Origin of the sequence: Reyranella sp. (assembly GCF_044224635.1) — a bacterium.
GTDB lineage: Bacteria > Pseudomonadota > Alphaproteobacteria > Reyranellales > Reyranellaceae > Reyranella.
The window spans coordinates 1-55,793 of the sequence record NZ_JBGAKA010000047.1 but is presented as its reverse complement, the minus strand read 5'-3'; the positions used below and the strand labels follow the sequence as shown (position 1 = coordinate 55,793).

Below are 55,793 nucleotides of genomic sequence, written 5' to 3'. Positions count from 1 at the left end.
TTCCGGAACCGTTCTTCGCCGACCCGGAGTTCGACCGGAAGCTCAAGGTCTACAAGGACTATCAGGCGATCATCTACGAAGAGGACCGCTCGATGATCGAGTCCATGCAGCGCGCCATGGCGCTACCGGTCTACGAGCCCGGCCGCATGTCGGTGATGGAAAAGCCGATCCATCACTTCCTGAACGGCTACCTCGATCGCATGTTCGGGCCGCGCGGCTGATGCAGCCTGCCGTCGGCGAGATGCAGCTCCGGGTGCACTCTTTCGCCCGGTCGCCGGAGCAGGCGGCGTTCCACGATATGCTAGCCGGCGGTCCGTTGGCGCCGCATGTCCGGTTCCACTTCGGCATCGAGCCCAACGGCGTCTCGCCGATCCTTCGGGAACTGCTATCGACCCGGCACAGCGGCGCGCATCTCTATGCCTGCGGTCCCGTGCCCTTCATGGATGAGGCCCGCCGGATCGCCGAAGGCTGCACCAATCTGGCCGGCATCCATTGGGAATATTTCACGCTGCCGGCGTATGTGCCCGAAGCGGGCGGTGTCTCGGATGCCTTCACGGTGCGCCTGGCACGCGCCGGCAGGACCTTCGAGGTGCCGGCGGACAAGTCGATCCTGCAGGTGCTGATCGAGAACGGCGTGACGATGGACTGGTCGTGCATGGAGGGCGTCTGCGGCCTGTGCGCGACGCGCGTGCTCGAGGGCGAGCCCGATCATCGCGACGACGTGCTGAGCACCGAGGAGCGGCAGCGCGACCGGCTCATGACGGTTTGCTGCTCGCGGGCGCGGGGAGGGCTGCTCGTCCTCGATCTCTAGGGCGGCGGTGGGCGATTCGATTTCTTGGTGAGGGAGGGAATGATGAACAAGGACATTTCGCGCCGGTCGGCGCTGGGCGGCATGGCGACGGCGCTCGCGGCACCGGCAGTGTTCGGCGGCGGCAGCGCCCGGGCGCAGGATGGCGGCACGATCCGCTTCGGCGGCTCGCTCGGCATGTCGGGCCGTTACGCCGAGACCGGCCTCAACATCCGGCACGGCTACGAGACTGCGATCAAGTTCATCAACGAGCAGAAGGGCGGCGCCGAGATCGGCGGCAAGAAGTACAAGCTCGAGCTCGCCATCGTCGATGACGCCAGCGATCCGGCGCGCGCGACAGCGCTGATCCAGCGCCAGGTCGACGGCAATGTCAGCTTCTTCCTGGGCTCCTACGGCAGCAACGTCGTGCTGCCCTGCGCCGGCATCACTGAAGCCGCCGGCAAGCTGACCGTCCAGGTCGGTGCCTCCGCCGACCAGATCTTCCAGCAGGGCTACAAGAACATCTTCGGCTTCTTCCCGCGCGCGAGCCGCGCCTGGGTGACGAGCGTCGATTTCTTCAAGTCGATCACGCCCAAGCCCAAGACGGTGTCGATCATGGCCACCAACGACGCCTTCTCCAAGCTCAACGCCCAGGCCGCGGCGGCGGGCTGCAAGGAGATTGGCCTCGAAGTGCTCGACCTGATCCAGCTGCCGGAGCAGATCAGCGACGTCTCGAGCGCGCTGGCGACGATCCGGGCCAAGACGCCGGACATCCTGATCACCACCACGGTCGACCAGAACTCGCTGGTGATCGTGCGCCAGATGATCGCCACCGACACCAATGTGCCGCTGCTCTACCAGTTCCTCGGACCGCAGCTGCCGATGTACCGCGAGAGCCTGGGCGCCAAGGCGACCGGCGTGATCATGCAGCTGCCGTGGGAAGCGCGGATCGACTTCAAGGATCCGGTGTTCGGCAGCACCAAGGCCTATATCGACTACTACAACAAGACCAACACCCGCGCACTCAGCTACCATACGGTCGGCGCGTCGGCGTGCATCACGACCTATTTCGAGGCGATGCGCACGGCGGGCAGCCTCGATCCGGCCAAGGTGCGCACGGCGCTCGCCGCGACCAACCTCATCACGGCCTTCGGTCCGGTGAAGTTCTCGCCGGAAGGCGACGGCGACGCCGTGGCGATGGGCGCGAAGATCGGCCAGGTGCAGAGCGGCGAGGTCCAGGTCGTCTTCCCGGCCGACCTGAAGACCGCCGACCTGATCTTTCCGACGCCGTCCTGGGCCAAGAAGGGCTGACCGGACGGAAGACGCCATGAACGCGGCACTCCTGCTCCAGACGCTGGTCGACGGGCTGATCCTGGGCGGAATCTTCTCACTGTCGGCGGTGGGATTCTCCCTGATCTTCGGCGTGCTGGGCGTCGTGAACCTCGCGCATGGCGTCTTCATCATCGGCGGCGCTTACCTCGGGCTGTGGCTCAAGAAGGCGCTGGGCCTCGATCCGCTGGCGTCGATCCCCGTCGTCTTCGCCATGCTGTTCGTGATCGGCGCCGCCCTGCAGCGCACGCTGGTCGCGACGGCCATTCAACGCGGCTCGCTGATGACCAGTCTGCTGATCACGTTCGGGGCCAGCCTGATTCTGCGCGATGCCCTGATCATGGCGTTCGGACCGGACATCCAGACATTGTCGTCGGCCTGGCTGCTGCGGACGTTCCATGTCGGCAGTGTCGTGGTCGATGGCGCCCGGGCGACCGGCCTGATCGCCAGCCTGGTGCTGCTGGCTTTGCTGGCCCTCGTGTTGAACGCGATGAAGGTCGGGCGGGCTATCCGCGCGACGGCGCAGCAGAGCTTTGCCGCGGGCCTCTGTGGCGTCGATGCCGACCGCATCTATACCCTGACCTTCGGCGTCTCGGCGGGCTTCGCCGGCGCTTCGGGCATCATCATCGGCATGATCAACCCCTTCTCGCCGTTCGACGATGCCTCGTGGACGCTGAACGCTTTCGTGACGGTCGTGCTGGGCGGTGTCGGCAGTCCGCTTGGGGCACTATTGGGCGGTCTGATGCTGGGCGAGATCAGCACGCTGTCGTCGCAGTATATCGGGCCGCGCTTCCCCACCGTCTTCATCTTCTGCGCGCTGCTGCTGATGCTGATCGTCCGGCCCAACGGCCTGCTGGGCAACGCCTACAAGGCCTCGGTCTGATGGACGCCTTCAACACGCGCATCCCGGCCGGGGTGTGGTTGCTCTCGGCGGCGCTGCTGGCGGTCGCGCTGGTCCTGCCGTTCGTGCTGCCGCCGTTCCAGCTTCGGCTGGCGCAGCAGATCCTGCTGTTCGGCGGCATGGCCATCGGCTGGGGATTGCTGGGCGGCTTCACCACCTACTGGAGCTTCGGCCACACCGCCTTCTTCGGGTTGGGGGCCTTCGCGGCCGGTCTGCTGGGCCAGCAACTCGATCCCGGCCTGTCGGTCGCCATGAAGCTGCTGATCGGCATGGTCTTCGCCGTCGGCCTGGCACTGATCGCCGCGGTCGCGATCTCCATTCCGGTGCTGAAGCTGCGCGGCATCTACTTCGCGATCGCCATGCTGGCCTTCGCGGAGATCCTGGGCGAGATCACCAAGGCCTTCGATTCCTTCCACGGCACCTCGGGCTTTCCGCTGCCGGCGCTGCTGATGCCGGGCCTGACGAAGGTGCAGCTCTTCTACTTTCTTTTCCTGGCGCTGTTCATCGTCAACGTCGCGGTGTTCGTCTGGCTGCGGCGCTCGCGGATCGGCATGGGCCTGACCTGCGTCGGCCAGGACGAGGACACCGCCGCCATGCTCGGCATCCCGACCGAGCGCTACAAGCTGATCGCCTTCGTGCTCAGTGCCGTACTGACCTCGATCGGCGGCGTGCTCTACGGCTACAGTCTGGGCTTCATCAGCACCGGCTCGGTGTTCCGTATCGACATCAGCCTCAACCTGATCCTGTACAGCATGCTGGGCGGCATCGGCACGGTCGCCGGCCCGGTCGTCGGTGCGGCGCTGATGATCATCCTGACCCAGGTCGTGCTGGGCGACCTGCTCGACCTGCACATGGCGCTGACCGGTGCGGTCCTGATCGCCATGGTCACCTTGGCGCCCAAGGGCATCATGGGCCTCGTGCAGAAGTTCTGGAGCCGCCGATCGGCCGTAGAGGCCAAGACGTGAGCATCCTTGCCGTCGAAGGCCTAACTAGGCAGTTCAAGGGGCTGCGCGCCATCCAGGACCTGTCGTTCGCCGTCGAGGCCCGCAGCATCACCAGCATCGTCGGTCCCAACGGCGCCGGGAAGTCGACGCTGTTCAACATGATCTCCGGCTACCTGAAGCCGACCGCCGGCCGCGTCCTGTTCGAGGGCCGCGAGATCACTGGCAAGCCGCCCCATCTGGTCTGCGGCATGGGCATCGCGCGCGCCTTCCAGATCGCCAAGCCTTTTCCTGAGCTGTCGGTCGAGAAGAACGTCCTGGTCGCGGCGACGTTCGGCCGCCTTGGCCCGCGCGATCCGCAGGCGACTACCGAGCGCGCCATCGAGATCTGTCATCTGACGGCCCGGCGGAACCAGCCGGCCTCGGCGCTCAGCATCGGCAACCTGCGGCGGCTCGAGCTGGCGCGCGCCATCGCGGCGCGGCCGACCCTGCTGCTCGCCGACGAGCCCTGCGCCGGCCTCAACGAGACCGAGACGCGCGAGGTGATCGGCGTGCTGTCGACCATCCGCGACACCGGCGTGACGGTGCTGCTGGTCGAGCACGACATCAAGGCGGTGCGCCGCGCCTCCGACCGCGTCATCGTGATCGAGGCCGGCCGCAAGATCGCCGACGGCACGGCGGCCCGGGTCTTCTCCGACCAGGCCGTGATCGACGCTTATCTCGGCACGGCCGGCGCATGAGCACGCCCGCTACCGGACTGGTGCTGGACGGCATCGACTTCGCCTATGGCGGCGCCCGTGCCCTGAACGGTGTCTCGCTGGCCGTGCCGACCGGCGGCGTCGTGGCGCTGCTCGGCTCCAATGGTGCCGGCAAGTCGACGACGGCGAAGGTGATCGCGGGCGCCCTGCGGCCGGCCAAGGGCACGATCGTGTTCAACGGCGAGGCGATCGCCGGCCTGCCGTCGCATCAGGTGATGCGGCGCGGCGTCGTGCTGGTGCCCGAAGGCCGGCTGGTGTTCGCGCAGATGACCATCCAGGACAATCTGATGATGGGTGCCTACAAGGAGAACCGCAGCGCGCGCGTTGCCGAGCTGCTGGAGCAGAACTACGCACGGTTTCCACGGCTGAAGGAGCGGCGGCATCAGCTCGCGGGCTCGCTGAGCGGCGGCGAGCAGCAGATGCTGGCGATTGCCCGCGGCCTGATGGCCGAGCCGCGGCTGCTGGTGCTCGACGAGCCCTCGCTCGGCATCATGCCCAAGCTGGTGCAGGAGATTTTCGCACTGATCCGCCGGATCGCCGAGCAGGGCGTCTCGATCCTGCTGATCGAGCAGAATGCCCGCGCCTCGCTGGAGCTGGCCGGCTATGCCTATGTGCTCGAGAAGGGCCGGATCATCCTGCAGGGCGAGGGGACGAGGCTGCTGGCCGACGCGTTCGTCCAGAATGCCTACCTCGGCACCGACGCTTGAGCGGCGCTGACGATCGGGAGGACAAACCATGTCGTCGATGACCTCGCCGCGGCTGCACCGTGCGGCCGACACGCTGGTGAAGCAAAGCTTCGCGGTCGCACCAGGCGAGAGCGTGCTGATCACGGGCGACGACCGCACCGAGACCGCGTTGCTCGACGCCGTGGCGGCGAGCGTCAGCCGTGCCGGCGCCCGGCCGTTGATCGCCATCGCGCCGACCTTGCCGTATCAGGGCGGCCTGTCCGATCCCTATGTCGGTGATGCGCTCAAGGCGGCGATGGCGGCGTCCGACGTCTGGTTCGATTTCTGCTTCCCCTATCACGCCGGCTCGGGTGCGCATTCGGCGGCGATGGCGGCCAAACGGACCCGATACTGCCTCCTGTCGACGTCGTCGGCCGAGAGCCTCGAGCGCCTGTACGGTTGCGTCGACTTCGCGGCGATGCTCGATTTCAACATCGCGCTGGCGGAGTATTTCGGTCAGGCCGCCGGCCAGACGGTGCGCTTTACCTGTCCGCGCGGCACCGACGTGCGGCTAACGCTCGACAAGATCAAGCTGGTGCGCCAACGCGTCTGCAACGAGCCCGGCATGCACACCGTGCCCGGCACGCAGAGCTTCTATCCGATCATGGACAGCGTCGAGGGGCGGCTCGTCATCCAGGCGCTGTTCGACGAGTATTACCGGCCGCTGCGCCAGCCGATCGTGATCGAGGCGGCGGGCGGCATCCGCGGCTTCAGCGGCGGCGGGGCCGAGGACAGGCTCAGCTTCGAGCGGGCCCTGCGCCGCGCCAGCGGCACCAACGGCTACGGCAACTTTATCCACTTCACCTTCGGCTTCCACCCGGCCGCAGCCTGGACCGGCCGGCAGTTCATCGAGGACATCCGCGTGCCGGGCAGCAATGCGATCGGCATGGGGCTGCCCTGGTGGGAGCCGGGTGGTGGCGAGAACCATCCCGACGGTATCGTGCTGGACCAGTCGCTGTGGATCGGCGACAGGCAGATCGTCGATGGCGGCATCTTCACCGGCCCCGAGCCGCTGATGCGATTGCATGCCGCCATGGAGCGCCGGCTCGATTGAGGGCTTTGGCGGCAGCCCGATGGGAGTTGCGTGCAGATGCACAAGATCGATGCTTCTCGGCTGGACCTCGCCCGGCAGTTCCGTGACCAGCCGTTCGGCCCGCACGGCACGGAGCTGCAGAAGGTCCTGAAGATCCTGCGCTGGGATCCGATCGACGATCGGCTCGTCGCGGTTCAGCCGCAGCGCGGTGGCCGCTGGCAACTGGCGCGCAGCACCGGCCGCAAGGGCAGCCCGATCGAGGTCTTCGAGGGGCCGGGCTTCGCCACGCCCGTCGAGGCGCAATGGGCGATCTTCCGCGCCCGCTGGCAGCGCCACACCGGACAGCCGCTGCAGCTCGACGGCGACGCGCCGCTGCCGACGCAGGGGCGGATGGCGACCGATCTCAGCCGCCGCGCCGTTCTGGGTTATGCCGATCTCTTCAGCGTCGAAGCCGGCAAGCCGATCGCCTTCAAGGTCAGCGCCGAGGCGTCCTACCGCGTGTCGATCGAGCGGCTGCGCTGCGGCGACGAGGCCGGCATCGGCATGAAGACGACGCCGGTCGAGACGCCGGTCAATCGCGAGTACCCCGGACGCCGGCAGGCCGTCGCCTGCGGCTCCTATGTCGAGATCGACGACGGCAAGCCGTTCGCGCTCAAGAGCTTCACGCTGCTGGCGCACATCTGGCCGACCCTGCCGAAGAGGGGCCGTCAGGTGGTGATGGGCGGTCGCGGCTATATGCTCTTCCTCGATGGCGAGGGCCGGCTGTCACTGCAGATCGGCGTGAAGACCGTTGCCGTCGGGCCGGCCGTGCTGGAACGTCACTGGTATCTGGTCGCGGCCAGCTTCGACGCCACGAGCCGCGAAGCGTGGGTTGGCCAACGGCCGCTGGTTGCCTATGCCGTGCCGGGCGATACGACGGCGGAGGCTATGATGCAGGCCGAGGCGCCCTCGGCAGGCGAGGGCTTCCGCATCGCCGCCGGCTTCGGCAGCGGCAGCGTGGTCGACGGTCTCTATAACGGCAAGATCGACGGACCCGTCGTGGCTGCGCGAGCGCTGTCAGCGGTGGAGCGCGGCGCAGTGCTCACGGCGGCGACAGTACCGGGCTTCGGTGCGGCTCTGGTTGCCGCCTGGGATTTCAGCCGCGAGATGTCGAGCACGCGGATCGTCGATACATCGCCTGCCGCGCGACACGGCCGCACGGTCAACCTGCCGACGCGGGCGATGAAGGGCCACAACTGGGACGCCACCGAGTACAACTGGCAGCACAGGCCCGAGCATTACGGCGCCATCCACTTCCACGACGACGATCTCTACGACTGTGGTTGGGACACCGATTTCACGTTCGAGGTGCCGGCTGACCTCGCGAGCGGCCTGTACTGCGCCCACCTGACCTGCGGCACCGATGAGGATTACGTCCCCTTCGTCGTGCGGCCGCCGCGCGGCACGGTGCGGGCGCCGCTGGCTCTGATCCTGCCGACCGCCAGCTACTGGGCCTACGGCAACACGCACCATCATCTCGAATGGTGCGAGGGCGAGAATGTCCGTGGCGTCTTCACGACCGTCGATGCCACGACGCTCTTCCTGCACGAGCACCCCGAATACGGCTGCTCGATGTACGACCACCATGGTGACGGCAGCGGCGTCTGCTACGCCTCACGGCTGCGGCCCGTGCTCAACATGCGGCCCCGCGAGCGGCTATGGCAGTTCCCGGCCGACACCCACATCACCGACTGGCTGGAGGCGCGGGGCATCGCCTACGACGTCATCACCGAGGACGACCTGGAAGCCGAGGGCGAGGCGCTGCTAAGCAGCTATCGCTGCGTCATGACCGGCACCCATCCCGAATATCCGTCGAAGCGCATGCTCGATGCTTTCGCGTCGTTCCAGAGCAATGGAGGCCGCTTCATCTATCTCGGCGGCAACGGCTTCTACTGGCGTACCTCGTATCATCCCGAGTTGCCTGGCGTGATCGAGATGCGGCGCGCCGAGGACGGTATCCGGAGCTGGGCGGCGGAAGGCGGCGAGTACTATCACAGCTTCACTGGCGAGCTGGGCGGCATGTGGCGCCGGATGGGCCGTGCGCCGCAATCGGTCGCCGGCGTCGGCATGACGGCGCAGGGCTTCGACCTTTCGACCCACTACGAGCGCACGCCGGCGAGCTTCGACCCGCGCGCGGCCTTTGCCTTCGCGGGCATCGGCAAGGACGAGCGCATCGGTGCGTTCGGCCTGATCGGCGGCGGCGCGGCGGGCTGGGAGATCGATCGCGCCGATGCGCGGCTCGGCACGCCGCCGCATGCGCTGGTCGTCGCCGAGGCGACGGACTTCACCGCCTCCTATCACTGGATGAAGGAGGAGCTGACGCACACCCATTCGGCGATCACCGGCGAGACCTGTCCGCTGGTCCGCTGCGACATGATCTTCTACGAGACGCCCAAGGGCGGTGCGGTCTTCTCGACCAGCTCGATCGCCTGGGCCGGCGCGCTGGCGCACAACGGCTACGACAACAACGTCTCGCGCCTCACCGAGAACGTGATTCGCCGCTTCACCGATCCGACACCGTTCTGACGAGCATCAGCGTATGTCCAGCGTTTCCGCGAATGGTCCCCTGACCGGCATCAAGATCGTCGAGATGGGGGCCTTCATCGCCGGTCCCTTCTGCGCCCAGCTGCTGGCCGACTTGGGCTAATCAGTTCACGGGCAGAACGCGGTTGATATCATGGCGGAGAAGATGCAGGAACCTGTCTATCGCCTGCCTGGAGGGCTCAACGACTTCCAGCGCGATCTCTAGCTATGTGGCCCTCTCGCCGAAGCGGTGCGTTCCATCAGCTCCGGACGGTTGTTGCGCACGTTGTCGACGTCCTTGCTCACCGGCCAAACGTCGATCGCGCCGGCGTGCGGTTTCATCATCTCGGCTGCCGTCTCAGGCGATCGTATGCCCCTCGTGCTCGAGGAGGGCCAGTTCGAGGACTGGATGCGCCTTCCGTGGTAGGCGGCTTTGCTCGGTGCCGGCGAAGTGGTGACGACCGAGTAGCTCGTGACGTCGGGCAGCCCGTCTCGCCCCTTCCAGGTGTCATAGATGCCCGCGAGCGCGAATGGCTTGGCGGCCGGCTGAAAGTGGAAGGGCTGCTTGGTCTTGGCATCGATCTTCTGCCACTCGTACCAGCCTGTCGCCGGCACCAGGCAGCGCCGCTTCTTGAACGAGTCCCGATAGGCCGCCGCCGTCTGGATCCTGTCGTCGCGCGCGTTGATCTGGTCGGGGCGCGGAGCTTCCGATGCACCCGCACGGGCTTTACTCGGCTTTGAGGTTCGCTGCTCGGATCACCTTGGACCACTTCTCGGTTTCTTCGGCGATGAGTTTGCCGAAGTCGCTGGGCGATCCCGGAAGCACCGTGCTGCCTAGGTCGGCAAAACGTGCCCTTATCCCGGGGTCGGCGAGACCTGCATTGATCTCCTTGTTGAGCTTGTCGATGATTGCTGCCGGCGTGTTCCTGGGTGCGCCGATGCCGAGCCACACGCTTGCCTCGAAGCCCGACAAGAACTCCGCGACGGTCGGCACGTCGGGAAGCGCCTGCGAACGCGTTGCAGTGGTGACAGCCAAAGCGCGTAGCCGGCCGGCCCTGACATGCTGCAGCGAAATGCTCGGCGAGGCGAACATCACCTGCACCTGCCCGCCGAGCAGGTCGTTCACCGCGGGAGCGCCACCGCGGTAAGGGACATGGGTCAAGCTCACGGTCGCCATCATCTTGAACAGCTCGCCGATAATGTGCGGCGGCGTGCCGTGGCCGCCCGAAGCGAAATTGATCTTGCTCGGATTGGCCTTGGCGAAGGCGACGAACTCGGGAACCGTCCCGGCCGGAAACGAGGGCGTCACTACCATGACGGTGGTCTCGCGGCTGATGCTCGCGACCGGCGCGACGTCGCGAATGAAGTCGAAGCTGAGATTGTGATAGAGCGTCGCGTTAATCGCGTTCGCCGAATAGGCCAGTAAGAGTGTATGGCCGTCCGGGGGCGCGCGGACGACCGCCTCGGTGCCGATGTTGCTTCCGGCACCAGGCCGGTTCTCGATGACAAATTGCTGACCGAGCCGCTCTGACAGCCACTGGCCCAACGGGCGTGCGGCGATATCGGTCGGACCGCCCGGAGGAAACCCGACGACTAGGTGTACTGGCCGCGATGGATAGACTTGCGCCTTCGCGAAGGGCGCCGCAAATGGCAGCGCGGCAGCGGCTGAGGCCAAATGCAAGAATTGCCTTCGGCGGGGAAGTTTCATTTCGAACCCCTTCACGTCGGTCGGGTCAGGTCAGCCGATCGTCCTGTTGCCCAATCCACCGTGAACCTCTTTTCGATGCAATGGAAAACCACCGATTGCTTCCACATCATGGACATCGTCGAGGAGGCATGTCACCGTAGTACAGCATTCGCTGGGAGACGTTCGACAGATCGAGGCCGTCTCATGGTAGCTCGTGGCCATCTCGGCTTGAATGGAGCCGACATCGTATCCGGTGATCTGCCGGGCGGAACGCAGAGCATTCAGAGAGCAGTGGCGTTGTTGCGCCTTCTGGCCACGGCCCGTGAGGCCGGCTTGGGGCTCACCGAGATTTCGAAGCACGCGGAGCTTACGCGTCCGACGGTGCATCGCATACTGAGCGTGCTGGTTGCGGAGGGCATCGTAGAACAGCGACAAGGCACTCGCAGGTATGTCGTTGGAGAGCAGATACCGCTGCTGGCACTATCGCGCCGGACACGCGATCCACTGATTGATATTGTTAGCCCCCATCTTAGGGTTGCCGTTGGTGAAATCGGCGACACCGGCTTTCTCACACGTCGTGCGGGACTTGATACTGTCTGCGTGGCAAGGCAACTAGGGACTTATCCCATTCAGGTACTTGCGTGGGATGTCGGCGATCGCCGCCCCCTCGGTGTCACCAATGCCGGAATTGCAATTCTATCAGGCATGCAGACCGACGCGGTGTGCGGCGTGCTGGCCAAGAACCAATCGCGATTTTCTCGGTATGGCGTATCGACGGACGCAGTCTTTAAGGAGGTGGCAATAGCCCGAGCGAAAGGCTTTGCGGCGCGCGCGCGAGCCCTTACTCTAGGGGCGAGCGCCGTATCAGTGATGATCCGATCTTCCGGTGGAATGCCTCAAGGAGCCTTGACCATCACCCCACTATCGCGCCGGCTGTCGCCAAAGCGCACCGAGGAGATTGTAGCCCAGCTTCGCATGCATGCCGGGGCGATTGAATTGAAGCTCCGCAAAGCGGCGGTCTCCCGGTCAGCGTGCAGCTAGCTTCTTGGTGGTCCGGATGCCGCGGCTTGCCGCAGGTTGGTAGGACCAGCAAGCCTACAATGTGCGGGTGAGGCGAGCGAGCTATATGGGACGCGTTGCCATTAGTCCCGTGCTTTCAACCGACAGCACAACTCGGTCGCGATCGCTCAGAAGTTCCATCCGAATCTTGCTGATGCCACGTCCCGGCTTGCTCGATAGGCGCGTCTCCAGGATTGTAATCCGTTCGCGTAGCCTATCTCCGGCGCGCACCGGCTCAACGAACTTTAGATGCCAGTCGAACCCTCCGAGAAACGCCCATTGGCGGTCTGCTCGATTGTAAATTTCGTGACCTAAGCGATACATAAGTGAGATTGTGTAGCCGCCGCTCGCGATCACCCCGCCGAACGGTGTTTTGGCTGCGGCATCCGGATCCACGTGCATAGGCCACGGGTCGTTCTGCTTGTTGTAGGCCAGCATCTCGGCGCCATCGACGAGGTGTTCACTGGACTCCCAGCTATCGCCAACTCTCAGATCCTCAATATAGATCATCCCCATGCGACGCACTCGTAGTGCTGGTTGGATCGACGCGGGACCGTAGCATTGGGGGCAGCGGCGCGCGACTGCGCCGGCGTCTTCGCGATCATCAACTCGCGCCCAGTTCGTCGCCGGCCGGAGGATCGGCATCGGGTGGTTGGGGCAACGTTGATTCCTCCGCAATGCTCCCGGTTCGTCCGGCAATGTGAGGCGATGGGGCGACGTCGCATGGCCGGGAATGGAAGACAAGTAGGGCAGGCCGTCGCGGGCAGGGGCGATCGTATGGCGACCTGCGCACCAAGCTCCCATCTGGTACGCTCGCGCGCATGGCGAACATACGCTCTCTGCTCCTCGTCTTTCTGGTGACGTTCGCTATTGCGCCTCGCGTCGAGGCCGGCGAATTCGTGCACTTCAAATCGGGCAATGCAACGCTAATCGGCTATCTCGCTCGACCGATGGGGAGCGGACCGTTCCCGGCCGTGGTGCTGCTGCACGGCAGCGGCGGTTTTCATGCCAGCATGCTTTCGTGGGCCGATCGGTTGAGCCGTTGGGGTTATGTCGCGCTCTCGGTCGACAGCTTCAGCCCGCGCGGCCGCCGAGGCGCGGGCAACGTGGCCAACGAGCAGGCAGGCGATGCTTTCGAAGCCCTGCGCTACCTCACCGGGCTGTCCCAGGTGCGCGCCAATGCCGTCGCCCTGATGGGCTTCTCTATGGGTGGCATGTCGACCTTGGCCGATCTAGAGCAGGGATCCTCGATTGCGCGGCTGTACCGGGACAGGTTTCGCGCGGGCATTGCTTTCTATCCGCAGTGCGACGGCTTCTCGGGTTTGATGAGCGTGCCGACCCTCGTTTTGGTTGGAGAACTCGATAGCTGGACGACGGCTGCCGCCTGCATCGATATGGTGGCGGGCAAGAGTGTGATCGGACTGGAGCGCACACCGGGCATCCGTCCCGACGTGAAACTGATCATCTATCCCGGCGCGCGTCATGGTTTCGATATCGCCGACCTAGGGATCATCATGGGAGGTGTGACCGTCGAAGGACATCGGCTGGAATACAACGAAGCCGCGACTCGGGACGCCGCACAGCAGGTGCGCTCGTTTCTCGATAGCAAGCTGGTGGACTAAGGATCTTTGCGTGTTCCCTTGAACTTTGGATGCCGCAGCCGGCCTTCCTCGCTGGCATTGGGGAAGGCGACCTCGACCAGCAGCTCGGGCTGCACCCACGTGGGCTTCACGCCCTTGACCGGCGCCGGCAGCGGCGATCGGGTGCGGGCCAGCGGGTCGAGAGCCTTGCGTAGTTCGAGCGCCGTGGCATCGTCAATGCCGAGCTCGACGGAGCCGGCATAAGAGAGCTTCCCGGCATGCCGCCAGGCCAAGTGCAGGCCGGCCAGGTGCCGCGGCCGGTCCTTGTCCACCTCGAAGCCCACGACCACGAAGGTGTCGCTGCGCTCGCACTTGGTTTTCACCCAGGCGGTCGACCGGCCGGACCTGTAGGGCGAGTCGGCTCGCTTCGAGATGATGCCCTCGATGCTCATGCGGCAGGCGTGGGAGAGGATGCGCGCGCCGCTGCCGGTCAGGTGGTCGACGTAGACTAAGCCCAGGAACTCGCCGACCAGCTTGTTGTACTTCTCCGGGTGCTCGATCATCGGGTAGTGACCGCACTCGTCGAAGGTCACGAGCTTGGCGTTCGGCATGCGCTTGATCGCGACGGAGGCGCTTTCGAGCGAGCCGCCCTTGTCGTCGCGGCCCCAGACAACCAGCGTCGGCGGCGTAATCTGATCGAGGCGCTCGAGGATGCGGAAGGGCCGGAATTGCTCGGCGCTGCCCATGGTCGCCATCGTCTCGGCCCAGCGTGGCGCGGCCCAGGGCTGGGCATAGACGAGCGCCGCGATCGGCAGCAGCTCGACCGGCACCTTCGACTTGTCGAAGAAGTTGTTGCCGATGCGGTCGTGCCACATCTGCGGCGTCGACTGGGTCAGGGTCGGCGCATACAGGTCGTAGAGCTTCGCCACCTGCGAGACGAGCTGCTCCTCGGTGTTGAAGCAAGAGCCGCTGCCGTTGATCACCAGCTTCTCGACCCGCTGCTTGTTCTCGAAGAAGAACAGCGAGGCGATCAGCGCGCCGTAGGAGCTGCCGCAGAGCGAGAGCTTGTCGATCCCCAGCACGTCGGCGAGGTCGCGAAGGTGGCGCACCTTGGCCGGGATGTCGGCAGGGCCGTCGCTCGCCGGCTTGGTAAAGCCATGACCCAGCATGTCCGGTGCGACAACCCGATGGGTCTTCGCCAGGGCATCGATGTTGCGCAGCCACACGTCGCCGGTCAGCGCCAGCCCATGCAGGAGGAATACCGCCGGCGCACCCGGCTCGCCCGCGACGATGCAGCGGGTTCCCGTTCCGGCGACATCAATGGTCTGCATCTTCATGGGCTGGTTCCTACATGTGAACTTTATTCGATTGTATAAAGTACCGGCGCAACGGGACGGCTGACAAGCCGGCCGCTAGTCCCTCTCGAACTGCCGGGCGAGCGTGACGAGGCTGCTCTTCTCGTGCGCGATATGATCGAACAGCGCCGAGGCGGCGGCGGAAAGGCTGTAGCCGCGGCGCTTCAACAGGTGGATCGGCCGCGCCAGGTGCGGCAGCTTGAGCAGGCGTGATGCGAGTCCGGGCCGCTTGAATTGCCCGAGCGAGAGCCCCGGCACGATCGACAGGCCGAGGCCGGCGCCGACCATGCCCGCGATCGTCGCCATGTAGTGGACTTCCATGCTGGTCCGCAGCGTCAGCGGGCGCACGGCGAACTCGATGTGCTGTCGGACGCTGCTGCGCCGTGACTGCAGGATGAAGGGGTGCTTGACCAACTCCTCGGCGCTGATGTGCCGGGCCTTCAGCAGCGGATGGCCGGTCGGGCAGACCAGATGGAACTGGTCGGTTCCGATCGGCGTCGCCTGCAGATCGTCCACCGTGCTCATCATGGAGTTGATGGCGAGGTCGACCTGGCCCGACCGCAGCAGCTCGAGGCAGATCTCCGACAGGTCGTCGATGACCATGAACTCGATGCCGGGATAGCTCGCGCGGAAGTTGGCCAGCACCGTGGGCAGCCACGACGAGCAGAGCGAGGGCAGGGTGGCGATCTTGACACTGCCCTTGCGGCGGGCGGCGTGGTCCTGGAAGTTCTCGAGGATCTCGGAGAATTCCTTGTAGAGCTGCTGCGCCGATATCTCGAACAGGCGGCCATCGTTGGTCAGCTCGACCGAGCGGGTCGTGCGGTCGAACAGGGTCGTGCCCAACCCGGTCTCGAGCAGGCGGATGCGCGAGCTGAACGCCGACTGCGACAGATGGCACTTGGCGGCGGCGCGCGTGAAGCTTTTCTCCTCGGCCAGCGCGAGGAAAACCTGCAGATCTCGTTGTGAAATATCCATCCGCATTATCGATTAATCGCACGATATTTTCGATTTAACAGATTAGACCCTGCCCGGTAAGGGTCTTGAGACGCGCCGTTCGGGGCCGGCGCTCCGCTCTCGGGATGGGTCGCGATGCAGCTTGGCGTGGAGATCGGCGGGACGTTCACGGACCTGGTCTGGCTGGACCGGGACGGCATGGTGCGGACTGGCAAGGTGCCCTCGACGCCCTCGCAGATCGAGAAGGCCGTGCTCGACGCCATCGAATCGGCCGAGGTGCCGCTCGCCGAGATCACGCACTTCTCGCACGGCTCGACCGTCGCCACGAATGCCCTGCTGACACGCCGCGGTGCCACGACGGGTCTGCTCACGACCCAGGGATTCCGAGACATCATCGAGATCGGCACGCACGACAAGGTCGGCAACATCTACACCGCGTTCTACGAGAAGCCGCGCGCGCCGATCGCGCGCCGCCTCGTGCGCGAGGTCGTCGAGCGCATCGATGCCGCGGGCAACGTGCTGGTGCCGCTCGACAAGGAGCAGGCGTGGCGCGAGGTCGAGGCCTTGCTCGCGGCGGGCGTCCAGTCGCTGGCGGTGTGCCTTCTGCATGGCTATCGCTCGCCAGTCCACGAGCGCGCCGTGCGCGACCTGATTGCCGAGCGCGCGCCCCAGGTCGGCGTCTTCCTGAGTCACGAGGTCTCGCCCGAGTTCCGCGAGTACGAGCGGACGGTGACAACGGTCGTCAACGCCTTCGTCGGCCCCGTCGTCAAAGGCTATGTCGATCGGCTGAAGGGCAAGCTGGAGGCTGCGGGTTACGCCGGCGCCGTGCGCCTGATGCAGTCGAATGGCGGCATCATGCCGTCTGTCGCGGCAGGCGCCAATGCGGTGAAGATGCTGTTGTCGGGACCGGCCGCCGGCGTCCGTGCCGCTATCTGGTTCGCAAAGCGCAACGATATCGCCGACATCCTGACCATCGACATGGGCGGCACGAGCACCGACGTGGCGATAGCGCCCGGCCTCAATGCCCGCATCGTGCCCGAGCTTATCGTCGACGGGCTGCCGATCCGCACCACCACCATGGACATGGCGACGGTCGGCGCGGGTGGCGGCAGCATCGCCTCGATCGATGCCGGTGGCTTCCTCAATGTCGGTCCGGCCAGTGCTGGCGCGCAGCCCGGCCCGGCCTGCTATGGCCGCGGCGGCGAGCTGCCGACCGTGACCGATGCGCAGGTCATCGCGGGCCTGCTGCGTCCGGCGCGCTTCTTCGGCGGCCGCATGGAGCTGCGCACCGACCTGGCCGAGAAGGCGATCGCCGGCCTCGGCTTGCCGGGCAGCCTGCAGGACGCGGCCGATGCGATCCTGCGCATGGTCAACAGCAACATGGCGGCCGCGGTGCGCCTGGTCTCGACGGCGCGTGGCGTCGATCCGCGCGACTACACGCTGATCGCATATGGCGGCGGTGGCCCGGTGCACGGCGCGATGGTGGCGGACGAGGTCGGCATGCGGCGCGTGCTCGTGCCGTGGGCACCGGGCATCACCAGCGCCTTCGGCCTGCTGGTCGCTGATCTGATCGTCGACCTGGTCGTCGCCAGGATCGAGCTGCTGTCGGACACGACGCTCGATGCGGTGGCGGTGGTGATGCTGAAGGCGGCCTGCGACGAGGAGGCCAAGCGCCTCGACCTCGAGCCCGGCAGCTACGAGGTCCAGGCCGGAGTCGATCTCCGCTATGCCGGGCAGGGCTTCGAGCTCACGCTGTGGCGCGACCTGGCGGCCGCGACGGCGCGCGAGCTCGATGAGCAGTTCCAGAAGGAGCATCTCGCGCGCTACGGCTATGCGCGTCCGAACCTCAAGACGCAGGCCGTCAACCTGCGGGCGCGCATCGTCCAGCGCAACCAGGCGAAGCTTTCCACGCCGATCCCCGCCGGCGATGCCGCGCGCGAGCTGAAGACCATCATCATGGACGGGCGCGAGCAGACGGCAACCTTCATGGCGCGCGCCGCGCTCAAGCGTGGCGAGGCGATCGCGGGTCCGGCGATCCTGGAAGAGATGACCTCGACCAGCTTCGTGCCCGCCGGCTGGACGGCGACCTGCCTGCCGAGCGGCGACCTGCTCCTCGAGAAGACGGCGGGCTGAGCGCCGGCCATGATCGGATTTGCCCTCAAGCGCATCTTGACGGCGATACCGACCATCCTGCTGGTCTCGATCGCCGTCTTTCTGCTGATCCGCAGCATCCCCGGCGACCCGGCGGAGATCATGCTGGGCGAGGGAGCCAACCCCGAAGCGCTCGCCACGTTCCGGGCCGAGCTCGGCCTCGACCGGCCGCTGCCGGTGCAGTTCGTGATCTGGGCAGGGCACGTCCTGCACGGCGACCTCGGCCGCTCGATCTTCCTCAACCAGCCGGTGGTTACGCTGGTGTGGGATCGCCTGCTGCTGTCGGCGTCGATCATCCTGATTGCGGTCTGCATCGCGACGGTGATCGCCGTCTGTGCCGGCCTCTACGCCGCGTGGCGGCAGGATAAGGCCGGCGACGTCACCGTGGTGGCGCTGGCGACCCTCGGCCTGTCGCTGCCCAGCTTCTGGATCGGCCTGCTGCTCCTACTGGTGTTCGGCATCAAGCTCGGCTGGCTGCCGGTGGTAGGCTACGTCTCCTTCTCCGACGATCCGAGCCGCGCCTGGCAATACCTGGTGCTGCCGGTCGTGACCCTCGTGATCGTCGAGGTCGGCGTCCTCACGCGCATGGCGCGCTCCAGCGCGGTCGAGGTGTTGCGACTCGAATACATCACGCACGCGCGGGCGAAAGGGCTATCGGAACGCACCGTCCTGTTCCGCCATGCCCTGCCCAATGCCTTCGCGCCGACCCTGACCCTGATCGGCATCGTCGTCGGCACCTTGCTGGGCGGCATCGCCGTGGTCGAGACGGTGTTCACCCTGCCGGGCCTTGGCCGGCTGATCATCGAGGCGATCTACGCCCGCGACTATCCGGTGATTCAGGGCTGCCTGCTGGTCATCGCCATCGCCTACGTGCTGGTGAACCTGGTCGTCGACCTGCTGTATCCCATCTTCGACCCCCGGATCGTGCTCGAATGAGCGCCGCGGTCGGCCTGCGTTCGTCCACGCGCCTGCTGGCCGGAGGCGTGCTCGGCGCCATCGTCGTGACGATGGGGCTGGTCGCCCTGTTCTGGACGCCGCTCGATCCCAACAAGCTCGACGTGCTGCATCGCCTCCGGGCGCCCGGCCTCCGCAACCTGCTGGGCACCGACGAGTTCGGCCGCGACGTGCTGAGCCGCGCCATGGTCGGCGCCGTCACAGGCCTGACGGTGGCCTTGCTCACGGTCGTCGTTGCCGTCTCGGTCGGCAGCGCAATCGGCTTCCTGACCGGCTTCTTCCGCGGCTGGATCGACCGCACGGTGATGATCCTGAACGATGCCTTGCTGGCGTTTCCAGGCATCCTGCTGGCCCTTGGCCTCGTGGCGGTCACGGGACCGACCCAGTACGCGACCGTGCTGGCGCTCTCGATCGCCTATGCGCCCAAGGTGCTGCGCGTGGTGCGCGCGACGGTGCTCTCGCTGCGGGAGCGTGAGTACATCGAGGCTTCGCGCGCCCTGGGCAACGGCCCGCTCTACACGCTGGCGCGCCACGTCGTGCCAAATGCTATGGTGCCCATCGCGGTGCTTGCCACCTCGTTGTTCGGCTGGGCGATCCTGATGGAGAGCGCGCTGAGCTTCCTCGGCCTCGGCGTGCCGCCGCCGGCCGCGACCTGGGGCAACATGCTGGCGACGGCGCGTCCGTTCCTGACCTCGGCGCCGTGGCTGTCGATCATCCCCGGCGCGCTGATCGCGGTGACGCTTCTGTCGGTCAACCTGCTGGGCGACAGCCTGCGCGACTGGCTGGATCCGCGGATGTGATGCCATGACCGATCCGTCGCCCCGCCTCTCGATCCGCAACCTGAGCATCGGCAACAAGCAGGCCTTCGTGCGCGGCGTGTCGTTCGACGTGCAGCCCGGACAGGTGCTCGCCTTGGTGGGCGAGTCGGGCAGCGGCAAGACGTTGATCGGCCGGTCGATCCTGCGGCTGTTGCCGGAACACATCCGGCAGCTCGGCGGCGCCATCCGGTATCACGGCCGCGACTTGTCGGGCCTCCCGAACCTGGAGCTGCGGAAGCTGCGGGGCGGCCGCATCGGCATGGTGTTCCAGGAGCCGCTGGTGTCGCTCAATCCGGCGCTCAGCATCGGCCTGCAGATGGCGGAGGGCTTGAAGCTGCATCTGAAGCTGCGGCCCGACGAGATCCGTCGGCGCTGCATCGAGATGCTGGAGCGCATCCATGTTCCGCGCCCCGAGCAGTGCCTGGCGGCGTACCCGCATCAGTTCTCGGGCGGCATGCGCCAGCGCATCATGCTGGCCTCGGTCATGCTGCTGCGGCCCGATCTGCTGATCGCGGATGAGCCGACGACGGCGCTCGACACGCTGAGCCAGCGGCAGGTCATCGAGACCATGCTCGAGCTGACGCGCGAGGTCGGCACCTCGGTGCTGCTGATCACTCACAATCTCGGACTCGTGGCGAATTGCGCCGACAGCGCGATCGTCCTGCACCGCGGCGAGATCGTCGAGGGCGGCTCGGCGAGCGCCGTGATCCAGCGGCCGCAACACGCCTACACGCGCGCGCTGGTCGATGCGTTGCCGCGCCGGCGGGAAGAGGGCGGGTCGGCGCCGACCGGGGAGCCCTTGCTGGTGGGCAAGGGCCTGGAGCTGAGCTTCCGCGCGGCGGGACGGTCGCTGCTACGGCGCAAGCGGATACGCGTGTTGCAGGGCGTGTCGCTGACCATCCATCGTGGCGAGACGGTCGCCGTCGTGGGCGGCAGCGGCTCCGGCAAGACGACCCTGGGCCGCGCTTTGCTTCGGCTGATCGATGTCGACCGCGGCACCATCGCCTATCGCGGCGCCGACGTGACGCGCCAGCCTGATCGACAGCTCCGGTCGTTCCGTCGGGCGTGCCAGATCGTCTTCCAGGATCCCTTCTCGTCGCTCGACCCGCGGATGAAGGTCGGCGCGCTCGTCGGCGAGGCGCTGCGCTACGCCGATGCGCTTGACCGTGCCGAGCGCCAGAACAAGATCGAAGCGGCATTGGCCGATGTCGGCCTGCCGGGCCATGCCGACCGCCTGCCGCACCAGCTTTCCGGCGGCCAGCGCCAGCGGGTCGCGCTGGCGCGTGCGATCGTCGGCGGTCCGGACCTGCTGGTCGCCGACGAGCCGATCGCGTCCCTCGACATGACAGTGCAGAAGCAGGTGCTCGAGCTCTTCCGCCGGCTGCAGGCGGAGCGCGGCTTTGCCTGCCTGTTCATCTCGCACGACTTGGCGGCGGTGCAGCAGATCGCCGACCGCATCGTCGTGATGCACGAAGGCCGGATCGTCGAGGAAGGTCCGACCGCGTCGATCTTCCACGCGCCCCGCCACGACTACACGAGGCGCCTGCTCGAAGCGTCGCCGCTCCTCGACGCGCCGCCGCATGCGCCCTGCCCTCAGACCATCCTCTCGGAGGCCCATCCATGATCCGCAAAGCCCTGACCGCGTCCTTGGCCTGTCTGCTGATGGGGCAGGGCATAGCCTCTGCCAAGGACCTGCGCATCGCCAATGTCGGTGACATGCGCTCGATGATCCCGGCCGGCGCGACCGACCCCGGCACGCAGGTGCCGCAGGTCCAGATCTACGAGGGGCTCGTGACCTGGCGCGAGGATGGCTCGGTCGCGCCGATGCTCGCGGCCGACCTGCCGACCATATCGGCCGACGGGCTCACCTACACCTTCAAGCTGCGCGACGGCCTGACCTTCCATGACGGGACAGCGGTCACGGCGCAGTCCGTCGTCAAGACCTGGGAATGGTACCTCAATCCGAAGAACAGCTGGGTCTGCCGTAGCTACTTCGACGGCGCCGGCACGGTGAAGATCGTCGGTGTCGAGGCGAAGTCGGCGACCGAGGTCGAGTTCAAGCTGGCCCAGCCGTCGAAGGTGCTGCTGACCCAGATGGCGCGCACCGACTGCCAGGAATCGGCCATCATGGCCGAGTCGATGGTGACCGGCGGCCAGCGGCCGACGATGCCGATCGGCACCGGCCCGTTCAAGGTGACGGCGATCCGGCCAGGCCAGGACATCACGCTGGTCAAGTTCGACGGCTACAAGCCACGGTCGGAGAAGACCGACGGTTTCGCCGGCAGGAAGGAAGCCCTGGTCGACAAGATCGTCTTTGTCATCATCCCCGATCCGGCAGCGGCCAATGCCGCGCTGCTGGCCGGGAACATCGACCTCTGGCCGCGCATCGAGCTCAACTACGCCAAGGCGCTGGAATCCACGCCCGGCCTCAAGGTCGACAGCGCCATCACGCCGTCGATCTACACCCTGGCCTTCCAGACGGCGAAGGGCCCACTGCAGAACGCGACCCTGCGGCAGGCGATCAACTATGCCATCGACCGCAAGGGCATGATCGCCGCGCTGACCGATTCGCGTGCGACGGCGAGCTCGAGCATCATCCCGGCCTCGACGCAGTTCTATGCGCCGGCGACCAGGGGAGGGGACTTCGCCTACAATCCGGAGAAGGCGGCGGCGCTGCTGAAGCAGTCCGGCTACAAGGGCGAGCCCGTGCGCATCACGACCAACAAGAACTATCCGATGATGTACGAGACCGGCGTGATGGTGCAGGGCTACCTGCAGGCGATCGGCGTCAACGCCACGCTCGAGGTCAACGACTTCGCGACCCAGTTCTCGAAGTATAACACCGGCAACTACGACATGATGACGTGGAACTACAACCCGTCCTTCGTGCCGGCGTTGGTGTTCGATCGCTTCACCGGCTCGAAGGAGACGCAGGCTTCCAAGCTGTGGACCGATCCCGAGGCGCGCAAGCTGACCGACGAGCTGCTGCAGACGCCGGTCGACCGGCAGCAGCCGTTCTACACCAAGCTCCAGCAGCTCTACGTCAAGGAGGCGCCGATGATCGTCTGGGCGACCGGCGAGGTCACCTCGGCCTATCGCGACGCCGTCCAGGGCTACGCGGCGTGGCCGGGCCGGCTGCCCCGTCTCTGGAACGTCAGCGTCAAGTAATCACGCGTCAACTCGCGGAGACAGATATGAAGCATGACCCGACCCGCCTGGCCATTCTGGCCAATGCGCTGCAGGCGATTACAGACGAGATGGGCGCGATCCTGACGCGCTCGGCCTTCTCGACCATCGTGCGCGAGGCGCGCGATTGCGCCTGCGCCATCCTCGATGCCGAGGGCAATGTCGTGGCCCAGGCCGAGATGATCCCGATCCACAATGGCGGCCTGAGCGAGGCCTTCCGCGCCTCGGCGCGGCAGCTCGATCTCTCCGCGGTGGACGAGAACAGCGCCATCGTGCTGAACGACCCCTACGCGGGCGGCCAGCACCTCAACGACTTCATCGTCTTCCAGCCGATCATGGTCGAGGGCAGCCTGCTGGGCTGGGCCGGCAACACCGCCCACCATCTCGATGTCGGCGGCGGCGGCGCGGGCATCAACATCGACGCCAGCGAGCTGATCCAGGAAGGCATCGTCATCCCGCCGCTGCTGGTCGACGTTGCGCGCGACCTCAAGGGCGGCGCGGTCGACCGGCTGATCTTCGCCAATGTACGGACACCCGAGCTGGGCCGCGGCGACTTCTACGCCCAGCTCGCCGCCAACCGGACCGGCATCGAGCGCGTGCAGGAGCTGGCGAGCCGTGCCGGCGCGGCGATGATCCGGGAGGCGATGGCCGAGACGCTGAAGTATGCCGAGCGCCGCATGCGGGCGGCCATCGCCACCATCCCCGACGGCACCTGGAAGGGCGAGGCCTGGACCGATGGCGACGTGCGTGGCGACGTGCCGCTCAAGGTCGCGGTGACCGTCACGGTGTCCCGGGGATCGATCCGGCTCGACTTCACCGGCACCGCGCCGCAGGTCGCGAGCATGTTCAACTCCTCGCGCTCCTCGTCGATCGCCTCGGCGATCTCCGCGGTGCGCTGCCTGCTGGCCGACAAGACCATTCCGGCCAATGACGGCTGCAACCGGCCGATCGAGATCTTCATGCCCGAGGGCTCGCTGATCAATCCGATGCCGGGCAGGCCGGTGCGTGCCCGGATCGAGGCCTCGTATCGCGTGCTCGACGCCATCCACGTCGCTCTGGCGCAGGCCATTCCCGACCGCGTGCCGGCACAGGGCTTCAACTCGACCACCGGCCTCTACCTGACGCAGAAGCGCGAGAACGCGCCGATGCGCATCTATGGCGACGTGCTGGGCGGCGGCTATGGCGGCGCACCGGGCTACGACGGCGCACATGCGCTGGCGGGCGTGCTGAGCTCGAGCCGCAACACGCCGATCGAATCGATCGAGCAGATCCACCCGCATATCCGCATGCGGCATTACCGGCTGGTGCCCGACAGCGGCGGTGCCGGCGAATGGCGCGGCGGCACGGGCTTCTCGCGCGCCATCGAGGTGCTCGAGGACGGTGTTGTGCTGAGCTACTATTCCGATCGTTTCAAGCACGCGCCGCAAGGCAAGGCGGGCGGCCGGGACGGCGCGATGGGCTCGCTGCGGGTATGGCGTGGCAAGGACGTGCTGAACCTGCCGACCACCGACGTCGTCGCCCTGAAGAAAGGCGACGTGGTGGAGCTCTCGGTCGGCGGCGGCGCAGGCTGGGGCGATCCTGCCAAGCGTGCGACGGACCGCATCGAGACCGACCTCGCCGACGGGATCATCACCGCTGACTTTGCCCGCCGTCATTATCCGCAGGCGCGCTGACTTCTCTCTCCATTTCAAGATTGGTGATTTCGGATGCTGTTCAACCCTCCCCGGTTCGCCTACCCGGTCTCGGCCGCCCTCGAGATGATGCAGCGCCTGCGGTTCGGCACCGTGGTCTCGATCGACAACAACGAGCTTCAGTTCTCGCACCTGCCGCTGCTGGTCGATGTCGCAGACGACAAGCTGCTGCGCCTGCGCGGCCACTTCGCAAGGGCCAATCCGCATTCGAAGGCGCTGGCGCGCAATCCCGAGGCGACGGTCATCTTCAACGGTCCCAACGCCTACGTGTCGGCCCAGTGGTACACCAAGGGCAATCCGGCCGCGCCGACCTGGAACTATGTGGTCATCCATGTCGAAGGCCGGATGAAGCTGGCGGCGACCGACGCCGAGACCAGCGCCATCGTCGACGACCTGATCCGGGTCAACGAGTCGGAGCTGCCGACGCAATGGCGGCTGGAAGATTACAACCCGGCCCGGCGCGCCGCCCTGCTGCCGCACATCATTGGCTTCGAGTTCGAGGTCACCAAGCTCGACCCCAAGTTCAAGCTGACGCAGCACTACGGCGATGCCGACAAGCGCGGCGCGGCGGCGGGCCTGTTGACGCGCGGGACCGACGATGCACGCGAGATCGCCGAGCTGATGCTGTCGACCTGCTCGAAGGACGGCGACAAGCCCGGCGCCGACATCACGTCCCACCTCGCCAAGAGCTGAGCGATGCGGCAGATCGAGCGCGATGAGCTGGAGCCGCTCGCCACCGGAGCCTGGATCCTGGGCGCCGGCGGCGGCGGCAATCCCTACCTCTCCTATCTCAACCTCTGTAATCAGTACGAGCAGGGCAAGTCGGTCTCGCTGCTCGATCCCGCCGAGCTGGCGGACGACGACTACGTCGCCATCGTCTCGGGCATGGGGGCGCCGCTGGTCGGCCGCGAGCGCCTGTCCGATCCGCGCTTCGCTGCCAAACCGCTGCTCGCGATGGAGCGGCATCTGAACCGCAAGTTCCGCGCCGTCATGTCGGTCGAGATCGGCGGCACCAATGCGCTGCAGCCGCTGGCCGTCGCGTCGGTCACGGGCGTGCCGGTGGTCGATGCCGATGCGATGGGCCGGGCCTTCCCCATGGGCCAGATGACGAGCTTCGCCATTGCCGGCTTGCCGACCACGCCGCTCGTGGTCTCCGACATCCGCGACAACGAGATCATCGTCAGTCGTGGCGAGGATGCGGCCTGGATGGAGCGCATTGCCCGCAAGGTCGTCACCGAGCTGGGCTCGATCGCCGCCACCTGCAAGGCGCCGCGCACCGGGCTGGAGGTCAAGCAGCACGGCATCCTCTACAGCACCAGCAAGGCGATCCGCATCGGCCGGACGGTGCACGAGGCGCGGCGCCGCCACGACGATCCCGTGGTGGCGCTGATCGAGGCCGAAAAGGGCGTGATCCTGTTCAAGGGCAAGATCCAGGACATCCAGCGGCGTACGACCGAAGGTTTCCTGCGCGGCAAGGCGCGCATCGAAGGCCTCGACGGTGACCGCGGCTCGGTGCTGGATCTCGAGTTCCAGAACGAATTTGCCGCGGCCTGGCGCGACGGCGAGGTGGTCGACACCACGCCCGACATCATCTGCGTCATGGATAGCGTCTCGGGCGAGGCGATCGGCACCGAGATGATCCGCTACGGCCAGCGCGTCACCGTGATCGTGCTGCCGACGCCCGAGCTGTTCCTCACGCCGAAGGGATTGGCCGCGACCGGTCCGCGCGCCTTCGGCTACGACTTCGACTACAAGACCGTTCTCAAGGCTGCGACATGAAGCGTATCGGTATCGATGTCGGCGGCACCAACACCGACGCTGCCCTGATCGTCGACGGCAAGGTGGTCAAAGGCGTCAAGACGCCGACCACCGAGGACGTCATGACCGGTGTGCGCAAGGCGCTCGAGCTGGTGTTCGCCGACGATCCGGCGGCGGCCGCGTCGCTCGACGGCGTGATGATCGGCACCACGCATTTCGTGAACGCCGTCGTCCAGCGGCGCGGCCTGAACACGGTGGCGGCCGTCCGGATCGGCCTGCCGTCCGGCGCCTCGCTGACGCCGTTCATCGACTGGCCCAGGGACCTGCGCGGGCTGGTGTCGGGCGCGGTCCACATGGTCCGCGGCGGCCACGAGGTCGATGGCCGCCCGCTGGTGCCGCTGGATCGCGACGCGCTGCGTGAGGCGGCGGCTCGCATCGGCGAGGCCGGCATCACCTCGGTCGGCATCACCGCCGTCTTCTCGCCGCTGACGGCCGAATGTGAGCTGGAGGCCGCCGAAATCCTGCGGCGTGAGAATCCGGACCTCCGCATCACTCTGTCGAGCGCGCTGGGCAGGATCGGCCTGCTGGAACGCGAGAACGTCACCCTGCTCAACGCCTGCCTGCAGGATCTCGCGGTCAAGACGACCAAGGCGTTCGTCGATGCCTTGCGCGACAGCGGCATCCGCGCGCCGCTCTACCTGACGCAGAACGACGGCACGATCATGCGGGCCGAGGTGGTCGAGGCGTTTCCGGTTTATTGCTTCGCCTCCGGGCCGACCAACAGCATGCGCGGCGCCGCCTTCCTGTCGGGGCTGGAGGACGGCGTCGTCGTCGATGTGGGCGGCACGACCACCGACATCGGCTACCTCAAGGCCGGCTTCCCGCGCGAGGCCAATAACACGGTCGAGGTCGGCGGCGTGCGCACGCTGTTCCGCATGCCCGACCTGCTGTCGATCGGCCTGGGCGGCGGCACCGAGATCGCGGCCGACTCCCTGAAGGTCGGACCCGGCAGCGTCGGCTACCGGCTGCCCCGGGAAGCGCTGGTGTTCGGTGGCAGGCAGTTGACGGCGACCGACATCGCGGTCGCCGCCGGCATCGCGGAGATCGGCGATCGCGGCAAGGTCGCGCATCTCGACCGGACGATGGTCGCGCAGGCGCTGCGCAAGATGCAGGACATGATCGCCGAAGGCATGGACCGCATGAAGACCGAGGCTGGCGACCTGCCGTTGCTGGCGGTGGGCGGCGGCAGCTTCCTGATCCCCGACAGGATCGAGGGCGCGTCGGAAGTGGTGCGGGTCGAGCATCATGCCATCGCCAACGCCGTCGGCGCGGGCATTGCGCAGGTCAGCGGCGAGATCGACCGCATCTTTACCGGGATGGGGCGTGACAAGGCGCTGGAGACGGCATCCGAGGAGGCGCGGGCCAAGGCCGTCGCCTCGGGCGCCGATGCCAGGACTTTGAAGACCGTCGAGACCGAGGACCTGCCGCTCTCTTATTTGCCGGGCGACACGCTGCGGGTTCGCGTGCGGGTCGTCGGCGATATCGCGGCCGTATCGTGAGGAGGGGAATGATGCGTCGTTTTCTTGCTGCCCTGTCGGTCGCCTCGGCGATCGCATCGTTCGGCGCGGCCGCGCCGGCCCAGACGGTCAGGGCCGTGATGGATTCGGATGTGAAGATCATCGATCCGATCTGGAGCGGCGCCTACGTCACGCGCGCCTACGGCTATATGGTTTACGACACGCTGTTCTCGATGGACGCGAAGTACGAGATCCGGCCGCAGATGGTCGAGAGCTGGAAGACCAGCGACGACGGCCTGACCTGGACATTCACCCTGCGCGACGGGCTGGAATGGCACGACGGCCAGCCGGTGATGGCGGAGGATTGCGTTGCCTCCCTGAAGCGCTGGTCGGCCCGCGACTCGATGGGGCAGAAGCTCGCGGCCTATCTCGCCGAGTACAAGGTCGTCGACCCTAAGACCTTCCAGATCGTGCTCAAGAAGAAGTTCGGCCCGATGCTGGCGGCGCTCGGCAAGCCGTCGGTCGTCGTGCCGTTCATGATGCCCAAGCGCGTCGCCGAGACCGATCCGTTCAAGCAGATCGACGATGCCACCGGCTCGGGCCCGTTCATCCTGAAGCGGGACGAGTGGAAACCGGGCGAGAAGATCGTCTTCGTGAAGAACCCCAAGTACAAGGCGCGTGACGAGCCGATCTCCGGCATGGCCGGCGGCAAGAAGGTGCTGGTCGATCGCGTCGAATGGGTCTGGATTCCCGACCAGCAGACGCAGATCAACGCCCTGCTGAACGGCGAGATCGACTGGATCCAGGGCATCAGCCACGACCATCTGCCGCTGGTCGAGAAGGCCAGGGGGATCAAGCTGTTGCCGGGCACGGTGTCGAACCAGTTTGCGTTCCGGCTGAACTGGACGCAGCCACCCTTCAACAACGTGAAGGTCCGCCAGGCCGTCGCCTACGCCCTGGACCAGCGGGATTTCCTCGAATCGGCGATCGGCAACGACAAGTACTTCCGCACCTGCAAGGCGATGTTCACCTGCGATTCGCCGCTGGCCTCGACGGTCGGGACCGACGGCATGATGGAAGGCAACATCGCCAAGGCGAAGGAGCTCCTGAAGGAAGCCGGCTACGACGGCGCACCGGTCGTCATCCCGCAACCGACCGATCTCGGCGTGATGAAGAGCATGGGTACGGTCGCCAAGGCGAATCTCGAGAAGGCGGGATTCAAGGTCGACGTCCAGCCGATGGACTGGCAGGGCATGGTGGCCCGCCTCGGCACCAAGAAGGGCCCGCCGTCGGAAGGCGGGTGGAGTGCCTATGGCACGAGCTGGTCGCAGCTCGATATCCTCGATCCGACCATGACGCCGTTCCTGCTCGCCACTTGCGAGAAGGCCCGCTCGGGTTGGCCCTGCGATACGCATGTCGAGGAGCTGCGCGACAGGTTCGTCGACGCCTCGACGCCGGAGGAGCGGAAGGCTGCGGCGGAGCAGGTGCAGGCCTATGCCCTGCAGGTCGTGACCCACATCCCTCTTGGCGAATGGCGCGGCCTCGGCGCGGCGCGCGACACCATGAGCTTTGCGTCGCCGCTGCCTCAGATCGGCGTATTCTGGGGCGTGAGCAAGAAGTAGCGACTAACGGGAGACAGGCCATGGAAGAGGTGTTGCTGATCGAGACGCGCGGCGCGGTGCGGCTGCTGACCTTGAACCGGCCGAACAAGCTCAATGCGCTGAATGCCGACCTGCTGAAAGCCCTGACCGATGCGCTGCTCGCCGTGCAGCACGACGAGTCGGTCGCGGCGCTGATCATCGCTGGCGCCGGCCGCGCCTTCTGCCCGGGCATGGACACCTCGGCGCCGCGGGTGCTGACGACCGAGAGCCGCAAGAACCTGGTGCGCCATGCCGACGAAAGCACCAGTGTCTTCAAGCTGCTCGCCCGGATCGACAAGCCGATCATCGCGGCGGTGCACGGCTACGCCCTGGGCGCAGGCTGCAGCCTGGCGTTGGGCTGCGATCTCGTGGTGGCGGCCGAGAGCGCGCGCTTCGGCTTTCCGGAATTGAAGGCGGGGCTCACGGCGTCGACCGTGACCGCGCATGCCGTGCACGTGATGAGCCGCAAGATCGCCTTCGAGCTCCTGATGCTGTGCGAGAACATCACGCCCCAGCGCGCTTACGAGCTCGGCCTCGTCAATCGCGTGGTGCCCGACGGCAAGCAACTGGAGGCCGCGCTCGGCATGGCGGAGATCGTCGCCAAATGGAACCCGGAGTTCGTCGGCCAGACCAAGCGTACGTTCCATCGCGCGGCGTCGCTCGGGTTCGAGCAGGCGATGGATATGGCGCGCGATATTTCGGTCATGATGGCGCGTCTGCCCCAGGGCTGAACGAGTGACAGCCTTTCGGTCATCTCTTCGGCCGTCGACGTGTGCGACCCCACTTGATCAGCAATCTCCTGCGCCAGCGACGTATGTTCGGGAATCCATGAGAAGGAGCGTGATCGGGCACGGAGGGCTTCGACTTGACGCGCCTCCATCAGGCTTTGCTGCCGTTTGCCTTGGGCATGGATGCTGTGCTGTGCGGAATGAAACGGCCCCTCGAAATCTACCCGCTCTCGGCGCCGATCGTCAGCCCCGACGAAGGCACGCTGCAGGCGCTGTTCGGTCTCGCACAACACGGCCTCGACGGGCCGCTGGCGGCCTGCTGGTCGGCGATGCTGCCGCCGAAGGATTGCGGGTTGCCACCATCTAATCGAGATTGCTCGCTGGGCTGCTGAAGGAGGCTGGCCTTGGGCCGCCTGTTTGCTGCGGCAATGCCTGGATTCACTGAAGGAACGACGCCTGCAGCCATCTAGCCGAAATGGATTCTCCAACGCACAATAGGCACCGAGGCATGTCCTTTTCGGCAAGCTCCGCCACGGGTAGGCCGAATCGATCTGTCGTTTCCCGAGCGGCTCACCGTGCCTCCGAGTGGCGATGCAACGTCATTTCCTTGTCCTGCTCATTCTCGCTCTGACCCAGATCACGGGGTGGGGCGTGGTGGGGGTCTTGCCCGTGATCGCGCCGCCGATAGCGGCAGAATTCGCAAGCTCGCTGCCTTCGGTCTTTCTCGGCATTCAAGGTTGGCGGCCGTGCGATCGATCTCTTGGGCGGGCGGAGATGGGACGGGCTGTCCACTGCGGTTGTCGCAGGCGCGATGATTCCGCTGGGCCTGGGCGCGATCTGGATAGGCGGCACAGGACCCCTGTCAGTGATCGGATATCTCGCGCTGTTCGGAATCGGCAGCGGCGCCTTCGCCGTGGCGCGGGCCACGATGCCGCTCGTCTTCTTCGCGAAGGCCGATTACGCCGCGGCGATGGCGACCATCGCCCTGCCGATGAACCTTATCAACGCACTCGCCCCGCCGGGTCTGGCTGCCCTGATGGCAGGTATCGGGGCCCAGGGGACCTTTGCGATTCTAGGCGGGTTGAGCATGGCCGCCTTCGCTGTCGTGCTGCAGTTGAATGGCCAGAGGGTGAGGTCCGCCAAATAGCCGCGACGAGTTCGATAGGCTGTCGCGCTTCCCGCCTCGCGGCGCTTCAGGCCTCCGGTGAGCTAAAGTGATGCCGTTCATCCTCTGTCTGACGGGCAGGTCGCGGGGAATGCTCGGCGCATTCGCCGATTGAGTGGCGGCTGCACGACCAGAGTCACTGACACTCTCTGCGCTCTCCTTCATCGACCAGGTTGGCGAGGATGGGCGTGGAGCGCTTGTCTCGATTCCATAGGGGACCGCAGCCCTCGGTGACCGCTTCGATCCTTCCTCCGCGCCTGCCGACGGTTAGCCGGTGAGAGGCACAGTTTTATGACCGGTTGGGCTGAGACAATGCCGTCCTTTTTCTACGCCGTGGTCGCCGTCTCTTCGCCCGGTGCGCCGGACCTCTTGCGCAGACGTCTTCAGGTTGGCCACGACTTCTCGCGAGGATGCTGTTCAGCGCGCGACCCACGGCCTCTCTCTTGGCCGATCTAGCCAGAGGACGGCTGCGCCTCGATCGCCCGAGCCGCAACGGCGGCGGTTCGACTTTCTTCCCCTGGGCTTCGCCCATTCCTCGCGAGGCAAGAAAGTCGGCCCGCCGCCATCCTCCGCTCTGCTCCGGCCCGTGAACGGGTGCGGCGTCGATCGCCTCCGGCCTGCAGATCGCCATCGAGGCCGCGATGGTCGCGGGGCTCGAAACAGCACAGGAGAAGTCACATGGCCAACATCGGTTCCTTCAAGAAGTCGGGCAACGAGTACCACGGCGAGATCGTCACGCTGAGCGTCCAGGCGAGGGGCGTGCGCATCGTCCCCGAGGCCAACCGGAGCAACGACAACGCGCCCAGCCACCGGGTGTTCGTCGGCCGGCCGAGATCGGGGCCGCCTGGTCGAAGCGCTCGAACGAGGGCCGCGACTACCTCTCGCTCAAGCTCGATGATCCGAGTTTCAACATGCCGATCTTCGCCAACCTGTTCGACGACGAGGACGGCGAGGGCTTCAGCCTGATCTGGTCACGCAGCCGCCGGAAGAACGACGAGTGAGCTGACGCCCCCGAGGCCCCGCCCGGTCCGCCGGGCGGGGCTTCCTGCTCATCTGATGCTACACCACGACGGTGCCTTGCGTTGTCATTGCCGTCCTACCAGTCCTAAATTCACCGTGGCTAGTCCTTAGCTTTTCCGGATCATCCGAGCAGCTTGGCCCGCTCGCCAAGCTTCGCGGCTGATCTCGTGCAGGTCGACAAGGCGACCCCCGCCGAGATCCTTCTTGCCGACTGGCTTCATGCCGACCTTTTGAAGCACGTGTGCCGAGGCGGCGTTGGCAGGATTTGTCGTGGCCACCATCCGCGCCAGATCGTGCCGATCGAAACCGATGGCGAGGAACTCGGCGGCGGCCTCCGTGGCGTAGCCGCGGCCCCAGACTGTCGGATCGAGCATGTAGTTGATCTCGACGTCCTGCAGCGCCTCGATCCAGAACAGGCCGCCGCGCCCGATCAGGACGTCGCTGCCCTTCTCGAAGAGGGCGAAGGGACCATAGCCGCGGCTCGCCCACTGCTCGGTGGCGACGGTGACAATGCGCGTAGCCTGACTGGCAGGATCGGCGGCGATCTCCTGAGCGCGGGAGAGGTAGCGGTGCACGTCCGGTTGCGCGATGAGCGCGGCGTAACCGGCGAGATGGCGCGGGGCCAGAGGTTCGAGGCGCAGGCGCTCTGTCTCGATCGTTGGCGATTCGTCGGTCAATGGTCACCTTCGCACTGAATATTCAAGGCCGCCCTTGAGGGGAAGGAAGGTCGACTGGAAGCCGTTCGCCTGATCGCGTATCCAGGAAAGGTAGGAACGATAGTGCGCCCCTGGCCGGCCGGCATCGTCGGTCAGCACGACAGCGCCCGAGCGCATCCGTGGCGCGAGCAGCTTTACCATGTCGATGGAAGGCTTCGGCACGCCGCCGTTCAGCACGAGATCGATCTGCGGCGGATCTGTCGCCAATGCATGCGGTGCATCGGCGGCAAGGACCTCGACGAGGTCCGCCAAGCCCGCCTCGACAAGATTCTGGCGCATGTCTTGAGCCCTTTCCGGCACCATCTCCATGGCGACAAGTCGTCCACCGCCGTTGGCGCGAAGAGCCGCCGCCAGCCAGATCGCGACGATGCCGAAGGAGGTGCCGAGATCGACGATGGTGCGCGCCTGCAACGTGCGAGCCGTCAGGTAGCAGAAGGCAGCTTGGCGCTCGTCGATCACGACAGGCCTGTCGAGCCGGAGATCCGCGTCCTCCGCCACGAACGGCACGGCATGATTGCCCAGCACGGCCGGCAAGTGGCGAAGCCGATGCGTTCGGGCTGAAATGGACTGCCACCGGCCTTCGCGGTGAAGGCGCCGGAGCACGGCAGCAGCCCTCTCGTCCTCGAGCACGCCAAATGGATCGGCCTTTCGGCGGTCGGCCATCGGGATCAATCCCGGACCTGGCCCAGCCGCCAGTAGCCCATCAGGTTCGTCGCCGATCGCGGCAGGCCGCGCTCCTCGAGGAGGAGACGGCGGATGTTCTTGACCGCGCCGGCTTCGGCGGCGACCCAGGCATAGAAGCCGCCGTCCTGCGGTGGCGCCTGGGTTTCCCAGAGGATCGTTCGATCGACGTCGACATCGGCAAGCGAGGCGCCGGCTGAAGACGTCCTCACGGACGGTATCGCCTCTGCGGTGCGCGCGGCGTCGATTAGGAAATCACCGACAGCACAGGGGCTGCCCTCCCGCACGGCCCAATGCAAACGCAACGATGGCCAGGTTGGCAGGGCGAGGCAGTCGCCGACAGTCGGGACTTCGAGATGGACCAGGGTCGTCGGCGGCCGAGCCGTGCACGCCAGATCCTCCAGGATGCCCGCCACGGCCGGCAGGGCGGTCTCGTCCGCCAGCAACAGGAGCCTGTCCAGCTGCGCGGGCGGACGCCACTCGTAGCCGCCAGGGTCGCCGGCGTATGTCGCGTCCGGGGCGACGATCTGCAGCTTGTCGCCCGGCACGGCCGAGAGCGCCCAGCGCGAGGCCGGCCCTGTGCTGCCATGCAGGACGAAGTCGATATCGACCTCGCAGTCCGATGAGCGCAGTCCCCGGATGGTGTAGGTGCGCCGCGGCGGACGGTCTGCCGATCTCATGGCCTGGTAGTCGGCCAGCCAGGTGTCAGGCGACAGCGACGGTGGCTTGCCGGCCGCATCGGGGAAGAAGACCTTGATCCGCTGGTCAGGTGCGCAGGTTCGCATGTTGACGACGTCGGCGCCGCCGAAGGTGAAGCGGCAGAGAGACGGCGAAAGCCGCGCACTGTGCAGGAGTGTCACGTCGAACAGACGGTAGGGACGCTTCATCGTAGACAACTCCTTGAATCACGCAGATACCGCGATCGGCTAGGCGAGCTTGCCATCGACGCCTTTCATTCCTTCCGGTCCTTGCCGTCGTACACGGACAGCTCCAGACCACCGCTGAACGGCAGCGTCATGGTGCGGAATCCATTGGCTGGATCGTCGATGAAAGCGAAGTAGTCCGCGTAAGCGCTGCGATAGGCTTCCGTGTTGTCGCAGACCACGATGGCGCCCGGCCTGAGCCGTGGCGCCACCAACTCGAGCGCCGGCCGCGCCATTGGAATCCAGATATCGACAAGCATGAAATCAACCGGACTCTCGACGGTCTTCAGGGTCTCGCGAAGATCGCCCTCCAGCAGATGGATGAAGTCGCTCAGACCCGCCTTGGCGAACTCGTTCCGGGCGGCGGCGGCCTTTTCAGGCTCGTATTCGGTGCCGATGACCAGTGCGGCGTCGCCCGTGCCCCGGACGTTGTCACGCAGCGCTGCTGCCAGATAGAGCGTCGAGACTCCATAAGAGGTGCCGATCTCGACCACGCGGCGGGCATCGATGGCGCGCAGCAGCTGGTAGCAGAACTCGGCCTTGTCGCGGTCGAGCGCGACCAGCTTGTCGCTCAGGAAGCTCTTGGTTCGGCCGGCTTCCTCGCTTTCGGACGGTCTCAGCTCTTTCGCGCGTTCGGCCGCGTGTTGCCTCATCGCTTCGAGCTGCCTGTCGCTCTTGGCGTGGAGTGCCGCCAGGCGTTGCTCCAATTGCGGATCCTGCAACACGCTCATCGTGGATTGCCGAGTGCAACCACGCGCGGCCGTTCGCTCCCGCCGGGCGTGGCGGATGGCAGCAAGGCGAGGGGAAGGTTGTTGGCCCGCAGCGTGGTGGCGAGCGTATAGGCCGCGATCTGCAGCTCATGGCGTTGCTCCGGTCGTGCCAGCCACCGGAGATGCGCCTGGACGAGGGCATGATCTTCCGCCTGTGCCGCGGCGAGCAGTGTGAGGACCTGGCGCTCATCGGCCGTGACGTCGAAGGGATTGGGCGCGGAGAAGGCGAGGTGCCGCCGGCTGGCGGCACCCAGCGCCCTCAGAAAAGTGCAGAGCGTGACGAAGACCTTGCTGCCGGCAGTGCCACAGGCTTCAGCGAATTCCTGGGCCATCACCGGACAGTGGATGCGTCCAGTGACGATACGGTGCCAGGACCAGACGAGCAGGTGCTCGCTGTAGCCGCACCCTCGTGCATCCGACGCCATTCGTCCCATCCGCACCATCGTCTTTCCCTCCAACGGAGTGCCGAAGCGCACGGCTATTCGACGAACGCTTTCTCGACCACGAATTCTCCTGGCGACGTCGTGCTGCCCTCGGTGAGGCCGGCACCTTCCAGGATCGCGCGCAGGTCGGCCAACATCTGCACGCTGCCGCACAGCATGAAGCGGTCGGTCTCGCGGGCGATCGGCGGCAGGCCGACGTCGCGGGCGAGCGTGCCGTTCTCGAGCAGGTGCGAGATGCGACCGCGATACTTGAAAGGCTCGCGCGTCACCGTCGGGTAGTAGACGAGCTTGTCGCGCACCAGGTCGCCCAGGATCTCGTCTGCTGGCAATTCGTCGGCCAGCCTGGATCGGTAAGCGAGGTCGCGCACATGGCGGCAGCCATGGACAAGGACGATTTTCTCGAAGCGCTCGTAGACCTCCGGGTCGCGCACAAGCGAGAGGAAGGGCGCCAGCCCGGTGCCGGTCCCCAGCAGGTAGAGATTGCGACCGGGTGTGAGGCTGTCGAGCAGCAGCGTGCCTGTTGCCTTGGCCCCGACCAGCACGGGATCGCCCACCGCGAGGTCCTTGAGCCGCGAGGTGAGCTTGCCGGCAGGCACCTTGATCGAAAGGAACTCCAGCGCCTCCTCGTAGTGGGCGCTGGCGATCGAGTACGCGCGCAACAGCGGCTTGCCGTTGATTTTCAGCCCGATCATCGTGAATTGCCCACTAGCAAAGCGGAAACCCTTGTCTCGGGTGGTCCGGAAGCTGAACAACTCGTCGGTCCAATGGTGGACTGACAGCACCGTCTCGTTCCTCAACGCACTCAAACTCACCTCCGCAGAAGCGTTACGCCGGCGCTGGTAGGCCTCACGCCGCGCCTCGTTGACAGAGGTGACGATATAGTGCAACTAAGAATTAGTCGCAATTCTTTGTCGAGACTGACAGGATGGTGAGCGATGACGCCGCAGACACAGGGAGCCCGACCAGGACGGTGGTCGGCACGGAGCGGGCCTGCCCGCTCCTCCACAGGCTGAGTAGGGACGGCGTGAGCCATGGATAAGTTTGCGCTTCTGTTGGGAAACAGCGGATTGGTCGCCAGTGAGATGCCGGGAGCCGAGGCGGCTGCTGCCGCGCTGCTCTGCCCTTCTGGTTCCGAGGAAGACGCCACACCTGGCCGCTACAAGATCTGGGAGCTCGAGTCCGGCACCCACTGCTCGGTGATCGGCACCTGCCTCAGCCTTGAAGATCTCCATCGCCTCATCCGCAAGGCCAACGCGACGATCGCTCCGGATGCGGACGATCATGACATCCACGGCTACTTTGTGATCCAGGCCGCGCGTCGGTCGGTGGTGTCGAAGCTGATCCACAAGGCGCTCGACCGCAAATACGCACCACAGATCGCGCACTTCCGTTCCGGCACGCCCGACGAGCTGTGGGCGTTGTGGCGTCAGGCAATGACCAATGGCGACGTCGCTGGCACCTACTGGGCCTTGATGACGCAGAAGGCGGTGCCGCGTCCGATGCGCATCCGCGCATACAACGAGATTCACATGCTGTCGCACTTGATGGGCAAATCGAGCCGCGACGACATCAAGCGGATACGCCAGCTTGAGGCCGCTCATGCGGAGATCGCTCGAAAGCTGGAGCAGACGCGGGCGCGGGCCGATGCCGATGTCCAGGAGCGCGACGCTCGCATTCGCACGCTTGAGGCTCAACTCGCCGCGGTGAGCACCGTTCCTCGCGAGGTGCCGGCACCGCCGACGATGGAAGGCCGCAAGCTCGAAGCGCAGATTGATCGCCTGCAGGCCCGCTTCTCGACACTGGAACGACGAGTCAAGGTCGAGCGCGCTCGAGCGCGCGGCGCCGAACGGCAGCTGTCGCTGATTGCCCCTGATCGGCACCGTCGCCTGTCAGGATCGCCACCCCTGCCACCACCGGCAACATCGGAAGGACTGGCGCCTGTCGCGGATGGTCAAGCCGACGAATCGCTGGTCGGCCGAGCCGTGCTTTATGTCGGAGGATACCGCGACGTCACGCCGCGACTGCGGGCTCATGTTGAAGAGAAGGGCGGCACGTTCCTCTACCATGACGGCGGCATCGAAATGCAGACCACGAGGCTGTCAGGACTGGTGTCTCAGGCCAGCACCGTGCTCTGCCCGGTGGGCTGCGTCAGCCATGATGCCTGCATCCATCTGAAGCGCCTCTGCAAGCGTCACAGCAAGCGGCTGATCCTGTTGCGCAGTGCCGGCCTGTCGGGATTCGTCTCGGCTCTCAGCGAGATAGGGAACGCTTTGCCGATCGCAGGAGCCGCTGCTGCGGGCGCCTTGATGACGATGACAGCAGGAGAACCTGGCGATGGCGACTGATCGACAGGGTACGGTGCCGAGCGACGCCGTGAGCGTCGGCGTCCTGGTCGTCGCTGCCATGGATCCCCTGACCATGGACGGGATCACGCGAGCCTTGACGCATATCGGGGCACCGTCCTGGCGTCCTTTGGGCGACGTGGTGGTCGGGGTGATCCACCGGCTGTGCGATGTCGGATTGCTCGAGAATGTGACGGCCGGACGGGAGAGCGACAGGTTCGCAACGACCAAGCAGGGCAGGGCACTCTTGCCCGAGCTGCTTTATGCGCTGCCGCTGTCGGGCGCGTCACCCGACGCCGGATACAAGCTGAAGGTGGTGGGCTTGGACGTGCTGGACGCCGCTGCGCGCGAGCGGCAGCTCCAGGCACTTTTGGGCCATTGGCGAGAGCTAGCGTCGCTATGGCAGGAGGCTGAGCATCGCTGTCCGTGCCGGCAGGCATCGGTGCGTGGCTGGATGCAGCACAATCTCGATCTCGCGCGCTCCGAGATCGAATGGCTGACGGCGGCCAGAAGCTAGGGGTCCTTCAAGATGAGAGTAGCGCCATGACCATTGATCATCCGAATCGATCGATGACCACCAGTCCAACGGCCATTCTGACGATGCTGCTGTGTCTCGTCCTGATCGTGTTTACGTTAGTGCAGTGGCAGGCCAGCCGATGGAGCGAGCTTGTCTGGCTTGCGGCCTTCGTCGCGATGGTGGCGATCCGCACGCCCTATGCCCATCGCAACCGGGCGAACACGATCGTCGTCGCGCGCAACGACCTCGTCGAAAGGTTCCTCCTGGTAGCGATGTTTCTGACCATGATGGTCCTGCCGCTGGTTCATCTTGCGACCGGCATCTTCGGCTTTGCGGACTATGAATTGCCCGATTGGGCGACCGGCATTGGTGCCGTCCTGCAGCTGCCGTTCCTGTGGCTGTTCTGGCGCAGCCATGCCGATCTCGGCCGTAACTGGAGTCCCGGCCTCGAGATCCGCCAGGACCACGGCTTGGTGACCAGCGGAGTTTATGCCCGCATGCGCCATCCGATGTATGGCGCGATCTGGCTGTCGGCCTTGGCCCAGCCGCTGCTGATCCACAACTGGATCGCCGGTGCGCTCGTCATTCCAGCCTTCGCAGCGATGTGGTTCGTCCGCACGCCGCACGAGGAGGCGATGCTGCGCGCCTCGTTTGGCGATGCTTATGACGCGTATGCGCGCCGCACGGGCCGCTTGTTCCCCCGGATTGCGCAGTGACGCAAGCCGTGTCTCCGAGCTTTCTCATAAAGGATTCGGCATGAACCCCACGCATCAAGGGATCTATCCGGATGTGCCGCATCGTCCTACGCTCGCCTACACGCTGACTCCGCATGTGGGCATGCTGCCGATTGGCGAGCGATTCCTGCTCTGGGCTCTGCGTCAATGGCAATGCGAGGTCGCAGCATGGGAGGCCGGCCGGACGCTTCCAGCGGGAGGGTCAGCGTTGCAGCATGGCTTTGACGTCGCTGGCCTCCGTCAGGGTCTGCCGCATTTTGCGATGGTCATGGACACCTTTCTCTGTAGCGCGACGCGACCCCTGGAGATCTATCCGTCCCTCGCGCCGATCGTTGGTCCCGACGAGGGAACGATTCTTGCCCTGCTGGGTTTGGCGCAAGGCGGGCTGGATGAGCCGCTCGCGGCCTGCTTCTCGGCCATGCTGTCGCCGCAGAGCTGCGCGGCTGCAATCCTTCAATTGAAGCTGCTGGCCAGGCTGATGAAGGAGGCTGGATTCGAATCGGCGCCATGTTGTTGCCGTAGCTGGCTCCATTGATCAGATGGGCGTGAACGTTTGGACGGAGAAAGCCCAGGCGCTTCACGGGCTGACGCTCGAACGACTGCCCGCTAGCGGCCGTTCAATTGTCGGGTCACGCGTTGGGCGACATCGTTCAAGGCCTCGACGGATGGATCCCGGCCGCTCGGATCGCGCCGATCCGGCCCGGCGATCGCCACGACGGCAACCAGCTCGCCCTGAGAATCGAAGATTGGCGCGGCGGCGCCCCGAACGTTCTCCACAAAGTGCCCCTTCAACCAGGCGCAGCCGGCCTTTCGAACACCTGCCTTGATGGCGTCGATCCTGGCGGCCGTGGTGGGCACTCTGGGGTCTTCGTTGCCAAGCTCGCGCTTGAGCTGCGCCGCCGTGTTGCGTGCCGGCAGATGGGCGAGAAACACCTGGCCAGTCGCCGACGACAGCAGGGGAAAGATGGTGCCAAGCCCCAGCGAGGTGACGCCGATGCCGCCGCCGCGCAGCCAGCGCACGATGGTCGGACCCTCGTCGCCCCACACGGCGAGCGTGCCGCCTTCTTCGATCCTTGCCACCAACTCCTTCAAAGCCGTGGTCGCAAGCTCGATGGCCTCGACACGGGCCAGGGCGGCGAGGCCGACGCTGAGCGAGCGCGAGCCGAGATCGTAGCGGCCCGTCGCTGGATCCTGGGCGGCGAAGCCGCAGCGCACCAAACTTACGAGATAGCGGCGCGCCTGGCTCGCCGACAGGCCGGTGTCGCGCGCCACCTCGCCCAAGGTCATGGGACCGCGACGGCCGACCAGCGCATTCAGCACGGCGAGCCCCGTCTCGACGGATTGGATGCCCTGCAGGTCTTTCGACGCTGTCGGGCGGACGGCCTTGCCGCCACGCTGCCTGGGCGTTCCCGGCTTGGCCATGTCTAGGTTTCAGCCTGCTCCCTGAAGACGATCAGATTTCCGAAGCCGTCGGCCGGGTCAACGCAAATCGTGCCGCCAAGGTCGCGGCAGGGCACCTTTCCGTCGGACAGGCAGGATCGCAGCACATCGAGGGAAACGACCTCCACCAGATAGCCGAGATAGCCGGCCCCGGCCGCCGTCGCGACGGTCAGGCCGAACCGCCTCTTCGCCGTCTCCGACGACATCACCGCGAGGTCGACCTGACCCGGCGTCGTGCACACCGCTTCGCCCGATTGCCTTGTGGATGCGTCGAACAGATCGCCGTAGCGGCGAGCGACAGCGGCCGGCTCGTCGGCCACCGCGAACACTGTTGTCATGCGTTGCGCGCCGTTGGCATGAACCCGCCATTCGGGCCGCAGATAGAGGTCGACATTGAAGTAGCGGCAGGCGTTGAAGGCGAGGGGGGCCGCGACGGGCATGAGGACGTCGAATTCCGGGAACACGGATTGCTCGGGCGCGATCTTCCATTCGCGCTTCACATGGACGGGCGGCGCTGCGGCAAAGCCGTGCTTCAGCATGGCCTGCTGGGCGGCGACAGCATCCTCCGTGCCCAGCACCATCGACTTGATGCCTTCCGGCCCCGACAGGACCTTGGCCATCGGCGGCGGCAGGCGCGCGCGGTCGTGCGCGGACATCAGCTCGATGTAGTTGGCGAAGCCCGGGATGCCCTGCCGCATCAGCACGAGATGATTGGAGATCCCCATCGCCTCGATGCGGCTGAGCGGCGACAAAGTGAAGCCCATGCGCCGGAAGGTCGCCGCCGCCGCGTCGAGGTCGCGGACATAGGTCAGCAGGTGGTCGATTTCACGGATCGCTTTCGTCATGGTTCTCTCAGATGCCAGCGGTGGACCGTCGCCGTCCTGTCAGCAACGGCAGGCCGAGCGTCACCAGGACGAATGCGGCCGTGAGGAATTTCAGGTCAGATGGGTGCAGCCCCGTCGCCAGCCCGAGCGAGACGATCTGGTAGTAGACCAGCGAGCCCACGATCGGGGCCACGACCTGGCGGCCGATGGTCGAGCGCCCGACGATTGCCTCGCCGACGATCAGCGCGGCGAGCCCGTTCACCAGCACGCCGAAGCCCATGGTCACGTCGGCATAGCCCTGCTGCTGCACGACGATTGCGCCGCCCAGGGCGGCCAGCGCATTGGCGAGGCCGAAGCCCAGCACGATGTAGAGCGTGGAGTTGATGGCGAGCGCGGGGGCCAGACGCGCATTGGCGCCGACGCAGCGCAGCGACAGGCCGATCTCGGTGCCGTAGAAGGCGATCAGCGCGCCCGCGATCGCCGCGGCGAGGGCGGCGAACAGGCCGGCCTGCAGCCAGACGCTCGACAGGATATGCGGCGACAGCGCATCGAAGATCGACAGCTCGGGCGGCACGGGCATGTTCGGCATCCCCATGGTCCTGAGATCGACGCTCCAGATCATGGTCGCGACCAGGATGCCGGCGAGCAGCGAGGGGATGCGGAAGCGCAGATGGATCAGGGCGGTGGCGACGCCGGCCGCGAAGCCCGCGGCGATCGCCAGCACCGTGCCGCTCCAGGGATCAAGGCCCATCGCCAGCACGGCAGCCACGACGCAGCCGCCCAGCGGGAAGCTCCCCTCCACGGTGAGATCCGGCAGGGCGAGCGTGCGGAACGGGATCATGATGGCCAGCGCCACGAAGGAATAGACGGGCCCCTGCACCAGGGTGACGGGGATCAGGTTGACGAAGGTGTCGATCACGGTGCGGCCCGGGAAAGGACCATGCGATCGTCGTTGAGATGGAAGCGGCGTATCAGATCGGCGACACCGAGGCCCTTTTTCTCTCCCGGGCCGATATCGGCCACGATGCGGCCGGCGTCCATCATGATCACGCGGCTGCCGTAGGCCAGCGCATGCTCCATGTTGTGGGTGACCATCAGCGTCGTGAGTCCGTCCGCCGCAACCAGGGACAATGTCGCCTCCATCACCAGGACGGAGGTGCGTGGGTCGAGCGCTGCCGTGTGCTCGTCGAGCAGCAGTAGCTTGGGCGGGCGAAGTGTCGCCATGGCGAGCGCCAGGGCCTGTCGCTGGCCACCCGACAGGGTGCCGGCAGCGGCCTGCAGGCGATCCTCCAGCCCAAGCTTCAGCTTCGCCAGGCTTTCCCGGTACAGGTCACGCCGGTGCGCCGACCGGGCGCGTCGCAGCCCGCGACCATCGGCGCGCAACAGCGCCAGAGTCATGTTCTCCTCGATGCTGAGGGATGGGGCGGTGCCGATCATCGGATCCTGGAAGACGCGCGCGACGAGACGGGCGCGGCCGTGCTGGGGCACCTTCGTCATGTCCGTCGCATCGATCTCAAGGCGGCCCTCGTCCGGCAGGAGGGCGCCGCCCAGCAGGTTCAGGAGGGTGCTCTTGCCTGCGCCGTTGCCGCCGATCACGGTCACGAATTCGGCCCGCGCGACGTCGAGGTCGATGCCGGCGATGGCGACCTTCTCGGACGCCGTCCCGGCGTTGAACGCCTTGCGCAAGCCGCGGGCCGAGATCATCGGCAGGCTACTGCACCAGGCACTTGCAGTCGCTGAGCGCCGCCGGCAGGGCGATGTCGAGCGCCTTCAGCTTCTGGCCGTTGATCAGGGGTATGTGCTGGGCCGCCGTCGGACGATAGGGCGGGATGGTCGCGGGATCGGCACCTTTGAGGATGCGGCCGGCGATCCTGCCGGCGGCTTCACCTGACTGGCCGAACGAAACGGCGAAGGCAGCGAGCGCATAGTTCTGCTGCACCGCCTGTGGGATCGAGGTCAGGACCGGCAGCTTGGCGCGATCGGCGGTCGCCGAGATCGCCGCCATGCCCTGCTGGATGCGCCCTGACGCCACGGTGAAGAGCGCATCGACGCGGCCCACTGCCGACTGCACCCGCTGCGGCAGCTCGTTCGGGTTGTCGACGCCGATCCGAACCATGGCGATGCCGTGCTTGGCGGCGATGCCTTCCATGCCGTCGACGGCGGCCTTCGAGCTGTCGTCGCCGGTGTCGTAGAGCAGGCCGAGCCGCTTGAGGTTGGGCAGCAGCGTCTTGAAGAAGCCCAGCACCGCATCGTAGTCGAGCGCCACCGAGGCGCCGGTCATCAGCCTGTCGCCCTTGTCCCAGGACGGCACCAGCCCGGCATGCACGGGATCGGCGATCGGCATGAAGACGATGGGGAAGGTGCGCGAGCGCAGCTGGTTGCGCGCGGCGACCGAGACGGGCGTGGCCACCGTCACCATCAGGTCGGGCCGCGCACCGGCCAGCCGTGTCAGCATCTGCGGGATGAGCGAGGCATCGAAGTTGACGTTGGTCTCGTCGAAGGCCACGGCGTTGCCGTCGGCGAAGCCTTCCTCGGCGAGACCCTTCTTGAAGCCCGTGATCGCTTCGTTGAGGGTCGGATGGGGGCCCCACCCGGCGATCGCGACCTTCTTCGGCTGGGCCGATGCGGCCCCCGCCATCACCAGCGACATCGCGACGAGCAGTCCAAGAAGTCTCTTCATCCCTGCCTCCGACCAGCCCTTCGGGTACAATTGCATATTGTGCAATAGAGCGCATAGTATGCAAGAGGCGAGCCGGAGATCGGTCGATGAAGGCGGTTTTCTTCAAGCAGCACGGAGATCTTTCGGTCCTGCAGTACGGCGACCTGCCGCTGCCCGAGCCGGCGCCGGGCTGGGTACGGATCAAGGTCCGGGCCTGCGGGCTGAACCAGCTCGACATCTTCGCCCGCCGCGGCATGCCGGGAATCGAGGTCGAGCTGCCGGGCATCACCGGTGGCGACTGTGCCGGCATGATCGACAAGCTGGGTGACGGCGTCGAGGGCTGGCGCGTCGGCGAGCGGGTCGTCCCGGTCGCCCATCACGTCGACTGGACCAACGGCTCGTTCGAGATGCTGGGCGAGACGCGCAATGGCGCCATGGCCGAGTACTGCACTGTTCGCGCCAGCCAGCTCATCCGCATTCCCGACGCAGTGTCCGATGAGAAGGCGGCAGCGCTGCCCTGCGCCTACGGCACGGCGCATCGCATGCTGCACGAGCGCGGCCGGGTGAAGGCGGGCGAGACCATGCTGGTGCTGGGTGCATCGGGCGGCGTCGGCACGGCAACCGTGCTGCTCGCCAAGCTCGCCGGCTGCCAGGTCATCGCCGCCGCCGGCAGCGACGACAAATGCACCCGGCTGCGCGCGCTCGGCGCCGACGACACGATCAACTATGCGACGACAGCCATCGATCGCTACATCCGACAGAAGACCGGCTCGCTGTTTCGCGGCGGCGGAGTCGATATCGTCGTGAACTTCACCGCGGGCGACAGCTGGGCACCCTCGATGCGCTGCGTGAAGCGCTTCGGGCGGTTGCTGTGCTGCGGCGGCACCGCGGGCTACCAGGCGATCACCGACATTCCCTATCTCTTTACCTCCGAGATGACCGTCGTGGGGTCCACGGGATGGAGCGCCGAGGACCAGCAGGCCTGCCTCGACCTCGTGGCGGCGGGCCGGCTCGATCCGCCGATCGATCGTGTCAGCCCGCTCAGCGACGGCATCGAGGCGGTGCGGACGCTGGAAGGCCGGGAGATCTTCGGCAAGGTCATCCTCAAGCCGTGAGCGCGCGCTTCGCCGACGCCGGAGACATCGCGGCCTTCGCGCGGACGCCGCTCGAGGCGCGCCTGGCCGGTCGCGATCTTGGCGTCAGGCTCGCGGCGCTGGCCGATGCCGACGCCAACGCGCCCGCCGTGATCTATCTGCCGACGGGCAAGGCCGATGGAGGGCAGACGCCCTTCACACGCCGCCAGCTCGTCGATGCCGCAGCGTCCTTCGCGAGACAGCTGATCGGGCAGGGGGTCGGCGCGGAGGATGTCGTGGCGTCCTTGCTGCCCAACGGTCCCGGAACACTGGCGGCCTGCCTCGGCGTGATGTCGGTCGGCATCCTGGCGCCCATCAATCTCTATCTCGAGCCCGCCCAGATCCGGAAGCTGTTGGCCGATTGCGGTGCCAGGATCGTGCTGGTGCCGCGCCATGCGCCGCCCGCGATCGCCAATGCCCTGGCGGCCGTAGCGGATGGCAACGGGCCGTTGCCGGTGGTCGTCGACACCGACGCGCTGCCCGCCTCGCAAGGTGTGCCGCTGCCTCGACGCGACCTGACGGACCACGTGGCGCTGTTCCATACCGGGGGGACCACCGGCTTGCCGAAGTTCGTGCCGCTCACGGCGCGCAACCTGGCGGCGGGCGCGGTCATCTCGCAGTTCGCCTATGGCTACGCGGAGGGCGATCGCGTGCTCTGCGCCATGCCGATGTTCCATGTCGGCGGCCTGTTCGCCTGCTCGCTCTTCCCGCTGAGCGCCGGCGGCAGCGTCGTGCTGGCCGGGCCATCGGGCTATCGCGGCGATGGCGTCGTGGCGGCGCTGCGCGAGACGATGGCAGCGCTCGAGCTCACCGTGATGGTGGGACCGCCCACGATCATGGCGCAGATCGCGGCCAATCCGCCGGCGAAAGGCGAGCTGCCGCGGCTTCGCCTCTTCATCAATGGTGCCGCGGCTTTGCCGCGCAGCGTCGGCACGCGGCTGAGTGAAGCCTCTGGCATCCCCGTGGTCGAGCCGTGGGGCCTGACCGAAGCGACGCTTGCGGTCACCTGTGGTCCGCGCGACGGTGGGTTGCGGCAGGGCTCGGTCGGGATGGCGCTGCCTTACTGCGCCGTGAAGGCCGTTCGCACCGACGCGGCGGGCAAGCCCGTCAGCGACTGCATGGCCGACGAGATCGGCGTGCTGGCGGTGCACGGACCGATGGTATTCGACGGCTATCTAGACCGCCCACCCGACCAGCAGCCGTTCTTCGCCGAGGGCTGGCTCGACACCGGCGATCTCGGCCGCGTCGATGGCGACGGCTTCGTCTGGGTGACCGGCCGTGCCAAGGAACTGATCAAGCGCGGCGGCCACGGCATCGATCCCGGCATGATCGAGGACGCTTTTTCGGCGCACCCGTCAGTGGCGCTGGCCGCGGCGGTCGGCAAGCCGGACGCCTATGCCGGCGAGGTGCCGGTCGTTTACGTGCAGCTCCGTTCCAACGCCCCGGTCGATGCCGAAACGCTGCTTGCCTTTGCGCGCGCGCTCATTTCCGAACGTGCCGCCATTCCGCGCGAGGTCGTGATCTTGCCCAGCCTGCCGGTCACCGCAATCGGCAAGGTGCACAAACAAACCTTGAAGCTCGACATCTCGCGACGTGCCATGGAGGAGGTCGTGCGGCAGATCGTCGGCGCAGAGGGCCGGTTCGAGGTGATCGTCGAGCCGCACTCCCTGCATGGTCTCATCGTCAGAGTGAGTGTGCAGACCAGCCACATGGCGATCGCACGGGAGCAGCTCTCGGCCTTTTCTGTGCATACCGATATCGTCGCGCTCGACTGACGTCATCGTGTGAAGAATCCAGGTTGGTTCTTTTCAACAGATCCGAGGCTTTCCGATTGCGTCGAGTCAGCGCACGTCCGCCGTCTAATTGCCTCGCGTAGATCCGGATGGCGGGCGGTGGCCGTTGCGCGGTAGCGAGCGCAGCTCCGGATTCAAGAAAACGGACTGGGGTGGCCAAGCTCAAAGCTGGCTACACGATGCCGAGACGATCAAGAGCATTTCCACGGCTCATGGACGAGTCGCTCGTTCGATCACCACTTCGGCCTCCGGCGTGCATGCGCCCACTTGATCAGTACTCTCCTGCGCCAGCGCCGCAGCATCGCCGAGTCCATGGAAAGGAGCGTGAATGCAGCCGGCAGCAGGACGGGTCCTGCTGGCGGAAGCACGCCGCGTATCAGGAGCGCAAGGCCCAGCGCGACCCGCACGGCGCGTCGTCGCGGCACACGCACTCTGAACTTGCCAAAGGAGAGATAGCGTGCCGGCGCATTGGTCGCCGAGACGTCACTCCTGATCATCGGGTAAAGTCTCGCCGGCCAGCAGCCGGCGGGCGCACCGTTCAGCCTCTTGACGATCCGGCGCGACAGCGAAACGCAGGCCGAACGCCGCCGTGACTGCCAAAGCCTGCGCCCGCTTCAGCAGACGCTTGGCACGATCCGGTTCGACAGCGACGGCGCCCCGGCAGATCGCTGCCAGCGCCTTCTTGTTCTTCTTCAGCCAAAGCGTCTGGGCCTTCTGATCCTCGTGCGCAGGACTCTCGACACTGTCGAGGAACACGAAGGCGAAGGGCGCGCCGCGTCGGAGAAGGGCATCCATCTCGGCGATCCATTGCGGCGCGTAGCCTTGAGGCAGGCGGCTGCCCGCGATCTCGACGATCGGAAAGCGCGATATGTCGAAGAACCTGGACTCAACGCTCATGCCGCTTGCGCCTCGGGTTCTTAGGTCGGGCCTTCGTTTCCGGCCGGGCCCGAACGAGATCGAGCACGAGCTTCAGGAACATGTCGTCGGCAGGGACCTCATCGCCGGTGACCGCCAGCGCGTCACGGATCTCGACCTGGCTGTGCAGCCAGAACTGGATGAGCGCGCCCGCGATGATCAGCGTCAATCCCGCCGGGATGTCGCTCCTGATGAACCCTTCTTCCTGGCCGCGCTGCATCAGCGGCACCGAGCGGGCATTGAGCACTTGCGATCGCTGCGCCCGCTCGTCCGCCGGACCGTCGACCAGGCGCCAGAGATTGAATCGGAACGCCTCGGGGTGCTCACGCCAATACCGCAGGTAGGTGCGCATCGCGCGGGGAATGGCTTCGGACGGCGGCGCATCGGGCTTCAGCACCTCGGCGACGTAAGCCATGAAGTCGTTCGACAGATGCTCTCCGGCGGTGCGCCAGAGCTTCTCCTTGGTGCCGAAGTGATGATGCAGCAGGCCTTGAGAGACGCCTGCGCGCTGGGCGATGTCGCGCATGGTCGTGCCGTGGAAGCCGCGCTCGGCGAGCACGGCGATGGCGGCCTCCATGATGGAATTCCGGGCATCGGCCTCGGGATAGACCGGCCGCAATACAGGCATCGACGCTCTCCGACGTTGGGGAGGCGACAGTAGCGACTGCAGGTTGACTGGCCAATCGGTCAACATTGACTGATCAAACAGTCAGCGCTATTGAAAGTCAATCGCAACTTCCTCAAGCCCGCGGCGTACCGAGCCGTCAGCCACCGGAAGCGATCGCCAACATTTCTGGGGGAGTGTCATGCGTGCTCGGAAATTCGCTGTCGGCAAAGGTGTTGCCGCGGGCTTCATGGCGTTGACCATCGGTGCACCCGAAGCCGTCAGGGCGCAACAGGCCGGGCCAGCTCTCGAACTTCCTCCGGTGACGGTGACCGCGCGCAAGCGCGACGAGAGCGAGCAGACCGTCCCCATCAGCATGACGGTCTTGGAGGGCAGCCGCCTCGACGTGGCGCCGACGGCGTCCAATGCGGGCCTTGCCCGGTCGGCTCCCAATGTGAACTTCGTGGATCTGGGCGGCCAGTCGTCGAACCTGTTCACGATCCGCGGCGTGGGTTCGTTCTCGCCGATCTCGGCCGACGACACCTCGACCGTGCTCTATGTGAACGAGGCGCCGCAGTCGCTCTATGGTCCGGCGCCCAGCATGCTCGACGTCGATCGCGTCGAGGTCCTGCGCGGACCGCAGGGCACGCTGTTCGGCCGCAACACACAAGCCGGCGCCATCAGCGTGGTCTCCCGGAAGCCGACCTTCGACTGGCAGTTTTCCGCCACCGGCGAGGTCGGCACGTCCGGCTTTGGCCTGGGCGAGTTCGTGTGGAACGCACCGCTGGTCGCCGACCGGCTCGCGGCCCGTGTGGCGATGCGCTACACGACCTATGCGGGCGACGTGCCCAACATTGCTGCCGGCGGCCTGGATGCCGCGCAGAACATCTGGGCCGGGCGCGGCACGCTCCTGTTCGCGCCCACCGCCGAGACATCGGCGACGCTCAGCGTCTCCTACAATCGCCAGAAGGATACGTCACCGCGCTTTCTGCTGCGCAACTACGCCTACTTTCCCACCAGCGCTGTCAATCCCCGCACCGACGTCGACAGCGACTCATTGGGCGTCAACCTAAAGGTCCGGCACGACTTCGGCCCTGCGGTCTTCGAGTCCGTCACGACCTACCAGAACAACTACTCCCGGCAGATCTTCGATCCGGCCGACGGACTCGTCTTCTCCAACCTGACCGGCCTGCAGCCGAGCTTCTTCAACGTGCCGGGGTCCGATCTTGCCGATCTCGGTATCGGCGAGACCATCTTCACCCAGGAGTTCCGGCTGTCGGCGCCCGGCGGCAGCGCGGTCTCCTGGACGGCCGGCCTCAACTACTTCCGCTCCGCGCTGGCGATGGATCGCACCGGGAAGGCGACGACGCCGGCCTTCGCCAGCATCCGCGGCTTCATGGACAACGATTTCGTCACCAACAGCTGGTCGGCCTTTGGTGAGGCGACCGTTCCCGTTGTGGGAGGCCTGAAGGCCACGCTGGGCCTGCGTGGCACGCTGGAGAGCAAGACGGCCAACTACAATTTCAACGGCGCCGGTCAGGCCGGTGTGGTGCCCTACTTCACGCAGAACAGCTCGCTGTCCGACAATTTCGTCACCGGCCGCGGCGGGCTGAGCTACGACTGGACCGACTCGATCATGACCTATTTCTCGGTCGCCCGCGGGTACGTCACGGCGGGCTTTCCCAGCCTCTCGGTCAATACGCCACTCGGCAAGCCGGAGCAGGCCTTCCCGGCTTCAACCAGCTGGACGTACGAGGCGGGCTTCAAGTCGGAGTTCTTCGCCAGGCGTTTGGCGTTGAATGGGGCCTTCTTCTTCAACGACGTGAAGCAGGGTCATCTCGTGGTGTTCAATCCGCCCAGCGCCTCCTTCACCATCGCCGCTCTCGACTACCAGAGCTACGGCGCGGAGCTGGAAGCGACGGCCCGCCCGCTCCAGGGTCTCGAGCTGTTCGCCGGCCTGGGCCTGACACGGGCAATGTTGGTGAACGTGCCGACGAACAGCGCGACTGGCGCGGTTTCGGGAAACACGGTGCCGAACGTTCCGGGTGTGACGGCCACGGCCGGCTTGCGCTACCAAGTTCCCGCGAGCCTCGTCGGTCTGGACGGCAACTTCGTTGGTCACGCGGCTTGGCAGTATGTCGGGTCGCGGGCGGCCGATGTCGCCAACAGCTTCACCCTGGATCCCTACAGCGTCGTCAACCTGCGGGTCGGATGGAAGGGCAAGGCGGTCGAGATCTACGGCTTTGCCTACAATCTCTTCGATCAGCGCTATCAGACCTGGGGGCAGAGCTTTGGCCCGACGACGCCGACCGTGCGCGTTGGGCAGGGGCAGATTCTCGGCCTCGGGACCACGATCAGCTTTTGATCGCCATCATCGCCCTCTGGATGGCTTTCTCGTGCGACTCCGCTTGAGGAGACCGAAACGGCTGGCGAGGGCATCGATATCGATCGCCCGTGACTTTTCGAGAAGCACCTGCTTCATGCCAAGGCCGCGCAGGGCATCCACGAACGCTTCCACGTCCGGATCGCCGACTTCGCGGCCGTAGGCGCGTGCCACCACGGCGTCGAACGCCGTCATGTGCTGGTAGACCATGCGCCGCAAGGCCGGCTCCTGCTCGGCCTCGACGATCAGGTTGAGGAAGAAGCTTATTCGCTTGCGGTCGAAGGCCACCAGCTCCAGGGCAGGCCCGATGTGCTCAGCGTCGTGATGGTCATGGCCGCCATCGCCCGGGTGCCCGTCGCCGTGAACGTGGTCGTCGAGCAGCGCGACGATGAGGTCGACCTTCTTGGGGAAGTAGTAGGTGAGATGCGACTGCCGGATGCCGGCTGCCGCGGCGACCTTGGGCTGGGTCAGCCGCTTCAGCCCCTCGGTGGCCATGATCTCGAGCGCAGCGTCGAGGATGCGCTTGCGCAACGATCCCGCGGCGTCCTTGCGGCGTCGTGGCTTCGTCTCGTTGCTTGCGGCGGCTGTCACGAGGTCCTTCTCGCCAGATCTGGCGGCGGTTCAGTTGCGGCTGGAACGATAGCCGCAATAGCCCAGGGCCTGGAAGTATTTGACCGGTGGACTGCAGCCCGCGTCGGCAAGCAGCGACGCGAGCCGGGCCTCATCGATGGGATGGAAATTGGTGGCGATGCGGGCGAACATAGCCGACACGGCTTCGTCGTCCATCCCCTGCGCCACCGCCCAATTTCGGTAGGCCCCTTGGAACGCTCCGGAGGGGTCGGCGAGGTCGACGAGGAGCAGCGGTGCGCCCGACCGCAGTGGTCGCGCCAGCGCCTTCAGGAAGGCGGCGCGGCCGCCATTGTCCGCCACGAAGTGTGCGGAAAGCAATGCGATCGCGGCGTCGTGCGGCGCGGGCAGGGCGTAGGCCTGCATCTCCATCGCGTGCATCGTGAGGCGATCGGCGTAGCCGCCGCCTGCTGCCCGGCTCCGCGCCGCCTCGAGCATGGGTAATGAGGGATCGACGGCCGTGAAGCTCCAGCCCGGACCGCGGGCTGCGAGATCCGCCAGCTCGCGGCCGGTGCCGAGGCCGGCGATCAGGATGTCAGCTGCCTCCGTCGGCGGCAGGTGCGCCGCCAGCACGCAGGCGGTGAGCCCATGCAGCAGCTCGTAGCCGGGGACGAGGCGCGCGATGCGGATGTCATAGTCGGCCGCCGAATTCTGCGTGAACGTCGCCATCAGCGCGTCTCCATCGCTTGTTGCTTGTTCATGGTCATCGTGACGATCGCCGCCATCAGGCAGACGCCTGCGATCATCGCCGCGCCGCCAAGGGACGGCGCCAGCGGGCTGTGCTGGAGCAGCGCCGCGCCGACGATCGGCCCCAGCACCATGCCCAATCCCTGGCCGACGGCGTTGATGCCGGCCACCTTGCCCTGGGCGCGAATCCCAGTCGCAAGGCTGAGCGCCGCGAGATTGCCGGGCAGCAGCAAGCCAAGCCCGAGGCCGACACCGCAAAGTGCAGCCAGCAAGGCGAGATAGCCCGGCAGGAAGGCCATTGCGAGCATCGACACCAGCGCGACGGCGGCGCCGACGCTGATGAGCCGATGCGGCGACCAACGGAGCCAGCCAACGAGAAAGCCCTGAGAGATGACCATCGCGAGCGAAGCTGCCGTCAGCGTGGCACCGGCGCGTCCCGCCGCAGCCTCCGGTGAGAGACCGAGCGTGTCCTGCAGCCGAAGTCCCGTCGTCGCTTGCAGGAGCGCGTAGGTCGTCACCCCCAGCACGGTGACGATCAGGAACGGCCAGATGCGCCCGAACTCTATCCGCCCGGCCACAGGCGCGGCTGCCTCGATGGCCGGTAGCGACTCCGGCAAGGTTCGCCAGCAGATCAGGCCTGCCGCAGCGACGAACGCGGCAATTGCGGCGAGGCCAAGCGGCAGGCTGAAGCCGGCGAACAGCCAGATCAGGCCCGTGCCGATGACCGAGCCCAGGCCGAACGACGCGGCCATGCGTCCCATCCCCCCGGCACGCCGGTCAGCCGAGGTCGTATCGGCCATGTAGGCTTGCGCTGCCGGGAACAGCCCGCCGCTCGTGATTGATTGCAACACGCGAACGGCCAGCAGCACGGCAAAGGCGGCACCGACGGCGATCCTGCCATCCAGCCGCAGCCCGATGACCGCGGCGAAGAGCGTGAGCGCGATGGCAACGCCCGCGAAGCCCGCGAGGAGCACGAAGCGCCGCCCGCGCTTCTCGGCGACGATGCCCCAGATGGGAGCGGAAACGATAAGCACAAGGGCACCGAGACTGAGCAGTGCTCCGGTCTGCAAGTCGGCAAACCCCATGCGCCGGCCAATCGGCGGCAGCACGACGAACAGGAAGGCATGTCCGGCCGCATTGCCAAGCAATCCGGCGAGTAGCGCGAGGCGCCCGGTCTGTGGGTTCATCTCGCTCTCCTAGAAGCGCAGGCGTCCGCCGACGCCCAGGATCAGGGGCAGGCCGGGGACACCGCCGACCACGATCTGGCCGGCTGGGCTCGCGCCGGCGCGGAAGCCCGACTGGACGTACCCGGCGTTGAACAGGTTTTGGGCATAGGCATAGATGTCGAAGCTCTTTGCCATCAGGCCAGCCCGCAGGTTGACCACGCTGTAGGGATCGAGCGCGTAGCTGTTGGCCGGATCGATCTGCCGAGAGCCGACATACTGGTACTCGACACGACCGAAGAGATTGCCGGAAAGCCGTCCCGCCTCGATGGGATGCTCGTACTGGGCGGCGAGGCTCGTGGTGAAGCCCGGCGCATAGGGCACGGCATTGCCGGCCGACACGCCGCTGTTCGCCGGCGCGCTCGTCACCTGCGCATTCAGGAGCGCGAGCGCGGCCGTGAAGGTGAGGCCGGCGAGCGGCGTGGCCGCCAGCTCGATCTCGCTGCCGTAGGTCCTCGTGTTGGCGTTGGTGACCGAGAACTGCGCGGCGATCGGATTGAAGGTGAAGAGTTGCTCGTCCGTGGTGTCGTTCAGGAAGGCCGCCACGTTGAGGCGCAGCTTCCTGTCGAGGAGGTGACCGCGCATGCCCACCTCGTACGACCAGGTGTAGGAGGGCTTGAACATCGGGCTCGCCACGCCCACCGCGGCATTTTGATTGTAGAAGGGAAATCCGCCGGACTTCTCGCCGCGCGCCACGGTCGCATAGGCGGAGAAGTCGGGCGTGATGTCGAAGCTCAGGCCGCCGCGTCCTGTCAAGAAATCGGAGTTCACCGAGCCGAACTGGGGGAAGTAGGCTTGTGCCAGCGGTCCGCCCGCAGCACCGTAAAAGATGCCGTTGAAGTTCTTGAGCTCGTGGGTGAAGCGCAGGCCCGCGAAGGCACGCAGCCGGTCGACGATCGGCACGGTGATCTCGCCGAACGCGGCCAGGTTGGCGGTGCTCTGGGTCGCGGCGTAGTTACCGTTGGGCAGGGCGGGGCTACGGATGTTCGTGGCGGAATAGAAGCTCGACCACAGTCCGCTGACGCCGCCGACCCAGCGAATCCCGCCCGCTGTCTCGCCATCCAAGCGCAGCTCCTGTGTCCACTGGGACAGGTTCTCGCTGATGTTGCGCACGGCGTTCTGGGCCGAGAAGGCGAAGGGCGAGAGACCGGTCAGCGCCCCGCTCAGGAAGCCGTCGGTGATGTCGGCAGCCAGGCTGAGGCTGTAGGCCTGGAAGCCGGTCAGCGAGGTGAGCTTGGCGCTGCCGAAGTCGTGCACGATGGTCAGCGCGCCGCCGCCCGAATCGAGATCGTTCTGGGGCGCGGGATTGAGCGAGTTCAGCGGAAAGTAGGGCGAACCGACCCAGGCGCCGGTCGTGGGCTTCTGCCGGTCGGTCTGGAAGCGTCCGGCCAGGGTCGCTGTCGTGTTCGGCCCCAGCTCGACATTCACCTTGCCGCTGGCGGCGCCGAGCGTCTGCTGGCGCAGCATGCCGCCGCTGTAGGTCGCCGCCGGGCTGCTGAAGAGCAGGTTATTGATGTCGCCGTCGGTCCCGTAGAACTGGGCCGCGACGCGCGCCGTGACGTTGTCGGCGAGCGCGCCGTTCGCCGTCGCCGTGAGCTGGCGCAGATTGTAGCTGCCGTATTCCGCGCCGATCTCGAAGGCGCGCTCCTTCGTCGGATCGTTGCTGGTGAGGCTGATCGCGCCGGCTTGGGAATTCTGGCCGAACAGCGTTCCCTGTGGGCCGCGCAGCACCTCGATGCGCGAGAGGTCGAGGAAGCGGATGTCGAAGGCGCGCTGCGGCAGCGGCACGCCGTCGATGTAGTAGGTGATCGAGGGAGAGATCAGCGCCGACGACGAGCCGATGCCACGGATGTTCAGCAGGTTTGCTTCGGGGATTCCTGAGTCGGTGAAGTTGAAGTTGGGGATCGAGCGATAGAGGTCTCGGCTGTCGCGGATGTTCTGGTCACGCAGGTCCTCGCCGGTCACCGCCGTGACGCTGAACGGCACCTTCTGGATCGGTTCCTCGAAGCGGCGCGAGGTTACCGTCACCGGGGCCAGGACGACGGGAGGCTGCGCCGAAGAGGTGGAGGTGGATGTCTGC

54 protein-coding genes and 1 pseudogene (1 of these 55 running past the window's edge) are annotated in these 55,793 nt (G+C 66.4%); 33 read left to right on the top strand and 22 right to left on the bottom strand.

Going from position 1 to position 55,793, the window contains the following annotated elements:
* The 10 genes in view from ACILR9_RS30060 to ACILR9_RS30015 are tightly spaced (at most 42 nt apart) and all read left to right on the top strand, a layout consistent with a single transcriptional unit that may run on beyond the window.
* Positions 1-221 carry the 3' end of an aromatic ring-hydroxylating dioxygenase subunit alpha gene (locus tag ACILR9_RS30060; protein WP_395713664.1) on the top strand. It extends 925 nt beyond the left edge of the window, so only the last 221 of its 1,146 coding nucleotides appear in the window; its start codon lies off the left edge, out of view; its stop codon occupies positions 219-221.
* Entirely contained in the window at positions 221-811 is a 591-nt protein-coding gene (locus tag ACILR9_RS30055; RefSeq protein ID WP_395713663.1) for a flavin reductase family protein, read from the top strand. The genes ACILR9_RS30060 and ACILR9_RS30055 overlap by 1 nt, the downstream gene beginning before the upstream one ends.
* 42 nt (positions 812-853) lie before the next feature.
* The gene (locus tag ACILR9_RS30050; protein ID WP_395713662.1) at positions 854-2,098 is read left to right on the top strand and encodes an amino acid ABC transporter substrate-binding protein; all 1,245 of its coding nucleotides are present in this window, start codon (positions 854-856) and stop codon (positions 2,096-2,098) included.
* A 16-nt stretch (positions 2,099-2,114) separates the two neighbouring features.
* Positions 2,115-2,999, top strand: a complete 885-nt coding sequence (locus tag ACILR9_RS30045; RefSeq protein ID WP_395713661.1) for a branched-chain amino acid ABC transporter permease — start codon at positions 2,115-2,117, stop codon at positions 2,997-2,999.
* Positions 2,999-3,982 carry a branched-chain amino acid ABC transporter permease gene (locus ACILR9_RS30040; protein WP_395713660.1) on the top strand — a complete coding sequence of 328 codons (984 nt, stop codon included), beginning with the start codon at positions 2,999-3,001 and terminating at the stop codon, positions 3,980-3,982. Before ACILR9_RS30045 ends, ACILR9_RS30040 begins: the two co-directional genes overlap by 1 nt.
* Complete coding sequence (locus ACILR9_RS30035) at positions 3,979-4,698, top strand: ABC transporter ATP-binding protein (protein WP_395713659.1); 720 nt, start codon at positions 3,979-3,981, stop codon at positions 4,696-4,698. The genes ACILR9_RS30040 and ACILR9_RS30035 overlap by 4 nt, the downstream gene beginning before the upstream one ends.
* Positions 4,695-5,423 (top strand): ABC transporter ATP-binding protein, encoded by a 729-nt coding sequence (locus ACILR9_RS30030; RefSeq protein WP_395713658.1) that lies wholly within the window; start codon positions 4,695-4,697, stop codon positions 5,421-5,423. The genes ACILR9_RS30035 and ACILR9_RS30030 overlap by 4 nt, the downstream gene beginning before the upstream one ends.
* A gap of 28 nt (positions 5,424-5,451) precedes the next feature.
* Positions 5,452-6,495, top strand: a complete 1,044-nt coding sequence (locus ACILR9_RS30025; protein ID WP_395713657.1) for a hypothetical protein — start codon at positions 5,452-5,454, stop codon at positions 6,493-6,495.
* 36 nt (positions 6,496-6,531) lie between these two features.
* Entirely contained in the window at positions 6,532-9,039 is a 2,508-nt protein-coding gene (locus tag ACILR9_RS30020) for a N,N-dimethylformamidase beta subunit family domain-containing protein (RefSeq protein WP_395713656.1), read from the top strand.
* 13 nt (positions 9,040-9,052) lie between these two features.
* Positions 9,053-9,160 carry a CoA transferase gene (locus tag ACILR9_RS30015; protein ID WP_395713655.1) on the top strand — a complete coding sequence of 36 codons (108 nt, stop codon included), beginning with the start codon at positions 9,053-9,055 and terminating at the stop codon, positions 9,158-9,160.
* A 98-nt stretch (positions 9,161-9,258) separates the two neighbouring features.
* Here ACILR9_RS30015 and ACILR9_RS30010 read toward each other — a convergent pair whose 3' ends face one another.
* Together ACILR9_RS30010 and ACILR9_RS30005 are read right to left on the bottom strand one after the other, a co-directional pair.
* Complete coding sequence (locus ACILR9_RS30010) at positions 9,259-9,723, bottom strand: SOS response-associated peptidase (RefSeq protein WP_395713673.1); 465 nt, start codon at positions 9,721-9,723, stop codon at positions 9,259-9,261.
* 40 nt (positions 9,724-9,763) lie between these two features.
* Positions 9,764-10,744 (bottom strand): Bug family tripartite tricarboxylate transporter substrate binding protein, encoded by a 981-nt coding sequence (locus ACILR9_RS30005; protein WP_395713654.1) that lies wholly within the window; start codon positions 10,742-10,744, stop codon positions 9,764-9,766.
* 183 nt (positions 10,745-10,927) lie between these two features.
* On the opposite strand from ACILR9_RS30005, the gene ACILR9_RS30000 reads away from it, so the two are divergent.
* Positions 10,928-11,764: an IclR family transcriptional regulator gene (locus tag ACILR9_RS30000; protein ID WP_395713653.1), complete on the top strand. Its 837-nt coding sequence runs from the start codon at positions 10,928-10,930 to the stop codon at positions 11,762-11,764.
* 81 nt (positions 11,765-11,845) lie between these two features.
* On the opposite strand, the gene ACILR9_RS29995 is transcribed toward ACILR9_RS30000, so the two are convergent.
* Entirely contained in the window at positions 11,846-12,298 is a 453-nt protein-coding gene (locus tag ACILR9_RS29995) for a MaoC/PaaZ C-terminal domain-containing protein (RefSeq protein ID WP_395713652.1), read from the bottom strand.
* A gap of 305 nt (positions 12,299-12,603) precedes the next feature.
* Here ACILR9_RS29995 and ACILR9_RS29990 point away from each other — a divergent pair, with 305 nt between their 5' ends.
* Complete coding sequence (locus ACILR9_RS29990) at positions 12,604-13,404, top strand: dienelactone hydrolase family protein (RefSeq protein WP_395713651.1); 801 nt, start codon at positions 12,604-12,606, stop codon at positions 13,402-13,404.
* Here ACILR9_RS29990 and ACILR9_RS29985 read toward each other — a convergent pair.
* Both ACILR9_RS29985 and ACILR9_RS29980 read right to left on the bottom strand, forming a co-directional pair.
* The gene (locus ACILR9_RS29985; protein WP_395713650.1) at positions 13,401-14,699 is read right to left on the bottom strand and encodes an alpha/beta fold hydrolase; all 1,299 of its coding nucleotides are present in this window, start codon (positions 14,697-14,699) and stop codon (positions 13,401-13,403) included. The two genes, ACILR9_RS29990 and ACILR9_RS29985, sit on opposite strands and share 4 nt — an antisense overlap.
* 75 nt (positions 14,700-14,774) lie before the next feature.
* Positions 14,775-15,692 carry a LysR family transcriptional regulator gene (locus ACILR9_RS29980; protein ID WP_395713649.1) on the bottom strand — a complete coding sequence of 306 codons (918 nt, stop codon included), beginning with the start codon at positions 15,690-15,692 and terminating at the stop codon, positions 14,775-14,777.
* 114 nt (positions 15,693-15,806) lie between these two features.
* Here ACILR9_RS29980 and ACILR9_RS29975 point away from each other — a divergent pair, with 114 nt between their 5' ends.
* The 14 genes and pseudogenes from ACILR9_RS29975 (at position 15,807) to ACILR9_RS29910 (ending at position 32,280) form a co-directional block, all read left to right on the top strand.
* Positions 15,807-17,804 carry a hydantoinase/oxoprolinase family protein gene (locus ACILR9_RS29975; RefSeq protein WP_395713648.1) on the top strand — a complete coding sequence of 666 codons (1,998 nt, stop codon included), beginning with the start codon at positions 15,807-15,809 and terminating at the stop codon, positions 17,802-17,804.
* 9 nt (positions 17,805-17,813) lie between these two features.
* Positions 17,814-18,758, top strand: coding sequence for an ABC transporter permease (locus ACILR9_RS29970; RefSeq protein ID WP_395713647.1), 945 nt, complete (start codon positions 17,814-17,816; stop codon positions 18,756-18,758).
* The gene (locus ACILR9_RS29965; RefSeq protein WP_395713646.1) at positions 18,755-19,576 is read left to right on the top strand and encodes an ABC transporter permease; all 822 of its coding nucleotides are present in this window, start codon (positions 18,755-18,757) and stop codon (positions 19,574-19,576) included. The genes ACILR9_RS29970 and ACILR9_RS29965 overlap by 4 nt, the downstream gene beginning before the upstream one ends.
* A 4-nt stretch (positions 19,577-19,580) precedes the next feature.
* Entirely contained in the window at positions 19,581-21,218 is a 1,638-nt protein-coding gene (locus tag ACILR9_RS29960) for a dipeptide ABC transporter ATP-binding protein (RefSeq protein ID WP_395713645.1), read from the top strand.
* The gene (locus ACILR9_RS29955; RefSeq protein WP_395713644.1) at positions 21,215-22,762 is read left to right on the top strand and encodes an ABC transporter substrate-binding protein; all 1,548 of its coding nucleotides are present in this window, start codon (positions 21,215-21,217) and stop codon (positions 22,760-22,762) included. Before ACILR9_RS29960 ends, ACILR9_RS29955 begins: the two co-directional genes overlap by 4 nt.
* 26 nt (positions 22,763-22,788) lie before the next feature.
* Positions 22,789-24,453: a hydantoinase B/oxoprolinase family protein gene (locus ACILR9_RS29950; RefSeq protein ID WP_395713643.1), complete on the top strand. Its 1,665-nt coding sequence runs from the start codon at positions 22,789-22,791 to the stop codon at positions 24,451-24,453.
* Between the two features lie 33 nt (positions 24,454-24,486).
* A complete protein-coding gene (locus tag ACILR9_RS29945; RefSeq protein ID WP_395713642.1) occupies positions 24,487-25,164 on the top strand; it encodes an FMN-binding negative transcriptional regulator in 678 nt (225 codons plus the stop codon).
* Positions 25,165-25,167: 3 nt separating this feature from the next.
* Positions 25,168-26,250, top strand: coding sequence for a DUF917 domain-containing protein (locus ACILR9_RS29940; RefSeq protein WP_395713641.1), 1,083 nt, complete (start codon positions 25,168-25,170; stop codon positions 26,248-26,250).
* On the top strand, positions 26,247-27,788 hold the full coding sequence (locus ACILR9_RS29935) for a hydantoinase/oxoprolinase N-terminal domain-containing protein (RefSeq protein ID WP_395713640.1): 1,542 nt from the start codon (positions 26,247-26,249) through the stop codon (positions 27,786-27,788). Before ACILR9_RS29940 ends, ACILR9_RS29935 begins: the two co-directional genes overlap by 4 nt.
* Before the next feature lie 11 nt (positions 27,789-27,799).
* Complete coding sequence (locus tag ACILR9_RS29930; RefSeq protein ID WP_395713639.1) at positions 27,800-29,368, top strand: ABC transporter substrate-binding protein; 1,569 nt, start codon at positions 27,800-27,802, stop codon at positions 29,366-29,368.
* 20 nt (positions 29,369-29,388) lie between these two features.
* On the top strand, positions 29,389-30,117 hold the full coding sequence (locus ACILR9_RS29925; protein ID WP_395713638.1) for an enoyl-CoA hydratase/isomerase family protein: 729 nt from the start codon (positions 29,389-29,391) through the stop codon (positions 30,115-30,117).
* A gap of 197 nt (positions 30,118-30,314) precedes the next feature.
* On the top strand, positions 30,315-30,506 hold the full coding sequence (locus ACILR9_RS29920; protein ID WP_395713637.1) for a hypothetical protein: 192 nt from the start codon (positions 30,315-30,317) through the stop codon (positions 30,504-30,506).
* Between the two features lie 419 nt (positions 30,507-30,925).
* Positions 30,926-31,261: a hypothetical protein gene (locus ACILR9_RS29915; RefSeq protein WP_395713636.1), complete on the top strand. Its 336-nt coding sequence runs from the start codon at positions 30,926-30,928 to the stop codon at positions 31,259-31,261.
* 696 nt (positions 31,262-31,957) lie between these two features.
* Positions 31,958-32,280, top strand: a pseudogene (locus tag ACILR9_RS29910) (DUF736 domain-containing protein).
* 126 nt (positions 32,281-32,406) lie between these two features.
* On the opposite strand, the gene ACILR9_RS29905 reads toward ACILR9_RS29910, so the two are convergent.
* From ACILR9_RS29905 to ACILR9_RS29880, 6 genes are all read right to left on the bottom strand, one after another.
* Positions 32,407-32,976, bottom strand: coding sequence for a GNAT family N-acetyltransferase (locus ACILR9_RS29905; RefSeq protein ID WP_395713635.1), 570 nt, complete (start codon positions 32,974-32,976; stop codon positions 32,407-32,409).
* Between the two features lie 3 nt (positions 32,977-32,979).
* Positions 32,980-33,678, bottom strand: coding sequence for an O-methyltransferase (locus ACILR9_RS29900; RefSeq protein ID WP_395713634.1), 699 nt, complete (start codon positions 33,676-33,678; stop codon positions 32,980-32,982).
* Between the two features lie 5 nt (positions 33,679-33,683).
* A complete protein-coding gene (locus ACILR9_RS29895) occupies positions 33,684-34,583 on the bottom strand; it encodes a siderophore-interacting protein (RefSeq protein ID WP_395713633.1) in 900 nt (299 codons plus the stop codon).
* 65 nt (positions 34,584-34,648) lie between these two features.
* Positions 34,649-35,326 carry an O-methyltransferase gene (locus tag ACILR9_RS29890; RefSeq protein WP_395713632.1) on the bottom strand — a complete coding sequence of 226 codons (678 nt, stop codon included), beginning with the start codon at positions 35,324-35,326 and terminating at the stop codon, positions 34,649-34,651.
* Between the two features lie 20 nt (positions 35,327-35,346).
* Positions 35,347-35,814, bottom strand: a complete 468-nt coding sequence (locus tag ACILR9_RS29885) for a hypothetical protein (RefSeq protein WP_395713631.1) — start codon at positions 35,812-35,814, stop codon at positions 35,347-35,349.
* Positions 35,815-35,867: 53 nt separating this feature from the next.
* Positions 35,868-36,638 carry a ferredoxin--NADP reductase gene (locus ACILR9_RS29880; protein ID WP_395713630.1) on the bottom strand — a complete coding sequence of 257 codons (771 nt, stop codon included), beginning with the start codon at positions 36,636-36,638 and terminating at the stop codon, positions 35,868-35,870.
* A 225-nt stretch (positions 36,639-36,863) separates the two neighbouring features.
* Here ACILR9_RS29880 and ACILR9_RS29875 point away from each other — a divergent pair, with 225 nt between their 5' ends.
* Genes ACILR9_RS29875 through ACILR9_RS29860 form a run of 4 tightly spaced genes read left to right on the top strand, consistent with a single transcriptional unit; the run spans position 36,864 to position 39,960 of the window.
* Positions 36,864-38,177 carry a DUF2325 domain-containing protein gene (locus ACILR9_RS29875; RefSeq protein ID WP_395713629.1) on the top strand — a complete coding sequence of 438 codons (1,314 nt, stop codon included), beginning with the start codon at positions 36,864-36,866 and terminating at the stop codon, positions 38,175-38,177.
* Complete coding sequence (locus tag ACILR9_RS29870) at positions 38,167-38,691, top strand: hypothetical protein (protein WP_395713628.1); 525 nt, start codon at positions 38,167-38,169, stop codon at positions 38,689-38,691. Before ACILR9_RS29875 ends, ACILR9_RS29870 begins: the two co-directional genes overlap by 11 nt.
* A gap of 26 nt (positions 38,692-38,717) precedes the next feature.
* A complete protein-coding gene (locus tag ACILR9_RS29865; protein WP_395713627.1) occupies positions 38,718-39,407 on the top strand; it encodes a protein-S-isoprenylcysteine O-methyltransferase in 690 nt (229 codons plus the stop codon).
* 40 nt (positions 39,408-39,447) lie between these two features.
* A complete protein-coding gene (locus tag ACILR9_RS29860) occupies positions 39,448-39,960 on the top strand; it encodes a hypothetical protein (RefSeq protein ID WP_395713626.1) in 513 nt (170 codons plus the stop codon).
* 71 nt (positions 39,961-40,031) lie between these two features.
* Here ACILR9_RS29860 and ACILR9_RS29855 read toward each other — a convergent pair whose 3' ends face one another.
* From ACILR9_RS29855 to ACILR9_RS29835, 5 genes are read right to left on the bottom strand one after another with little or no spacing between them, the layout of a single operon-like run.
* Positions 40,032-40,847: an IclR family transcriptional regulator gene (locus ACILR9_RS29855; RefSeq protein WP_395713625.1), complete on the bottom strand. Its 816-nt coding sequence runs from the start codon at positions 40,845-40,847 to the stop codon at positions 40,032-40,034.
* A gap of 2 nt (positions 40,848-40,849) precedes the next feature.
* Positions 40,850-41,710 (bottom strand): VOC family protein, encoded by an 861-nt coding sequence (locus tag ACILR9_RS29850; protein ID WP_395713624.1) that lies wholly within the window; start codon positions 41,708-41,710, stop codon positions 40,850-40,852.
* Positions 41,711-41,717: 7 nt separating this feature from the next.
* Positions 41,718-42,608: an ABC transporter permease gene (locus ACILR9_RS29845; protein ID WP_395713623.1), complete on the bottom strand. Its 891-nt coding sequence runs from the start codon at positions 42,606-42,608 to the stop codon at positions 41,718-41,720.
* Positions 42,605-43,393, bottom strand: a complete 789-nt coding sequence (locus ACILR9_RS29840; RefSeq protein ID WP_395713622.1) for an ABC transporter ATP-binding protein — start codon at positions 43,391-43,393, stop codon at positions 42,605-42,607. Before ACILR9_RS29840 ends, ACILR9_RS29845 begins: the two co-directional genes overlap by 4 nt.
* 7 nt (positions 43,394-43,400) lie before the next feature.
* Positions 43,401-44,369 carry an ABC transporter substrate-binding protein gene (locus tag ACILR9_RS29835; protein WP_395713621.1) on the bottom strand — a complete coding sequence of 323 codons (969 nt, stop codon included), beginning with the start codon at positions 44,367-44,369 and terminating at the stop codon, positions 43,401-43,403.
* Between the two features lie 86 nt (positions 44,370-44,455).
* On the opposite strand from ACILR9_RS29835, the gene ACILR9_RS29830 reads away from it, so the two are divergent.
* Positions 44,456-45,463 (top strand): zinc-binding alcohol dehydrogenase family protein, encoded by a 1,008-nt coding sequence (locus ACILR9_RS29830; protein ID WP_395713620.1) that lies wholly within the window; start codon positions 44,456-44,458, stop codon positions 45,461-45,463.
* Positions 45,460-47,256 (top strand): AMP-binding protein, encoded by a 1,797-nt coding sequence (locus ACILR9_RS29825; protein WP_395713619.1) that lies wholly within the window; start codon positions 45,460-45,462, stop codon positions 47,254-47,256. The genes ACILR9_RS29830 and ACILR9_RS29825 overlap by 4 nt, the downstream gene beginning before the upstream one ends.
* A gap of 501 nt (positions 47,257-47,757) precedes the next feature.
* Here the strand turns inward: ACILR9_RS29825 and ACILR9_RS29820 are convergent.
* Together ACILR9_RS29820 and ACILR9_RS29815 are read right to left on the bottom strand one after the other, a co-directional pair.
* The gene (locus tag ACILR9_RS29820) at positions 47,758-48,171 is read right to left on the bottom strand and encodes a hypothetical protein (RefSeq protein WP_395713618.1); all 414 of its coding nucleotides are present in this window, start codon (positions 48,169-48,171) and stop codon (positions 47,758-47,760) included.
* A complete protein-coding gene (locus ACILR9_RS29815) occupies positions 48,161-48,808 on the bottom strand; it encodes a TetR/AcrR family transcriptional regulator (RefSeq protein WP_395713617.1) in 648 nt (215 codons plus the stop codon). The genes ACILR9_RS29820 and ACILR9_RS29815 overlap by 11 nt, the downstream gene beginning before the upstream one ends.
* A gap of 187 nt (positions 48,809-48,995) precedes the next feature.
* Between ACILR9_RS29815 and ACILR9_RS29810 the strand changes: the two genes are divergently transcribed.
* Positions 48,996-51,158, top strand: coding sequence for a TonB-dependent receptor (locus ACILR9_RS29810; protein WP_395713616.1), 2,163 nt, complete (start codon positions 48,996-48,998; stop codon positions 51,156-51,158).
* A 6-nt stretch (positions 51,159-51,164) separates the two neighbouring features.
* Here the strand turns inward: ACILR9_RS29810 and ACILR9_RS29805 are convergent, their stop codons facing one another.
* From ACILR9_RS29805 to ACILR9_RS29790, 4 genes are all read right to left on the bottom strand, one after another.
* Positions 51,165-51,767, bottom strand: coding sequence for a TetR/AcrR family transcriptional regulator (locus tag ACILR9_RS29805; protein ID WP_395713615.1), 603 nt, complete (start codon positions 51,765-51,767; stop codon positions 51,165-51,167).
* Between the two features lie 30 nt (positions 51,768-51,797).
* Positions 51,798-52,472, bottom strand: a complete 675-nt coding sequence (locus tag ACILR9_RS29800; protein WP_395713614.1) for a class I SAM-dependent methyltransferase — start codon at positions 52,470-52,472, stop codon at positions 51,798-51,800.
* Positions 52,472-53,677 carry an MFS transporter gene (locus tag ACILR9_RS29795; RefSeq protein ID WP_395713613.1) on the bottom strand — a complete coding sequence of 402 codons (1,206 nt, stop codon included), beginning with the start codon at positions 53,675-53,677 and terminating at the stop codon, positions 52,472-52,474. Before ACILR9_RS29795 ends, ACILR9_RS29800 begins: the two co-directional genes overlap by 1 nt.
* A 9-nt stretch (positions 53,678-53,686) precedes the next feature.
* A partial coding sequence (locus tag ACILR9_RS29790; RefSeq protein WP_395713612.1) for a TonB-dependent receptor occupies positions 53,687-55,793 on the bottom strand: 2,107 nt, incomplete at its 5' end.

Excerpts from the sequence above, each read along its gene's own strand:
- ACILR9_RS29960 (WP_395713645.1), top strand. The coding sequence starts at position 19,581 with ATGACCGATCCGTCGCCCCGCCTCTCGATCCGCAACCTGAGCATCGGC.
- ACILR9_RS29830 (WP_395713620.1), top strand. The coding sequence starts at position 44,456 with ATGAAGGCGGTTTTCTTCAAGCAGCACGGAGATCTTTCGGTCCTGCAG.
- ACILR9_RS30000 (WP_395713653.1), top strand. The coding sequence starts at position 10,928 with ATGGTAGCTCGTGGCCATCTCGGCTTGAATGGAGCCGACATCGTATCC.
- ACILR9_RS29900 (WP_395713634.1), bottom strand. The coding sequence starts at position 33,678 with ATGGCCGACCGCCGAAAGGCCGATCCATTTGGCGTGCTCGAGGACGAG.
- ACILR9_RS29920 (WP_395713637.1), top strand. The coding sequence starts at position 30,315 with ATGAAACGGCCCCTCGAAATCTACCCGCTCTCGGCGCCGATCGTCAGC.
- ACILR9_RS29875 (WP_395713629.1), top strand. The coding sequence starts at position 36,864 with ATGGATAAGTTTGCGCTTCTGTTGGGAAACAGCGGATTGGTCGCCAGT.
- ACILR9_RS30030 (WP_395713658.1), top strand. The coding sequence starts at position 4,695 with ATGAGCACGCCCGCTACCGGACTGGTGCTGGACGGCATCGACTTCGCC.
- ACILR9_RS29950 (WP_395713643.1), top strand. The coding sequence starts at position 22,789 with ATGAAGCATGACCCGACCCGCCTGGCCATTCTGGCCAATGCGCTGCAG.
- ACILR9_RS29855 (WP_395713625.1), bottom strand. The coding sequence starts at position 40,847 with ATGGCCAAGCCGGGAACGCCCAGGCAGCGTGGCGGCAAGGCCGTCCGC.
- ACILR9_RS29930 (WP_395713639.1), top strand. The coding sequence starts at position 27,800 with ATGCGTCGTTTTCTTGCTGCCCTGTCGGTCGCCTCGGCGATCGCATCG.
- ACILR9_RS29935 (WP_395713640.1), top strand. The coding sequence starts at position 26,247 with ATGAAGCGTATCGGTATCGATGTCGGCGGCACCAACACCGACGCTGCC.
- ACILR9_RS29940 (WP_395713641.1), top strand. The coding sequence starts at position 25,168 with ATGCGGCAGATCGAGCGCGATGAGCTGGAGCCGCTCGCCACCGGAGCC.
- ACILR9_RS29970 (WP_395713647.1), top strand. The coding sequence starts at position 17,814 with ATGATCGGATTTGCCCTCAAGCGCATCTTGACGGCGATACCGACCATC.
- ACILR9_RS30040 (WP_395713660.1), top strand. The coding sequence starts at position 2,999 with ATGGACGCCTTCAACACGCGCATCCCGGCCGGGGTGTGGTTGCTCTCG.
- ACILR9_RS30020 (WP_395713656.1), top strand. The coding sequence starts at position 6,532 with ATGCACAAGATCGATGCTTCTCGGCTGGACCTCGCCCGGCAGTTCCGT.
- ACILR9_RS30005 (WP_395713654.1), bottom strand. The coding sequence starts at position 10,744 with ATGAAACTTCCCCGCCGAAGGCAATTCTTGCATTTGGCCTCAGCCGCT.
- ACILR9_RS29840 (WP_395713622.1), bottom strand. The coding sequence starts at position 43,393 with ATGATCTCGGCCCGCGGCTTGCGCAAGGCGTTCAACGCCGGGACGGCG.
- ACILR9_RS29800 (WP_395713614.1), bottom strand. The coding sequence starts at position 52,472 with ATGGCGACGTTCACGCAGAATTCGGCGGCCGACTATGACATCCGCATC.
- ACILR9_RS29915 (WP_395713636.1), top strand. The coding sequence starts at position 30,926 with ATGATTCCGCTGGGCCTGGGCGCGATCTGGATAGGCGGCACAGGACCC.
- ACILR9_RS30015 (WP_395713655.1), top strand. The coding sequence starts at position 9,053 with ATGTCCAGCGTTTCCGCGAATGGTCCCCTGACCGGCATCAAGATCGTC.
- ACILR9_RS29820 (WP_395713618.1), bottom strand. The coding sequence starts at position 48,171 with ATGAGCGTTGAGTCCAGGTTCTTCGACATATCGCGCTTTCCGATCGTC.
- ACILR9_RS29795 (WP_395713613.1), bottom strand. The coding sequence starts at position 53,677 with ATGAACCCACAGACCGGGCGCCTCGCGCTACTCGCCGGATTGCTTGGC.
- ACILR9_RS29965 (WP_395713646.1), top strand. The coding sequence starts at position 18,755 with ATGAGCGCCGCGGTCGGCCTGCGTTCGTCCACGCGCCTGCTGGCCGGA.
- ACILR9_RS29810 (WP_395713616.1), top strand. The coding sequence starts at position 48,996 with ATGCGTGCTCGGAAATTCGCTGTCGGCAAAGGTGTTGCCGCGGGCTTC.
- ACILR9_RS29860 (WP_395713626.1), top strand. The coding sequence starts at position 39,448 with ATGAACCCCACGCATCAAGGGATCTATCCGGATGTGCCGCATCGTCCT.
- ACILR9_RS30050 (WP_395713662.1), top strand. The coding sequence starts at position 854 with ATGAACAAGGACATTTCGCGCCGGTCGGCGCTGGGCGGCATGGCGACG.
- ACILR9_RS29835 (WP_395713621.1), bottom strand. The coding sequence starts at position 44,369 with ATGAAGAGACTTCTTGGACTGCTCGTCGCGATGTCGCTGGTGATGGCG.
- ACILR9_RS29945 (WP_395713642.1), top strand. The coding sequence starts at position 24,487 with ATGCTGTTCAACCCTCCCCGGTTCGCCTACCCGGTCTCGGCCGCCCTC.
- ACILR9_RS30025 (WP_395713657.1), top strand. The coding sequence starts at position 5,452 with ATGTCGTCGATGACCTCGCCGCGGCTGCACCGTGCGGCCGACACGCTG.
- ACILR9_RS29995 (WP_395713652.1), bottom strand. The coding sequence starts at position 12,298 with ATGGGGATGATCTATATTGAGGATCTGAGAGTTGGCGATAGCTGGGAG.
- ACILR9_RS29975 (WP_395713648.1), top strand. The coding sequence starts at position 15,807 with ATGCAGCTTGGCGTGGAGATCGGCGGGACGTTCACGGACCTGGTCTGG.
- ACILR9_RS29850 (WP_395713624.1), bottom strand. The coding sequence starts at position 41,710 with ATGACGAAAGCGATCCGTGAAATCGACCACCTGCTGACCTATGTCCGC.
- ACILR9_RS30045 (WP_395713661.1), top strand. The coding sequence starts at position 2,115 with ATGAACGCGGCACTCCTGCTCCAGACGCTGGTCGACGGGCTGATCCTG.
- ACILR9_RS29955 (WP_395713644.1), top strand. The coding sequence starts at position 21,215 with ATGATCCGCAAAGCCCTGACCGCGTCCTTGGCCTGTCTGCTGATGGGG.
- ACILR9_RS29885 (WP_395713631.1), bottom strand. The coding sequence starts at position 35,814 with ATGGCGTCGGATGCACGAGGGTGCGGCTACAGCGAGCACCTGCTCGTC.
- ACILR9_RS30055 (WP_395713663.1), top strand. The coding sequence starts at position 221 with ATGCAGCCTGCCGTCGGCGAGATGCAGCTCCGGGTGCACTCTTTCGCC.
- ACILR9_RS29925 (WP_395713638.1), top strand. The coding sequence starts at position 29,389 with ATGGAAGAGGTGTTGCTGATCGAGACGCGCGGCGCGGTGCGGCTGCTG.
- ACILR9_RS29895 (WP_395713633.1), bottom strand. The coding sequence starts at position 34,583 with ATGAAGCGTCCCTACCGTCTGTTCGACGTGACACTCCTGCACAGTGCG.
- ACILR9_RS29985 (WP_395713650.1), bottom strand. The coding sequence starts at position 14,699 with ATGAAGATGCAGACCATTGATGTCGCCGGAACGGGAACCCGCTGCATC.
- ACILR9_RS29870 (WP_395713628.1), top strand. The coding sequence starts at position 38,167 with ATGGCGACTGATCGACAGGGTACGGTGCCGAGCGACGCCGTGAGCGTC.
- ACILR9_RS29990 (WP_395713651.1), top strand. The coding sequence starts at position 12,604 with ATGGCGAACATACGCTCTCTGCTCCTCGTCTTTCTGGTGACGTTCGCT.
- ACILR9_RS29865 (WP_395713627.1), top strand. The coding sequence starts at position 38,718 with ATGACCATTGATCATCCGAATCGATCGATGACCACCAGTCCAACGGCC.
- ACILR9_RS29980 (WP_395713649.1), bottom strand. The coding sequence starts at position 15,692 with ATGGATATTTCACAACGAGATCTGCAGGTTTTCCTCGCGCTGGCCGAG.